Genomic DNA, 56,036 nt, shown 5'->3' with positions numbered 1-56,036 from the left:
ACCATCGCCCACCATGCCCTGCGCAAGGGGCACCGCGGTGCGCTGAAGATCTGGCTGGCGATCACCGTGTTGCTGGGGTTGGCGTTTCTCGGGTTCCAGGCCGAGGAATACATCCACGCCTATAAAGAGCTGGGCCTGACGCTGGGTTCGGGGGTGTATGGCGCGACGTTCTTCATGCTGACCGGCTTTCACGGTGCCCACGTGACCATCGGCACGATCATTTTGTTCGTGATGCTGATGCGCATCCTCAAGGGGCATTTCAATGCCGAGCACCAGTTCGGTTTCGAGGCGGCCAGTTGGTATTGGCACTTTGTCGACGTGGTGTGGATCGGTCTGTTTTTCTTCGTCTACGTGCTGTAGCGACTTACCAGGGGGCGTGGGAAACCAGCTGGCCGCTGAAGAACCCCCAGGTGATCAGCGCCAGGGTGATCACGGCCAGTACTACACGCACGGTCAAGGCGGTGACGAGGCGATTGGAGTGGCCCTCGTCCTTGACCAGGAAGAACAAGCCACTGAACAGGCTCACAACGGTAGCGATCAGCATCAGGGCGATAGCGGCTTTGAGCATGGTCAGGCTCCAGGGCTCTTATTTTGAGGGGCGGGCAATGAGATTCAGTATAGCCAGCACAGCATCGACCTTCGCGGTAACGCCATGAAACGCTTTCGCCCCGGGATTGCTCCGACCCTGGTGGTGCTGGTGCTGCTACCGCTGATGGTGTTCCTGGGCTTTTGGCAGTTGTCCCGTGGTCAGGAAAAACAGGCACTGCTCCAGAGTTATGCCGAACGCCGGGCGGCGCAGCCCATCAGCGTTGCGCAACTGGAGACGGTGGCGGATCCGGCCTTTCGCCGCGTGCAGTTGCGCGGGCAGTTCGACGCCGCGCACAGCGTGCTGCTGGATAACCGCATGCGCGACGGCAAGGCCGGCGTCGAGTTGCTGCAACCCTTTCATGACCAGACCAGCGGCCAGTGGCTGTTGCTCAATCGCGGCTGGCTGCCTTGGCCGGACCGGCGCACGCCGCCAGCTTTCACCACCCCCGACCAGCCTTTGAATATCAACGCCTGGGTGTATGTCGCCCCCGGCGAGACGTTCCAGCTACACGCCGACCCAGCCGCCGCCAAATGGCCACGCCTGCTGACGGCGCTGCACCCGCAGGCGCTGTGGGCCGAGTTGGAGCGCAGCGGCTTTGCCTTTGAGCTACGGGCCGAAGCGGGCCCGGCGACCTATGAAACCCAGTGGCCAGTAGTGGCCATGGGCCCGGAAAAACACCTGGGGTATGCCGTGCAGTGGTTCGCCATGGCGCTGGCGCTACTGGGCCTTTACCTCTACCTCGGCTGGCACAACGCAAGGGAGAAGCACCATGGGAGCGGCCATGAATCCACTCAACATGTCTGACACGCCAGCGGCGCCCAACCGCAGCAAGGGGCGCTGGCAACTGATCCTGATCCTGCTGATGGTGATCGGCCCGATGGTGCTGGCGACCCTGATGTACAAGTGGCAGTTCTGGGTGCCGGACAACCGCAGCGATCATGGCGAAATGATCGGCAATGGCCAGACCCGCAGCGATATCGGCGTGCAGGCCGACGAGGACCGCTGGCAATTGCTGGTCACCGCGCCCGCGGCCTGCGCCGCCGATTGCCAGCAACTGGTCTACCTCGCGCGCCAGTTGCAGATCGGCCTGGGGCGCGATGCGTCGCGTGCCAGCCATGCCCTGGCCAGTGCGCAGCCGGTCGGCGCCGAGTATGAGGCCAAGTTGAAGGCCGAGTATCCGCAGTTGCAGCGTTTGCCCCTGGACCTGCCGACCTTCAAGCAAAACGCTGCCGCGCCGGGCGATGCGCAACTGTGGATCGTCGACCCCCACGGCAACCTGGTGCTGCGCTACGACGCGCGGGTCAAGGGCAAGGATCTGCTCAACGACCTGCGCCACCTGCTGAAACTGTCGAATATCGGATAAGGGCATCGTCATGGCCAAACCTGGATTTCGCCTCGCGCTGTTTGCCACCCTGCTGGCGCTGATTGTGGTGCTTTTGGGCGCCTACACGCGCCTGACCCATGCCGGTCTCGGTTGCCCCGACTGGCCGGGTTGCTATGGCTTTATCAGCGTGCCGAAAAGCGAGGCCCAGTTGGCCCATGCCGAGTTGCACTTCCCGGACACGCCGGTGGAGGCCGACAAGGGCTGGAACGAGATGATCCATCGCTATGCAGCAGGCACCCTGGGGCTGCTGATCGCGCTGTTGGCCACCCGCGCCTGGACTCATCGCCGGCATCCGGGGCAGCCCTTGAAGCTACCGTTGTTCCTGCTGGCGGTGGTGCTCGCCCAGGCGGCCTTTGGCATGTGGACGGTGACGCTCAAGCTGTGGCCGCAGGTGGTCACCGGGCATTTACTGGGTGGCTTCGCGACCTTGAGCCTGTTGTTTCTGCTGACCCTGCGTTTGTCCGGGGTGTTGCCGGCGCTGATCGTGCCCCGGCGCCTGCAGTATTGGGCCACGGCCGGCCTGGTGCTGGTGATCGGGCAGATCGCCCTCGGTGGCTGGGTCAGTTCCAACTATGCGGCGGTGGCCTGTATCGATTTGCCGACCTGTCATGGTGAGTGGTGGCCGGCAGCGGACTTTGCCAATGGCTTTCACCTGACCCAGCATATCGGCCCCAACTACCTGGGCGGGCAACTGGACAGTGATGCACGCACGGCGATTCACCTGACCCATCGCCTGGGCGCGCTGGTGGTGACTGTGGCGCTGCTGGGCCTGGCCTGGCAGCTCAAGGCGGTGGGCATGACCCGCCTGGCGGGCCTGCTGCTGGTTGCCCTGGCCGTGCAGATCGGCCTGGGCCTGAGCAATGTGTACTTTCATTTGCCGCTGCCGGTGGCGGTCGCCCATAACGCTGGCGGCGCAGCGTTGTTGCTGACCCTGGTGCTGGTCAATTACCACGCCCGTACCAGCCTGGTGCGGGTCCGCCACCAAGTGCCGTTCGGTTGGCGCTTCAGCCCGCGCAAACAGGTTGCGGGCCTGATCACCCTTAAAGGAGAGATGCCATGGCGACCTTGATTGGCGAGCGTCCCGGCCAGGCTATCTGGCGTGACTACCTGGAGCTGACCAAGCCCAAGGTGGTGGTGCTGATGCTGATTACGTCGCTGGTGGGCATGTTTCTCGCCACCCGCGCCGGGGTGCCGTGGCCGGTGCTGATCTTCGGCAACCTGGGGATTGCCCTGTGTGCCGGTGGCGCCGCAGCGGTCAACCATGTGGTGGACCGGCGCATCGACGCGCTGATGGCGCGCACCCACAAGCGGCCGTTGGCTGAAGGCCGGGTTTCCCCGGCTGCCGCGCTGACGTTTGCCCTGGCGCTGGCGGTGGCCGGGCTGGCGTTGCTGCTGGCGTTTACCAACCCGTTGGCGGCCTGGCTGACCCTGGCCTCGCTGCTGGGCTATGCGGTGATCTACACCGGTTTTCTCAAGCGGGCGACGCCGCAGAACATCGTGATCGGCGGCCTGGCCGGCGCGGCGCCGCCGTTGCTCGGCTGGGTGGCGGTCACCGGCCATGTGAGCGCCGAGCCGTTGCTGCTGGTGCTGATCATCTTCGCCTGGACCCCGCCGCACTTCTGGGCCCTGGCCATCCATCGCAAGGAGGAGTACGCCAAGGCCGATATCCCGATGCTGCCGGTGACCCACGGCGAGCACTACACCAAGGTGCATATCCTGCTGTACACCTTCGCGCTGCTGGCGGTGAGCCTGATGCCCTATGTGATCCACATGAGCGGGCTGTTGTACCTCGGTTGTGCGCTGGTTCTGGGTGCGCGCTTTCTGCAATGGGCCTGGGTGCTGTACCGTGGCAGTCGGCCGCACGCGGCGATCAATACCTTCAAGTACTCTATCTGGTACCTGTTTTTGCTATTTATCGCCCTGCTCGTAGACCACTACTTATTGTTGAACCTATGACTCGAACTCAAAAAACTGTCTTTATCCTGGTGGCCGTCGTGGCGTTGATCATGGGCCTGACCGTCAACAAAGTGCTGTCTGGCAAGGGCCAGGGCGACCCTACGGCATTGATCGACGCGGGCATTATCCTGCTGCCGCAAAGCCGCCAGCTGCCGCCCGTGACCATGACCAACCAGGACGGCCAGCCGGTGCTGGTCAATGAGTTGAAGGGCAAGTGGAGCGTGCTGTTCTTTGGCTACACCTTCTGCCCGGACATCTGCCCGACCACCCTGGCCCAACTGCGGCAGATCAAGAGCGAGCTGCCCAAGGACGTGGTGGATAAGCTGCAGGTGATCCTGGTCAGCGTTGACCCGCATCGCGATACCCCGACCCAGCTCAAACAGTACTTGAGCTACTTCGATCCGCAATTTGCAGGGTTGACCGGGGCGAATGTGGAGGATGTGCAGAAGGTCTCGAATGCGGTGAGCATTCCGTTCATTCCGGCCGACACCAGCAAGCCGAACTACACCGTCGACCACAGCGGCAACCTGGCATTGATCGGCCCGGATGGCAGCCAGCGCGGGTTTATCCGTGCGCCGTTGAATAACCAGAAGCTGGTGGCGCAGTTGCCCGGGTTGTTGCAGCGCAACTGAGCTGACAACACAGATCAAGTGTGGGAGCTGGCTTGCCTGCGATAGCGTCAGGTCAGCCAGCCTCTTGGTTGCTGACCCACCGCGATCGCAGGCAAGCCAGCTCCCACATTTTGCTTTGCTCGGCTTCAGAGATCGTCTTTCAGATCAAACGCCGGCAGGATCGCGCCTTTGTACTTCTCGTTGATGAATTTCTTCACTTCCGGAGTGTGCAGGGCTTTGACCAGTTTTTGCACCGCGTCCGAATCCTTGTTGTCCTCGCGGGTCACCAGGATATTGACGTAAGGCGAGTCGTTGCCTTCGATCGCCAGGGCATCCTTGGACGGGTCCAGCTTGGCTTCCAGGGCGTAGTTGGTGTTGATCAGGGCCAGGTCGACCTGGGTCAGCACGCGCGGCAGGGTGGCGGCTTCCAGTTCGCGGAATTTCAGGCCTTTTTCGTTGCCGGTGATGTCCTTGATGGTCGACAGGATATCGGTCGGGTTCTTCAAGGTGATCAGGCCCTTGCTGGCCAGCAGCAACAGCGCGCGGCCGCCGTTGGTGGCGTCGTTGGGGATCACCACGTTGGCGCCGTTCGGCAGCTCGGCCAGGCTCTTGTACTTGCTGGAGTACGCGCCCAGCGGCTCCAGGTGCACGCCGGCGACGCTCACCAGGTGGGTGCCCTTGGCCTTGTTGAACTCATCCAGGTACGGCTGGTGCTGGAAGAAGTTGGCGTCCAGGCGTTTTTCGGCCACTTGTACGTTCGGCTGCACGTAGTCGGTGAACACCTTGACCTTCAGGTCCACGCCTTGCGCGGCCAGGGCCGGCTTCACGAACTCAAGGATCTCAGCGTGCGGCACCGGGGTCGCGGCGACCGTCAGGGTCTCGGCGGCGTGGGCGGAAAATGCGGCAACCGCGGCGAAAGCAACCAGTAGTTTTTTCATCCAACAAGCTCCTTGTTCGGGCATGCCGGCGGGGGCCGGCAATGGCCGTTATTTTCGAGAATAGTGGGTCACCAGCTTATCGCCGATGGTTTGCAGAATCTGCACGAGCACAATCAACATCACCACGGTCACGACCATGACGTCATCCTGGAAACGCTGGTAGCCATACCGGATCGCCAGGTCGCCCAGGCCACCGGCACCCACCACACCCGCCATGGCGGTGTAGCCCACCAGGGCAATGGCGGTCACGGTGATTGCAGCAATGATGCCCGGCTTTGCCTCGGGCAGCAGCGCCTTGGTGATGATCTGCCGGGTGGTCGCGCCCATGGCCTGGGTCGCCTCGATGATGCCGCGATCGACCTCGCGCAGGGCGGTTTCCACCAGCCGCGCGAAGAACGTCGAAGCGCCTACCACCAGCGGTGGAATCGCGCCGGCCACGCCCAGCGAAGTGCCCGTGAGGAACACGGTCGTCGGGATCATCACGATCAGCAGAATGATAAACGGCAGCGAACGTATGGCGTTGACCACGAAGGCCAGGGCGGCATAGGTGGTTTTCTGCTCCAGCAACTGCCGTGGGCTGAAGAGAAACAGCAGGATGCCCAGCGGCAGGCCCACCAGCACGGTGAAAAACAGCGAGGTGCCGAGCATCAGCAGGGTGTCGTTGGTGGCCACCCAGATATCAGCCCAGTCGACGTTGTCGAAGTAATGCAGTAGCACGTCCATTAACGCAGGACCTCCATGTGCACATCGGCGGCGGTAAAGCGCGCGAACGCCGCTTCCATGTCACCGCCGGTGATGGCCAGGGTCAGTTGCCCGTAAGGGGTATCTTTGATGTGGTCGATGCGACCGGCAAGGATGCTGTAGTCCACACCTGTTTCGCGGGCGACGGTACCCAGCAGTGGCGCGTAGGTCGCTTCGCCCTGGAACGTCAGGCGCACGATGCGGCCCGGCACATGGGCGAACACATCGCGCTGCTCACCTTCATCGACCTGCTCGGCTTCTTGCACAAAGCGCTTGGTGGTCGGGTGCGTGGGGTGCAGAAACACCTGGGCCACCGGGCCTTGCTCGACAATCACCCCGGCATCCATCACCGCGACCTGGTCGCAGACACGGCGGATCACGTCCATTTCATGGGTGATCAGCACGATGGTCAGCTTCAGCTCGCGGTTGATCTCGGCCAGCAATTGCAGGACCGAGGCGGTGGTCTGTGGGTCGAGGGCGCTGGTGGCTTCGTCGCACAGCAGGATTTTCGGCTTGGTGGCCAGGGCACGGGCAATGCCGACGCGCTGCTTCTGGCCGCCGGACAGTTGCGCCGGGTACTTCCTGGCGTGGTCGGCGAGGCCGACCCGGTCCAGCAGTTCGGCCACGCGCGCATCGATCTCGCGGCGCGACAGTTCGCCCGCCAGGGTCAGCGGCAGCGCGACGTTGTCGGCAACGGTCTTGGAGGCCAGCAGGTTGAAGTGCTGGAAGATCATCCCGACCTGCTGCCGGAAACGGCGCAGGCCGTTGGCATCCAGGGCGGTGACTTCTTCGCCATCCACCTGGATCTGGCCGCCCGAAGGCTCTTCGAGGCGATTGATCAGGCGCAGCAGAGTACTTTTTCCCGCGCCGGAATGGCCGATCAGGCCAAACACCTGGCCGTTCTCGACGCGCAGGCTGGTGGGATGCAGTGCGGGGATATCCTTGCCGGCGACCCGGTAGGTTTTATGGACGTTATGAAACTCGATCACGTAGCGAACCTTGTGGGGCGCATTGAAAAGGGATCAGCGGTTAGCCGGGCGCGCATTTTAGCCTGTCCGTATAGTGTTTCTTAGCATTTATTTCGTATTCAACCAGCGATTTGGCAATAACGCGATCAAAGGTCATAAAAAAGGAACGGTAAAAAATCCCGTCAGTCACTACTTAAGCAACTCGATTTCCCGGGTGCCGTGCCCGGGGTTTTGCTCAAACGAGCCAGGGACCGCTCTGGCCTACGCAAACGAGGAGTTTTGTCTGATGAGTACCAAAAAACCCGCTACGCCGCCCAAGAGCGAGCTTGCAGGCACCGATACCCTGGACCGTGGCAACACCAATGCCAAGCTGCAAAGCCTGGAGAAGTCTCGTTCTGACGCCACCGGCCAGGCGCTGCGCACTAATCAGGGGGTGAAAATCTCCGATAACCAGAACACGTTGAAAGTCGGCGCGCGTGGGCCTTCGCTGCTGGAAGATTTCATCATGCGTGAAAAGATCACGCACTTTGACCACGAGCGTATCCCGGAGCGTATCGTGCACGCCCGCGGCACTGGCGCCCATGGCTACTTCCAGACCTATGAAAACCATTCGGCGCTGACCAAGGCGGGTTTTTTACGTGACCCTGGCCGTAAAACCCCGGTGTTCACGCGCTTTTCCACGGTGCAGGGCCCACGTGGTTCAGGCGATACGGTGCGTGATGTGCGCGGCTTTGCCGTGAAGTTCTTCACCGACGAAGGCAACTTCGACCTGGTGGGCAACAACATGCCGGTATTTTTCATTCAGGACGCGATCAAGTTTCCTGACTTCGTGCATGCGGTAAAACCTGAGCCGCACAACGAAATTCCTACCGGCGGCTCGGCCCACGATACTTTCTGGGATTTTGTCTCGCTGCAGCCGGAATCGGCGCACATGGTGATCTGGGCGATGTCCGACCGCGCCATTCCAAAAAGCCTACGCAGCATGCAGGGTTTTGGGGTGCACACGTTCCGCCTGGTGAATGCCGAGGGTCAATCCAACTTCGTCAAATTCCACTGGCGTCCGACGGCGGGCACCTGCTCCCTGGTGTGGGATGAGGCGCAAAAGCTGGCCGGTAAAGATACCGATTACCATCGTCGCGACCTGTGGGATGCGATCGAGATGGGCGATTACCCGGAGTGGGAATTGGGCGTACAGGTGATTCCGGAAGATAAGGAGCACGCGTTCGACTTCGATATTCTCGACCCGACCAAGCTGATCCCTGAAGAGTTGGTGCCCATCACCCCGCTGGGCAAGATGGTGCTCAATCGCAACCCGGACAACTTCTTCGCCGAAGTCGAACAGGTCGCGTTCTGCCCGGGGCATATCGTGCCGGGTATCGATTTCTCCAATGACCCGCTGCTGCAAGGTCGCCTGTTTTCCTACACCGATACGCAGATCAGCCGACTAGGTGGCCCGAACTTTCACCAGTTGCCGATCAATCAGCCGCTGACGCCACTGCATAACAACCAGCGCGATGCCATGCACCGCAGCACCATCGATAAAGGTCGTGCCGCGTACGAGCCGAACTCCATCGACGGCGGCTGGCCGAAAGAAACTGCGCCGGCAGCGCAGGACGGTGGTTTCGAGTCCTACCCGGAGCGTATCGACGCGCACAAGATCCGCGAGCGCAGTGAGTCCTTTGGCGATCACTTTTCCCAGGCGCGCCTGTTTTTCAACAGCATGAGCAAGCACGAGCAGGAACACATCATCGCGGCCTATAGCTTTGAGCTGGGCAAGGTCGAGCGTGAGTTTATCCGGGCGCGCCAGGTCAATGAGATCCTGGCCAATATCGACCTCGGGCTGGCCAAGCGTGTAGCGCAGAACCTGGGCCTGCCGGCACCGAAAAAAGGCACCGTGCCGGTGCGCAAGACCGCGCCAGAGCGCTCGCCGGCCTTGAGCCAGGCCAACTTGCTGGCGGGCAATATCAAGACGCGCAAGGTGGCGATCCTGGCCGCCAATGGTGTGGATGGTGCCGCGATTGCCGCGCTGAAAAAGGCGCTGGCCGCAGAAGGTGCCCATGCCAAGTTGCTCGGGCCGACCTCGGCGCCGGTCACCACGGCCGATGGCAAGAGCCTGGCGGTGGACGCGTCGATGGAAGGCTTGCCGTCGGTGGCATTCGATGCGGTGTTTGTGCCGGGCGGGGCGAAGTCGATCCAGGCATTGAGCGGCGATGGCGTGGCGTTGCATTACCTGCTGGAGGCCTACAAGCACTTGAAGGCGATTGCCTTGGCCGGTGAGGCGAAGCAGTTGCTGGAGGTGTTGAAGCTGGAGGTGGATGCGGGGTTGATTGTGGGCGGTGATGCCAAGGCGTTGAAGGCGTTTATTGCGGCGATTGCCCAGCATCGGGTGTGGGAGCGCGAGCCTAGGGCCAAGGCGGTTCCGGCTTAAGTTTCTGGTTGTTTGACAGGGCCTCATCGCCGGCAAGCCGGCTCCCACGTTGAAATGTATTGCACTGTGGGGGCCGGCTTGCCGGCGATGGGCGTCAGTCCGCCTTACGCGGAATCAGCACCACCTGGGCCGGTATGTGTTTGAGAATCTGCCGGTGGATCTTCAGGTCATACCCTGAGTCAATCCGCTTCACTCGTTTAGTCAACAGCGTGTTCAGCCACGGGTAATCCTCGGTGCGCGGCACCTGGATGCTCACGTCACACTGGTAATTCACCACATCGGTGGCGATGGCATCCAGTTGATGGCGCAATTGCTGGATATCCGTGAGGTTCAGCGCAACCGTGGTGCTCTCGGCGGCGGGGTCGATGACCTTGGCCGGTGGCTTGGCTTCGGCGGCTTTAAGGGCGGCTTCGGCTTTATCCAGCTCGGCTTTGCGGGCGTGGGCGATGGCGCTGTTGACCCCGCCAGTCAGTGCCGGAGCCTTGGGCATCAGGGCCCGGGCGCGGCTCAAGGCCGTAGCGGCGGCGTTGACATCACCTTTTTGCAGGACGATCTGGCTGCGCTGCAAATAGGCTTCGGCCAGTTGGCGCTGATAAGGCTCCAGCGCCGGATCGTCAGGCGATTGGGCCTGCAAGGCCGCCAGTTGGTCTTCGGCGGTAGCCAGCTCACTGCTGGCCAGGTTTTGTTCCAGCTGTGCAATGGCCGCAGCGCGCGCGTCCGGCGCCTCGGGGGCGACGGGCGGGGTGCTTTGGCAGGCGCCCAGCAGCAGGGAAAATGCGGCAAGGAGCAGATAACGGGAGGTGAACGGCTTCATTCCTGCGACTCTCTAATTGCGCAAAAAGCGAGCAAGTCTACACCCCTCGACGGGGCAGGACAAAACTCAGCAGAAACAGTGCGGCGGCCGTGACCACAATCGACGGCCCGGCCGGGGTGTCCTTGAACCAGGACAGCGTCAGGCCACCACACACGGCAAGCATCCCCAGCAAACTGGCGCCAACCGCCATCTGTTCCGGCGAACGGGCATGACGCTGGGCGGCTGCGGCGGGGATGATCAACAGCGACGTGATCAACAATACGCCGACAATCTTCATTGCGACAGCGATCACCACGGCGATCAGCAACATCAGGGTCATGCGCAGTGCGGGTACTGGCAAGCCTTCGACGGTGGCCAGTTGTTCGTGGACGGTAATTGCCAGCAGCGGGCGCCACAGGGCCACGAGCAGGATCAATACTGCCGCGCTGCCGCCGAGAATCCAGGCCAGGTCCGTGGGGCTGATCGCCAGCAGGTCGCCGAACAGGTAGGCCATCAGGTCGATACGTACTTCGTGCATAAAACTCAGCACCACCAGGCCCAGGGACAGGGTGCTCGGCGCGAGGATCCCCAGTAGCGTGTCCGAGGCCAGGGGCTGGCGCTGTTGCAGGGTCACCAGCAGCACTGCCAGCAGCAGGCAGCCGACGGTTACCGCGATGGTCGGGCTGACGTCCAGCAAAAAGCCCAGGGCCACGCCGAGCAGGGCCGCGTGGGACAAGGTGTCGCCAAAGTAGGCCATGCGCCGCCAGACCACGAAGGAGCCCAACGGGCCCGCCACCAGCGCCAAAGCCAAGCCTGCAAGCAGGGCGTAGAGCAGAAAATCAGCCATGCTTGCAGCCATCTCCGTGGACGTGGGTATGAGGGGCGATCGGATCGGCAACCACCGCGCCATGCAGGTCATGGGCATGATCGTGACGGTGGTGGTAAATCGCCAGGCTCTGCGCATTCTTGCCGAACAGTTCGACGAAGGCCGGGTCGCCGCTGACCTGTTCCGGGTGGCCGGAGCAGCAGACGTGGCGGTTGAGGCACACCACCTGGTCGGTAGTGCTCATCACCAGGTGCAGATCGTGGGACACCATCAGCACGCCGCAGCCATGCCGGTCGCGCAGGCGGGTGATCAGGCTGTAGAGCTCGGCCTGGCCGGCAACGTCGACGCCTTGCACCGGTTCATCGAGCACCAGCAATTCGGGCTCGCGCAGCAGGGCCCGGGCTAGCAGCACGCGCTGCATCTCGCCACCGGAGATACTTTGCACCGGGCTGTCGATGACCTGCTCGGCCCCCACTTCCTTGAGCGCGGCCAGGGCGCGGGTGCGGTCCACGCCGGGCACCAGGCGCAGGAAGCGCAGCACCGACAGCGGCAGGGTTGGGTCGACGTGCAGTTTCTGCGGCATATAGCCGATGCGCAGCTTGGGCTTGCGCCAGACACTGCCGCTGTCGGGCTTGAGCAGGCCTAGCACGGCGCGCACCAGGGTGGTCTTGCCGGCGCCGTTGGGGCCGATCAGGGTGACGATCTGCCCCGGCTCGACGCTCAGGTCAATGTTGTCCAACACGTTCTGGTCGGCGAACGTGACGCCGACCTGTTCCAGGCGGATCAGCGCAGTGCTCATCAAGCCCCCTGGCAGCCCGAGCAGATGCCAACCACTTCGACGGTCTGCCCTTCGACCCGGAAGCCCACATCGCCGGCGCTCTTGATAATCGCGTCGCTGATGCTTTTTTGTTCAAGCTCGATGGCGGCGTGGCACTCGCGGCAGATCAGGAACTGGCCCTGGTGCGCGTGCTCCGGGTGGTTGCAGCCGACAAAGGCGTTCAACGAGGCGATGCGGTGCACCAGGCCGTTTTCCAGCAGGAAGTCCAGCGCACGGTACACCGTGGGCGGCGCGGCGCGGCGCCCGTCCTGCTCGCTGAGCACGCCGAGAATGTCGTAGGCACCCAGCGGCTTGTGGCTCTGCCACACCAGTTCCAGCACTCGCCGGCGCAGGGCGGTCAGGCGCAGGCCTTGGCGTGCGCACAGGGCGTCGGCCTCCGACAGTGCGTTGTGCACGCAGTGAGAGTGGTCGTGGGGACGGCTGGCAAGCGGTGTTTTAGGCATGAGCGGCGACAGATATTTGTGAGAGACGTTATTATGTTACCCGTTCCTGCTGACTTGAGTGCTCATCGTGTCCCGACTTTTTGCCGTTTTTGTCGTATTTGTCACCAGTTTATTGATTGCCGGGGCTGCCCAGGCCGAGGTTCGGGTGCTCACCAGCATCAAACCCTTACAGCTGATTGCCGCCGCTGTGCAGGACGGCGTGGCGGTTCCAGAGGTGTTATTGCCACCCGGAGCCTCGCCGCATAACTATGCATTGCGCCCATCCGACGTACGGCGTGTGCAATCGGTGGATCTGCTGTATTGGATCGGTCCGGACATGGAAGGCTTCCTGCCACGGGTCCTCAAGGGTCGCAACTTGCCCACGGTGGCCGTGCAGGAACTGCCGGGCCTGAAGCTGCGGCATTTCGCCGAAGATAATCACTCCCATGGCGAAGAAGCCGACGACCATGACCACGATCATCGCCCTGGCAGCCTGGATGCCCACTTGTGGTTGTCGCCGGTGAATGCGCGGGTGATTGCGGCCAGGATGGCGGCGGACTTGAGCGCGGCTGACCCCGCCAATGCAGAGCGCTACCAGAGCAACCTGCAAGCGTTCAACGGGCGCCTGGATGCCTTGGACCTGCGTTTGAAAGCGCGCCTGGCGGGTATCGCCGGCAAGCCTTACTTCGTGTTCCACGAAGCCTTCGACTACTTTGAAGATGCCTACGGCCTCAAGCACACCGGTGTGTTCAGCGTGGCCGCCGAAGTGCAGCCCGGCGCCCAGCATGTGGCGGCGATGCGCACGCGCTTGCAGGAAGTGGGTAAGACCTGTGTGTTCAGCGAGCCACCCTTGCGCCCGCGTCTGGCCGAGACCCTGGTGGCTGGCCTGCCGGTGAAGCTGGCGGAATTGGATGCCCTGGGCGGCTACACCCCGGCCACGGGCCAGGGGTATGAGCAGTTGCTGGAGAAGTTGGGCAATGATTTGGCAGGGTGCCTGGAGTCACTGTAGGCACACCGCCAAACCAATGTGGGAGCGGGCTTGCCCGCGATGGCGGTGTATCAGGCGCTCATTAGGTGACTGACACGCCTCATCGCGGGCAAGCCCGCTCCCACAGCGTTAGAGGGCGAGCGGCAGCTGGAGGGTGACCTGCTGGCGTTGTTCCAGCAGCTGTTGAAGCTCCACCGGATCGTGAATCAGCACGTCCTGCCCCGCAAACGTCTCTGCTGCAATCAGGCGGGACAGCCAGAACCGCACACACGCCACGCGCAGCATCGTCGGCCACAGCTCGGCTTCCCTGGTGCTGAACGGCCGCAGTGCCGCATAGGCGCCCAGCAGTGCGCGGGCGCGGTGGCCGTCGATCACCCCGGCGGCGTCCGAGCACCAGTCATTGAGGGCAATCGCCACGTCGTACAGCATTGGCCCGGAGCATGCGTTATAGAAGTCGATCAACCCGGTCAGGTGGGTGCCTTCGAACATCGCGTTGTCGCGAAACAGGTCGGCGTGGATATTGGCCCGTGGCAGCGTGAGGATCTGACCTTTGAGCTGCTGGATTTCATCCAGCGCCATTTGCAACAGTTGCTGTTGGTGGGCGTCGAGGTGCGAGATCAGCTGCGTGCCCTCGTCGAGCATCCAATCCAGCCCGCGATCGGTCTTGCGTTCCAGCACCTTGTCGCCCTGGGTGGCCAGGTGCAGGTGAGCGAGTAATTCACCCACTTGCACGCAATGCTGGGCATTGGCCTCCTTGATGTGCTTGCCCGCCAGGCGCGGTTGCAGCAGCGCCGGCTTGCCTGCCAATTCGCGCAGGGCCACGCCGTCGGTGGTGCGCAGGGCGTAAGGCACGGGCAGGTCGGCGTCGTGGAGTACGTCCAGCAGTTCGATGAAGAACGGCATTTCGTCCACGGGGCCGCGTTCAACCAGGGTCAGGACAAATTCGCCCTGTTCCAGGCTGATAAAGAAGTTGGTGTTTTCGCTACCAGCGGCAATCCCCTGGAAATCGAGCAGGCGGCCGAGCCCATAAGGGGCGAGAAAGGTTTCCAGCTCGGGCCGAGCCAGGGGGGTGAACACAGACATGGTTAAAACTGCCAGTACGGGCGCCGCAGGCCGCGGCGCCGATTAAAGTTAAGAAATCATTTCCATTCGAAGATCTTCCATGACGGGATCAGCATATCCGGCTGGTCCGAGCGGATGAAGTTCGCATCGGTTCCGTCCGCGCGCACCAAAAAGTACGGGGGTGCGCCCTTGGGCGTTACCTTGATGGCATACAGGAAACCGTTTTGGCGGTATTCCTGGATGGTCTTGTCGCCTTCCGTGCGAATGGTGACTTGCGGGTCTCCCGAGGGAGCGTCGTCTGCCGCCATGGCAGCCATCGGAGCGAGTGCAATCAAGCCGGTCAACAGCAGGCGATTGAATGTACGCATGATAACCTTGTCCCTTTGTTGTCATTGGTCCGGCTATTCTAGCGCCAGACCCGCCGAAAAGGTTGATCCTGCTCATGAGCCAAGCCCCCCTCGTCCTGGTGGACGGTTCTTCATATCTGTACCGCGCCTTCCACGCGCTGCCGCCGTTGACCACGTCCAAAGGCCTGCCGACCGGTGCGGTCAAGGGCGTGTTGAACATGCTCAAAAGCCTGCGCAAGCAGTACCCGGACAGCCCGTTCGCGGTCGTGTTCGACGCCAAGGGCGGGACATTTCGCGATGACATGTACGCCGAATACAAGGCCAACCGTCCGAGCATGCCCGATGACATGCGCGTGCAGATCGAGCCGCTGCACCAGAGCGTGATCGCCCTGGGCTTCCCACTGCTGTGCGTCGAAGGCGTCGAAGCGGATGACGTGATCGGCACCCTGGCCCGCAGCAGTGCTGCCGCCAACCGCCCGGTGGTGATCTCCACGGGTGACAAGGACATGGCACAGCTGGTCGATGGGCACATTACCTTGGTCAACACCATGACCGGTAGCGCCATGGATATCGACGGCGTAAAGGAGAAATTTGGGGTCGCTCCCGAGCAGATCATCGACTATCTGGCATTGATGGGCGATTCCTCCGACAACATCCCAGGCGTTCCAGGTATCGGTCCTAAGACCGCTTCGGGGCTATTGGTCGGTGTGAACGGCGGCCTGAAAGAGCTGTACGAGCAACTGGATATTGTCCCGACCTTGCCGATCCGTGGGGCCAAGACCCTGCCGGCCAAGCTGGAAGAGTATAAAGAGATGGCATTCCTGTCCTACCAGTTGGCGACCATCAAGGTCGACGTGCCCCTGGATGTTGGCCTGGAAGACTTGCACCTGATCGAGCCGGATCGCGAGAAGCTGCTGGAGCTGTACACCCTGCTGGAGTTCAAGAGCTGGATCGACGAGATTCAGCGCGATGCCAAGCGCGTCGAGCTCAAGGCCGCCGCGGACGTTGCACCGGCTCAGGTTGCAGTTGAGGCCCAGGCGCCTGTGGCCCCGGTCCAGGCGCAGTACGAGACCATCCTCGACCAGGCCCGTTTTGACGTCTGGCTGAAAAAACTCAATGACGCCAAGTTGTTTGCCTTCGATACCGAAACCACCGGTGTCGACGCCCAGCAGGCGCAACTGGTGGGGGTTTCGTTTGCCGTGCAGGCCAACGAAGCGGCCTACATCCCGCTGACCCATTCCTACATCGGCGTGCCCGAGCAATTGGATCGCGATACGGTGTTGTTGGCCCTCAAGCCGCTGCTGGAGGACCCGAACAAGCTCAAGGTCGGCCAGCACGCCAAGTTCGACATGAATATCCTGGCCAATTGCGCCATCGGCGGCGACCCGGCGCACGGCATCACCGTGCGCGGCATCGCCTTCGACACCATGCTCGAATCCTACGTGCTGAACTCCACCGCGACCCGTCACGACATGGACAGCCTGGCGAAGAAGTACCTGGAACATGACACCGTCAGCTTCCAGGACATCGCCGGCAAAGGCGCCAAGCAACTGACCTTCGACCAGATTGCCCTGGAGCAGGCCGGCCCCTACGCCGCCGAAGACGCCGATGTGACCCTGCGCCTGCACCTGGCGCTGTATGAGCAGCTCTGCGCCCTGCCGAGCCTGGCCAGCGTGCTGACGGATATCGAGATGCCATTGGTGCCGGTGCTGGCACGGATCGAGCGCCAGGGTGCCCTGGTGGATGCAGCGTTGCTTGGCGTGCAGAGCATCGAGCTGGGCAACAAGATGGTGGAGCTGGAGCGCCAGGCGTACGAGATCGCCGGTGAGGAGTTCAACCTGGGTTCGCCCAAGCAGTTGGGGGCTATCCTCTACGAAAAGCTCGGGCTGCCGGTATTGAAGAAGACTGGCAAGGGCCAGGCCTCTACCGCCGAGGAAGTACTGGCCAAACTGGCCGAAGATGACTATCCATTGCCCAAGGTGCTGATGCAGTACCGCAGCATGAGCAAGCTCAAAAGCACCTACACCGATCGTTTGCCCGAGCAGATCAACCTCCGTACCGGGCGTATCCATACCTCTTATCACCAGGCGGTGGCGGCCACCGGGCGCCTGTCGTCCAGTGATCCGAACCTGCAGAACATCCCGGTGCGCACGGCCGAAGGCCGGCGGATCCGCCAGGCGTTCGTCGCACCCAAGGGCTACAAGCTGCTGGCGGCGGACTACTCGCAAATCGAGCTGCGGATCATGGCGCACCTGTCCAAGGACGAAGGCTTGCTCAACGCCTTTCGCGACAACCTGGATGTGCACACGGCCACGGCGGCCGAGGTGTTCAAGGTCGAACTGGACGAGGTCACGTCCGATCAGCGCCGCAGCGCCAAGGCGATCAACTTCGGCCTGATCTACGGCATGGGCGCGCAGAAGCTGGGCAAGGACATTGGCGTCGATACCAAGACGGCCAAGGCCTATATAGATGTGTACTTCGCCCGCTACCCAGGGGTGCGCGAGTACATGGAGCGCACCCGCGCCCAGGCTTCCGACCAGGGCTATGTGGAAACCCTGTTCGGGCGCCGCCTGTACTTGCCGGATATTCACTCCAACAAGCCGCAGGAGCGCGCAGGCGCAGAACGCACCGCGATCAACGCGCCGATGCAGGGGACTGCCGCCGATATCATCAAGAAGGCCATGGTCAAGGTCGACAACTGGCTGACGGAGTCGGGGCTCGACGCCAAGGTCATCCTGCAGGTGCACGATGAATTGGTGGTCGAGGTCCGTGAGGACCTGGTGGCTGAAGTCAGCGAGAAGATTCGCGAGCACATGAGCAGTGCCGCGCAACTGGATGTGCCGCTGCTGGTGGAGGTCGGCGTGGGCGATAACTGGGACCAGGCGCACTGATTATCCGGCAGTGCTGCGGCATGAGGTCGCAGCGTTGCCTATAGATCGGAAATATCCGAGGGTTATTTCCAATAGTTTTTCCGGGGCGCCGGAACTTAACCCATGAAAAGTCACTCAGAGTTACTGAATGGGTGGTGAAGCCCTTCAATGCTCCTATGTTGTGTTAAGTGTTGGCAGATATCTGGACCCCGCCCTAGCGGTCCGGAACTTGGACCCCGAACTTCCCCTCCCCATACGAAGTCCGGGGTTTTTTTTGCCCGCAGAAAAGTTATTCGGCCAGTTCTGCGCCCTTGTCCGCCAGTTCCATCCAGCCTGCCAGCACGGTATAGGCATCTTCCAGGCCCATGCGCTTGGGTGCCGAGAACAGCTGGATGGTGATGGCATCACCCCAACCTTTACGGATTTGTGCCTGCACTTTGAGCAAGGTGCCCTTGGCGGCGCCGTAGGTCAGCTTGTCGGCCTTGGTCAGCAGGATGTGCATTGGCATGCCGCTGGCGACTGCCCAATCGAGCATCAGCAGGTCGAAATCGGTCATTGGATGACGGATATCCATCATCAGGATCAGCCCTTTCAAACTCTCGCGGCCACCCAGATACGCTTCCAGGTGACGCTGCCAGTGCAGCTTCAATGGGATAGGTACTTTTGCGTAACCGTAGCCCGGCAGGTCGACCAGACGCCGATCATCGTCTAGCTTGAAGAAGTTGAGCAGTTGCGTGCGGCCTGGGGTTTTCGAGGTGCGAGCCAGGCTGGCATGGGTCAGGGTGTTGAGCGCGCTGGACTTGCCGGCGTTGGAGCGCCCGGCGAAGGCCACTTCAAAGCCTTCGTCGTCGGGGCATTGGTCGACTTTGGCGGCGCTGAGCATGAACGTGGACTGTTGGCACAGACCGAGGATGGGGTTCTTGAGTTGCATGGGATTTCCGATGTGGGCGGTGCCGGGAATGGGTGCGGCAAGTAGTGTCGTTCCCGTTTCAGTAGCGCCAGTATATAATGCCGCAGATTTTGTGTGTGCTTTGTCCCAGCGAAGGATGAAGTTCACGGGAGCGATAGACCTTTATTGCGCATTAGAACGCAAAACGCTTCCAAACCCTGAAAAGGTCGACGTATGACCAAGTGGCTGCTAGCTGTCGGTGTCCTGATACCACTTTACAGTGCGCAGGCTACACAGGATCCGGAAGCTGTGTACAACCGCGTTTGCGCGGCTTGCCATGCCGGGCAGTTGCCAACGGCCCCCAAGCGGGGTGACCAGGCAGCCTGGGCGCCGAGACTGGCGCAAGGCATGGATACGCTGGTGCAGCACGTGACCCAGGGTTTCAAGGCGATGCCGCCGCGTGGTTTGTGCATGGAATGCCGTGCCGAGGATTACCAGGCCATCATCCTTTTGATGAGCGAGTAGACCCGGTTCATAACTCTATAACCTTTAGCCGTAATTGGATTAGCTGATGAACAAATTGATCGTGAGTCTGCTGTTGACCTTGGGCATCACTGGTGTTGCCCATGCTGCAGGTGACGCTACTGCTGGCCAGACAAAGGCCGCTGTATGTGGCGCCTGCCATGGACCGGACGGCAACAGCCCGGCACCCAACTTTCCAAAACTGGCGGGCCAGGGCGAGAAATACCTGACCAAGCAGATGCACGACATCAAGGACGGCAAGCGAACGGTCCTGGAAATGACCGGCATGCTGACCAATCTTAACGATCAGGACCTGGCGGATATCGCGGCGTATTTCGCCAGCCAGGCAGGCAGCGTGGGGGCGGCGGATCCAAAACTGGTCGAGCGTGGTGAAAAGCTGTTCCGTGGCGGCGACCTCGACAAAGGCCTGCCGGCCTGTACCGGCTGCCACTCCCCGGATGGCTCGGGTAACGCCGCAGCAGGTTTCCCGCACCTGGGCGGCCAGCACGCCCAGTACATCGCCAAGCAACTGACCGATTTCCGCAAGGAAGAAGCCGGTCGCGCCAACGATGGCGACGCCATGACCATGCGCACCATCGCGCGCAAATTGAGCGATGAAGACATTGCAGCGGTTGCCAGCTATATCCAGGGCCTGCACAAGTAAGGCGCGCAAGGCCGGGCGTACACCAGTGGTAACGTTAACGCTCGATTAATCCGTCGATGCAAGCATAAAAAGGGTGGCGCGGGCCGCCCTTTTTTGTGGCCGCTACCGTTACACTAACGAACTCATGCCCGTGCAGGCCTGTCATAAAAAAGGTCGCGCGAGGCGACTTTATTTGTCCAGGAGTAAAGCATGCGTAAATTGATCCTCAGCGCCGCTCTCGTCACTGCCAGCCTGTTCGGCATGACCGCCCAAGCCGCCGATGTGCCACTTGAAGCGGGTAAGACCTATGTTGAACTGGCCAATCCTGTACCGGTTTCCGTGCCGGGCAAGATCGAAGTCGTAGAGCTGTTCTGGTATGGCTGCCCGCATTGCTACTCTTTTGAACCGACCATCAACCCTTGGGCCGAAAAGCTGCCTTCGGACGTGAACTTCAAGCGCATCCCGGCCATGTTCGGCGGCCCTTGGGATGCCCACGGCCAGATGTTCCTGACCCTGGAAGCCATGGGTGTGGAGCATAAGGTCCACAATGCCGTGTTCGAAGCTATCCAGAAGGATCGCAAGCCGCTGACCAAGCCTGATCAAATGGCTGACTTCCTCGCCACCCAAGGCGTGGACAAGGACAAGTTCCTCGCAACCTTCAACTCCTTCGCCATCCAGGGCCAGATCAAGCAGGCCAAGGAGCTGGCACAGAAATACGGCGTGCAAGGCGTTCCAACCCTGATCGTCAACGGCAAGTACCGCTTTGACCTCGGCTCCACCGGCGGCCCTGAAGCGACCCTGAACGTTGCCGACCAGCTGATCGCCAAAGAGCGCGCAGCCAAGTAAGGGGCCCGCCATGCGCCGCTGGGGTACAGAACGAGTGGTTGGCCTGCATGATCCGCAGGTCAACGAGCATCATCTCGCGTCCACCGGCCTGCCGGCGGACAGCCGGCTGCGCTTGCTGAGCTTCAATATCCAGGTCGGCATCAGTACCGAGAAGTACCGGCACTACCTGACCCGTGGCTGGCAGCATCTGTTGCCCCACAATGGCCGGGCCGGCAATCTGCAGAAGATTGGCGACCTGCTGGGAGACTTCGACCTGGTGGCCCTGCAGGAGGCCGATGGTGGCAGCCTGCGTTCGGGCTACGTCAACCAGGTCGAACACCTGGCCCAGCTCGGTGCGTTTCCCTACTGGTATCAACAACTCAATCGCAACCTCGGCAAACTCGGCCAGCACAGCAATGGTGTACTCAGCCGCCTTAAGCCCTGGGCGATCGAAGACCATCCACTGCCAGGTCCGAAAGGGCGCGGGGCGATTCTCGTGCGGTTTGGCGAGGGGCCCGAGGCGCTGGTGGTCGTCATGATGCACCTGGCGCTGGGCGCGCGTACCCGCACCATGCAGTTGGCCTACATCCGTGAGCTGATTGGCGATTACAAACACCAGGTGCTGATGGGGGACATGAACACCCACGCCAGTGACCTGTTGGAGAATTCCCCGTTGCGCGACCTCGGGCTGCTGGCGCCCCAGGTCGAAGCCACTTTCCCCAGCTGGCGCCCGCAACGCTGTCTTGATCACATCCTGTTAAGCCCGACCCTGACGCTGGAAAGCGTGCAGGTGCTGGCGCAACCCATTTCCGATCACCTGCCGGTCGCGGTAGAGATTCGTCTGCCGGGTTCGCTCACGGTTGATGCATTACCCGCGTTGAGCCCCGGCCCTCGCGGACCCCTTGCATGAGCGATGAAGCCCAGCGCTGGAAAGAAAAATACCTGTTAAGCATCGAGCAACAAGAAAAGCTCGAACGCCGTTGGGCCGCGCGCCTCGACTTGCTGCGCCGTGGCCTGGTGCGCAGCACCCTGGCCGCCGAGGGCACGGACCGGGCCGTCGACCAGTGCATGAAAGAGATGCGCGATGTGGTGCGCAGCGATGACATGGACGCCGCCCTCGCCGCCCTGCTGCCGCGCCTGGAAAAGGCCGTGCTGGATTCCGAGCAACGCCGTGAAACGCGGGTTGATCAGATCAGCACCGCTATGACCTCCCTGGTCACGCAATTGCAGGCGCTGCCCTTGCCCCGGGAAGTCAGTCGCCCGCTCAAGAGTTTTGCCAAGCAGTTGGACAGCCGCGTCGGCCAGGCGCGGGAAATCCCTCTGCTGCTCAGTGAATTGAGCGGCCTTCAAGGGCAGGCCCTGAGCAACCTCGAGTCGGATGACGAACCGGCTCGCCCGGGTTTGTTGCAACGTCTGTTCGGGGGCAAGGAGGCGGGTACCGAGGTTGCGCCGGTTGAGCCCGCTGCCACGGCCTCCCGGCAAAGCCCTGCTGCTCAGGCAAGCCCGGCCGCCCCGGCGGTTGAGGATGCGCCCGAGCTGGCCCAGGCCCTGCGGGCTTTTGCGCCACAAGCCCAGGCCCCGCAGCCGCAGGTCACTGAGAGCGCACCTGCGCCGGTGCCTGTTGCGCCCCGGGTCGAAGTGGATGAGCTTGTGGCACCGCAGCCGCAGCCGCAGCCGCAGCCGCAGCCGCAGCCGCAGGTTGCCCGTATAACGCCGGTCGAAATGCCTGCTGCCGTGGTCCAGGCCCCGGAATCGGTCCAGTCTGCCGACGTGAGCGTTGTGCCGCAGCGTGAAAGTACGGTCGCAGCGCCGCAGCTCCTGCCAGAGGCGCCGCAGCCGACGGCAATCGGCAGCCTGTCATTGCCGCCGGTGCTGGATGACGAATCGGCTGAAATCGATCCCGAGGCGTTGTACGCCCTGCCCGACTCGCCCGAGCCTTCCTACAGCTCAGTCGCCAAGCACATCGAAGACACCCTGCTCGGCCTGCTGGGCGACCTCGACCTGCCCGAGCATCACCGGCCCCAGGCCGAAGCCATGCGCGAGCGCCTGGCCCACGGGCTCAATTGGTACGAGTTGCTGCCGATCCTTGATGACCTGGCGGTATTGATGCTGGCCATCACTGATAGCGGCCAGCATGAGTTCGAAGCCTACCTCAAGCGCCTCAACGAGCGACTGGAAGCCTTCCAGGCTAACTTGCAGGCGGCCAGCGACGGGCATGCCGACAGCCGCAGCGCTGCGCGCGAGATGGATACGCAGATCCGTGAACAGATGGACGGCTTGCAAAGCAGCGTCCAGGAAGCGGCCGACCTCGATGACCTCAAGCAAGTGCTGGAAAGCCATCTTGAGGGGCTGTTGGGGGCCATGGACGAGCATCAAAAGCAGCGCGACCAGCGTGAACATGAAGTCGCCGCACGGTTGCAGGGGCTGGCGGAGCGGGTAGCAAGCATGGAGCAGGAGGCCCAGGGCTATCGTGAGCACCTTGAGGTCCAGCGCCAGAAAGCCCTGATCGATCCGCTCACCGGCTTGCCCAACCGTGCCGCCTGGAGCGAGCGCCTGGAGTCCGAGGTCAACATCTGGCATCAGCAGGGCAACAGCCTGTCGCTGGCGATGCTGGACCTCGATCACTTCAAGCGCATCAATGACAGCTACGGCCACCTGGCGGGCGACAAGGTGCTGAAGATCATCGCCAATGTGTTGGGCAAACGCCTGCGGCCGACGGACTTTATCGCGCGGTTTGGCGGTGAGGAGTTCGTCTTGCTGATGCCGGATTCGGCGCTGGGCGATGCGCTGCAACTCGGTGAGCGCCTGCGGGCAGCCATCGAGGCGTGCCCGTTTCACTTCAAGGGCGAGCGCGTGACCATCACCATGTCCATCGGCATGGCGCAGTTCCAGCCCGGCGAGCGCAGCGACCTCACACTCAAGCGCGCAGACGAAGCCTTGTATCGGGCCAAGGCGGCGGGGCGCAATCAGGTACAGGCGGGCTGAAAAGTTGTTCCATTTTGTATAGCGGGCCGCTGACCGGCAAACGGTACGTTACACTGTTGCATTATCGTCTTTAGCGTACCGTCTGTTGCCATGAAATTTCTCGTTGCTGCTCTTCTATCCCTCACACTCGCCGGCTGTGCGAGTGGCCCGCGCCTGGATACCAGCCACCCGTCGGTGAACTTCGATAATCGTATCCAGTTCGTCGTCCTGCACTACACCGCTACCAACCTGCAGGGCTCGCTGGCGCTATTGACCAAAGGCCAAGTCAGCAGCCACTACCTGATTGGCGATGATGCCCGTGCAACCATCTATAAGCTGGTGGACGAAGACAAGCGCTCCTGGCACGCCGGGGAAAGTGAGTGGATGGGCCGTACCTGGCTCAATTCCAGCTCCATTGGTATCGAGATCGTCAATCCTGGCTACCGCGACACACCCACCGGGCGCGTCTGGTATCCGTACTCCGAAGCGCAGGTCCAGTCCCTGGTGACCTTGCTCAAGGACATCAGCCAGCGCAATCGGATCAACCCTAAGTTCATTATCGGCCACAGTGATATCGCTCCCGGGCGCAAACTCGATCCGGGCCCATTGTTCCCGTGGAAGCGCCTGGCGGATCAAGGCCTGGGGATCTGGCCCGAGGCCCAGGCGGTTGAGCGGTATCAGGCCGAGTACGCCGGGCAGTTGCCGAGCATTACCTGGTTCCAGGAAGAGTTAGCCCGCGTGGGCTATTCCACGCCGCAGACCGGCGAGCTGGATGTGGCGACGCGGCGGGTGCTGGCTGCGTTCCAGATGCGCTTTAGGCCGGCGTTGTTCGACGGTACGCCCGATGCGCAAAGCGCCGCGATCCTGCGGGTATTGAACCACCGCTAAGGTCTTTAAGCGCTGCGCGCAATTGATGTGCGAGCCGTCGAGCTCCCACCTTTGATCGTTGCTGCCCTTGAGTAGCGTGCTGACTGATAGTTACAGCGGCAACGCCATATAGAATTGCGTGCCCTGCCCCGGCCGGGAATAGACCCCCATGCGGCCACCGTGCAATTGCACGATCTCCTTGCACAGCGCCAGCCCCAGGCCGGCGCCGCCTTTCTTGCGGCCTACCTGGACAAATGGCTCGAAAATCCTGCCCTGCTGGCCGTAGGCGATGCCTTCGCCATTGTCCTCGACGCTGATGATCAGCCGTTCGCCATGGCGCCGCGCCTGCAGGCGAATCTGCCCGCCCTCGCTGGTGTGGCGCAGGGCATTGCCGAGCAGATTGTCCAGGACCCGCTCCAATTGCGCCTGGTCGGCATGCAACCTGGGCAGTTGCGCCTGCGCCTCTACCAGCAGGTCGATGTGTTGCGCATTCGCCAGCTCGGCAAAACGTGCGCGGGCATGTTCAAGCAGATCGTTGATGTCGCACGGCGCCAGAGTGAGTTTTTGCAGGCCGTTCTGGTAGCGGGAAAAGTTGAGCAGGTCGTTGATCAGTTGCATCAAGCGCTGCATTTCTTCGTTGACCGTGTTCAGCAGGTCGGCTTCGCGGGATTCAGGAGGGAATTTCGCCCGCTCCTGGAACAGGCCGAATGCCATGTGCATGCCGGTGACCGGCGTACGCAGTTCATGGGAGGCACGCAGCACGAATTCGCTACGCACGCGCTCGAAGGCGCGCTGCTCGGTAACGTCATGCAACACCATCACGGCGCCGAGAATATGCCCCTGGTGGTGGCTGACCGGCGTCATGCTGTAGGTCAGCAGGCGCGATTCGCCTTCGACTTCCACTTCCAGGTCGTCGGGTGCGCGCTCCAGGTTGCCGCCGCGCAGCACCAGGTGCAGTTGCTCATCCAGTTCGGGGCGTTGCAGCGCGTCGCCCAGGCCCTGCCCCAGGCGGCTCTCGTCCCAGCCCAGTTGGCGCTGGGCTACCGGGTTGAGGTGTTCCAGGTGCCCTTGGCGGTCGATCATCAGCAAGCCGTCGTCGATGCTGTCGAGCACCGCCTGCAAGCGTTGCTGGCCGGCGAGCAATTCGTCGACATTGGTGGCCTGATGCTGGCGCAGCGCTTCGGCCATGATGCCAAAGCGCCGGGTCAGTTGGTTCATTTCCGCCGCCGAAGAAATCGGCAGGGTGACATCAAAGTTGCCTTGGCCGATTTTGTCGGCTGCCTTGGCCAGGGCTTCGATCGGCCCGCCAAAGCGTCGGGCGATGCCGTGGGCGGTGATGAAGCCGATGATCAGCACCGCCAGGCCCACCAGCCCGAGCAGGCCGGCGATCCACAGGGCGCGTTCGCGAGACTGGCTTTCGGTGGCATTGATGTTTTCCAGCGCTCTTTTGTGTTCGCTGATTAGCCCATTGCGCAAGACGTTGAAGCTGGTGGTGAGTTGTTCGTTATTGCGCAGGGACGGCGGCCTATTTTCATTTTCTTCGAACGCTTCGAGGAATGTCAGGTAATCGGCCTTGGCCTGAGAGAAACCTCCCACTCTGGCGACACTCATTTCGTGGGCGATGCCCTCGTCCAGCAGCTTGAAATACTGTTGCTTGGACGTGTTCAGCGCGACCGGGTCCGGAGTGTCGTTGAGCATCAAAATCAGCTGGTCACCCAGGGTCTGGCGCAGCTTGAGCCCCAGGTCCAGGGTAATGAAGTTGCTGCGGATCAGGGCTTCCTGGGTCTTGGCCATTTGCATGACGCTCACCAGCCCCAGTAGCAACCCGAGCAGCGCCACGGTGATCAGCGCAGAAATGCTCAGGAACAGCCGCGTGCGCAGTTTCATCGCCAGCTTCATAAGGTGCAGCTCACAGGTTGTATTGCTTGCGTTTGCGATACAGGGTCGACGCATCGATGCCCAGGGTCTTGGCCGCCTGGTCCAGGGTGTCGCTGGTGGCCAGGACGGCGCCGATATGGGCCTTTTCCAGTTCATCCAGGCTCAACGCCGCGCCGATACGCGGCGAGTTGTTGGTCGGTTGCTCGGCCATCCCCAGATGGCTGATTTCGACTTTCTCCTGGGCGCAGATGATGCTCGCGCGTTCCACGACGTTGCGTAGCTCACGGATATTGCCCGGCCAACGGTAGTTGAGCAGCGCTTCCCGGGCGTCATCGCTGAAGCCGCGAGCCGGTCGTGCGTACTCTTTGACGAAGCGCGCGAGGAAGCGGTCGGCGAGGGCCAGGATATCTTCGCTGCGTTCGCGCAGGGGCGGCAGGTGCAAGGTGATGACGTTCAGGCGATACAACAAGTCCTCGCGAAAGCGTCCGTCGCGCACCATGTCTTCCAGGTTCAGGTTGGTCGCCGCCAGGATGCGCACATCGGCGCGCCGGGTGACAGGGTCACCGACCCGTTCATATTCCTTGTCCTGGATAAAACGCAGCAACTTGGGTTGCAGTGTCAGGGGAAAATCGCCGATCTCGTCAAGAAACAGCGTGCCACCATCCGCTTGGTTGACTCGGCCCAAGGTGCTTTCGCTGGCGCCGGTAAAGGCCCCGCGGCTGTGGCCGAACAGTTCGCTTTCCATCAGTTCGGCGGTCAGGGACGGGCAGTTGATGGTGACGCAGGATTTTTTCGCCCTTTTGCTCCAGCCGTGAATCGCCCGGGCCAACTCACCTTTACCTGTGCCGGATTCGCCGAGGATCAGGATATTGGCATCGGTGCCGGCCACTTGGCGGGCGGTCTCCAGCACCACCATCATCGCCGGGCTATGGGAGTCGAGGCCATCCTTGGGTTGGCGCACCTCGCCTTCCAGCGCTTCCAGGCGCGCCGACAGCTGGCGCACTTCCAGTTGCTTGGCGGTGGCCAGGCGCAGTTGGTCCGGGCTGCATGGCTTGACCAGGTAATCGGCCGCGCCTGCCTGGATCGCATCCACTGCCGTATCGACGGCCGAATGAGCGGTGACGATCACCACACGCATCCACGGTGCCTGGATGCGCATCTGCGCCAGCACGTCCAGGCCATTGTCTTCGCCCAGGCGCAGGTCCAGGAAACACAGGTCGAACACCTGGCGTTGCAACAGGGCATCGGCCTGGGCCGCGCTGTTGGCGGTGGCTACGGTATAGCCTTCATCTTCCAGGCAGTAGCGGAAGGTGCGCAGGATTGCTGACTCGTCGTCCACTAAAAGAATGCGGCCTTGAAGTTCCTTGGCGGATTCCATCTGTCCCGCGCTCCTTAAAATAAGAATGATTGATCTTGGTTAGTCCCGGAATAATCGGGCAAGTTGCATGGTTTATTCTGATTGATTCAAAGCCCTATCGCGCAGCTATCTGAGACCATTCCTACTTATATGCCTGGGCAGCGGGTTTTTAACCCTTGTTGACCCTTCGGCAGTCCTACAGCCCTCTCTGATCCCTTGATCCGACCATTGGCCATCGTGCATTTCGCACGGTGAGGATAGGCGCATCGTGCAGGATGCTGCTGACAAGAAACGCACCTATCTTTTAAGTTGCTGATTTTATTGGTTTTTATTTGGGTTAAAAACTGGCATGCACTCTGCAATACCTCTCCTACAAGCGTGATCAACGAACAAAACAACATGCGGGAGAGATTCAGGATGACTCGCCAAAGCCTCAAGCCATTGCGTGTATCGCCACTGCGCCTTCAACAGGGGCTGTTTGCCAGCCTCGCCTTGATGGTGACCTTGATCGGTGGCCAGCAATTGCAACATTGGCAGCAGAGCCAGCAGTCCGCCCCGCAGTTCGAGCGCGCACCGATGACACAGACCCATTTCCGTTCCGTTGGCAGCACCAGCGCTGACGTGACAGCCCCACGCATGATGGCGGTTGAACAGGACATTGCCCTGTACGACGAACCCGTCCAGGAACGCTGGGTGTTCTAGGCACGAACCTGCCGCCCCGTTGGGTGCGACAGGATGGCTACACAGCAGTCACTTCTATAGACGCAAAAGGAGAATCACCATGTTGAGTTGGGCAATCACATTCCTGATCATTGCCATTGTGGCTGCAGTCCTGGGCTTCGGTGGTATCGCGGGCACCGCTACGGGTATCGCCAAGATTCTCTTTGTCGTCTTCCTGGTGATGTTCATCGCTTCCTTCTTCTTTGGCCGTCGCGGTCGAGGTTGAACATGGCCAACTTGTCTTTCAAAACCCTGGCTGCCGCCCTGCTGTTGGGCGGCAGTGGCTTGGCCATGGCCGCCAATGACGGCCAGGCGCGGGCCAATGAACTGCTCAATGCCGACCCGCAGTATCGGGAAACCTGGCAGGGCGTGGTCAAGAAGGAAGAGCGCCTGCCGGAATGGGTGATCAACCTGTCGGGCACCTCTGAGCAGATGAATGCCGTGACGGAGGACGGTGATGGGTATCTGGTAGGGCCGCTGTGTGAAACGGCTGACACCTGCCTGAATAAACGCCTGATCGTTGCCTTCAGCCTTGATAAGGAAGATGCCTACGCGATGCTGGTCGAAGTCCCAGCCGGGCTTCCGGCGGACAAGTCGCCAACTAGGCATGCGGACTACCGCTTCATCGGCAAGCCTGATGAAGGCATGCAGAAGTTGCTCATGGAGCAACTGAAGAAAGATCCGAATTGGTACTAGGCCCGTCTGCGGGCCTTACCCACATGGAAACCGGCCAACTGCCTGTTTCCGTTTGCACCTGCCTGGCGGCGGTGCATGACCAGGGGGCCGGGTTGCTCTGATCAAAGTGGATCGGCGTGACCTACGGGTACAGGGAGTGCCTGCGCAAGGGCCGGGTCAGGAGAAAAGCTGCGACGCAGGTCCGCAGGCAGTTATGGCCTGACGGACTTGCGACGGGCTTGTTCACCATCCCGTGGCACTTATGCTGTACTTAGCTGCAAATTTCCTTTCTGCATCATCACAACCGTTTCACGGTGTTGCTACGTGACCATCTATCGAGAAAGTTTGTCTACGGCCAGACCTGTTTCTTGACGGTATGCGTAGGAAATTTCAAGAGTTTTTCCCTCCCCGCAAAAAAACCGAAAATCCCTGGGCAAGCCTGAAATGACCGGTTCACGGCAGGTATGCCTGACAAAATGTCGCATTCGAACTGACCAAACAGACAGATTTATTTGCAAAAACCCATGCCGATTCGGCATAGGGTAGGCGTTTACGGCATTAGACTCTGCCCCCGCGCATCGGAATAGTTGCGCCTTTTTTCGCTTGCCAGTAAGCCATATCGGCCATCTGCGGTGACCTTCTACGGAGGTTGATGCTCACACTTTTTCGCTCCCGGGCGTTCCAGCTGGCGCATCTGCCTGAGTCCACTTGAAACAAGGGTAATGACATGAAGAAGGCAAAACTAAGCCTCGCCTGGCAGATCCTCATCGGTCTGGTGCTAGGGATTGCAATCGGTGCTGTACTCAACCACTTCAGTGCCGAAAAAGCCTGGTGGATCAGCAACGTGTTGCAACCGGCGGGCGATATCTTTATCCGCCTGATCAAGATGATCGTGATCCCGATCGTGATTTCGTCGCTGATTGTCGGAATCGCCGGTGTGGGGGATGCGAAAAAACTCGGTCGGATCGGCGTGAAGACCATCGTTTACTTCGAAGTGGTCACTACCATCGCGATTGTGGTCGGTCTGCTGTTGGCCAACCTGTTCCACCCCGGTGCCGGGATCGACATGAGTACCCTGGGTACCGTGGATATCTCCAAGTACCAGGCGACCGCCGCCGAGGTGCAGCATGAACATGCGTTCATCGAGACCATCCTCAACCTGATCCCATCGAACATCTTTGCCGCCGTGGCCCGTGGCGAGATGCTGCCGATCATCTTCTTCTCCGTGTTGTTCGGCCTGGGCTTGTCGAGCCTCAAGCCAGACCTGCGCGAACCCCTGGTCACCATGTTCCAGGGCGTGTCCGAGAGCATGTTCAAAGTCACCCACATGATCATGAAATACGCCCCTATCGGTGTATTCGCCCTGATCGCCGTGACCGTGGCCAACTTCGGCTTCGCCTCGCTGTTGCCATTGGCCAAGCTGGTAATCCTGGTCTACGTTGCCATCCTGTTCTTCGCCTTTGTGATTCTTGGCCTGATCGCCCGCCTGTTTGGCTTCTCGGTGATCAAGTTGATGCGCATCTTCAAGGATGAGCTGGTACTGGCCTACTCCACCGCCAGCTCCGAGACCGTGCTGCCGCGCGTGATCGAGAAGATGGAAGCCTACGGTGCGCCGAAAGCCATTTGCAGCTTCGTGGTGCCGACCGGTTACTCGTTCAACCTCGACGGTTCGACCCTGTACCAGAGCATCGCGGCGATCTTCATTGCCCAGCTGTATGGCATCGACCTGTCGGTTGGCCAGCAACTGATGCTGGTACTCACCCTGATGGTCACCTCCAAAGGTATCGCCGGCGTGCCGGGCGTGTCCTTCGTGGTGCTGCTGGCCACCCTGGGCAGCGTGGGTATCCCATTGGAAGGCCTGGCGTTCATCGCCGGTGTCGACCGCATCATGGACATGGCGCGTACCGCCCTGAACGTGATCGGCAACGCCCTGGCCGTGTTGGTCATCGCGCGTTGGGAAGGCATGTACGACGATGCCAAGGGCGAGCGCTACTGGAACTCCCTGCCACACTGGCGGACCAAGACCGCGCTGCCGGCTGGCGAGACCAGCCAGGGCTGATCCCTGCTTGATACGCACAAACCCCGGTAAATCCGGGGTTTGTCGTTTCTGTCAGCCCCGCTATCATTCGCCACATATTTAAAGGGGTGTGACTGATGCTCAATGGCCTGTGGCTTGGCTTCTTTGTCGTGGCGATGGTATCGGCGCTGGTGCAATGGCTGGTGGGCGGTAACGCCGGGATCTTTGCGGCGATGGTGGAGAGTATTTTCGCCATGGCCAAGCTGTCTGTGGAAGTGATGGTGCTGCTGTTCGGCACCTTGACCCTGTGGCTGGGCTTTTTGCGCATCGCCGAGAAGGCCGGGATCGTCGAGTGGCTGGCCAAGGCCCTGGGCCCGCTATTCTTGCGGCTGATGCCGGAAGTACCGGCCGGTCACCCGGCCATCGGCTTGATCACCCTCAACTTTGCCGCCAACGGCCTGGGCCTGGATAACGCGGCGACGCCGATCGGCCTCAAGGCCATGAAGGCGCTGCAAGAACTCAATCCGATCCCCAACACCGCGACCAACGCGCAGATCCTGTTCCTGGTGCTCAACGCGTCTTCCCTGACCTTGCTGCCGGTGACGATCTTCATGTACCGCGCCCAGCAAGGCGCGCCCGACCCGACCCTGGTGTTCCTGCCGATCCTGCTAGCCACCAGCGCCTCGACCCTGGTGGGCCTGCTGTCGGTGGCGCTGATGCAGCGCCTGCGCCTTTGGGACCCGGTAGTGCTGGCGTACCTGATCCCCGGTGCGCTGGTGCTGGGCGGCTTCATGGCCTTGCTGGCGACGATGTCGGCCACGGCCCTGGCGGGCTTGTCTTCGATCCTCGGCAACCTCACGTTGTTTGGCCTGATCATGCTGTTTTTGCTGATCGGTGCGCTGCGCAAGGTCAAGGTCTATGAAGCGTTTGTCGAAGGCGCCAAAGAGGGCTTTGACGTCGCGAAGAACCTGCTGCCGTACCTGGTGGCGATGCTGTGTGCGGTTGGCGTACTGCGCGCTTCCGGGGCGCTGGAGTTTGGCCTCGAAGGGATTCGCCATCTGGTGGCCTGGACGGGCCTGGACACGCGTTTTGTCGATGCCTTGCCCACGGCGATGGTCAAGCCCTTCTCCGGCAGCGCGGCGCGGGCGATGCTGATCGAGACCATGCAGACCCAGGGTGTGGACAGCTTCCCGGCGCTGGTGGCGGCGACGATCCAGGGCAGTACCGAGACCACCTTCTACGTGCTGGCGGTGTACTTTGGCTCGGTGGGTATCCAGCGGGCGCGGCATGCGGTGGGGTGTGCGTTGCTGGCGGAATTGGCCGGTGTGGTGGCGGCGATTGCTGTCTGCTACTGGTTCTTTGGCTAAGCTTTAGATCGCTATCGCAGGCAAGCCAGCTCCCACATTTTGATGTGTGAACACCGTCAAATGTGGGAGCTGGCTTGCCTGCGATGAGGCCCTCAGCGTTTAGGTGCTGAGTTGCCCTGCGCCACCACCCAATCCACCACCTGCTTGTTCAACTGATCCCCCGCCAACCCAAACCCGGCCACTACCGCCGGCACCTGGGTATCACTCACCGGCTGGCGCACTTCAAAGCGCTTGGCCGCTACGATCCGCTGGTCACTGCCGCGCACCAATCGCGCATCCAGCCGGATCACCACCTCCACCGCCGCGCCCCGGTACTCGCTCTGGAAGGCCTGCAACTGCCCGCCCAGCTCGAAATCCGCCTGCAGGTTGGTGTCATCAGTGCTCAGGAACGCCACCCGGCCATCACGCTGGAAACCGTCCAGCAGACGGTTGCGCAGCAGCACCGGCGCCGGATCGCTCCAGCGCGACTGGGCGTAGCTGCTGATCAAGTCGCCCTGGGGCACCACGGCAATGCGCGGGCTGTCGAGGAATTCACTGGCCTGCGGCTTGGCCAGGCGCAATGACCAGGTGCCCGCGCTGCCATGGGCAGGTGCTGGCGCCTGGGCCGCCGGCAGCCGGTAGACATTGGACGGATCGGCCTTGGGCAGGATCGAGCAGGCGCTGACCAGGGCCAGGGCTACCGGGAGGATCATTTGGTAAGCACGCTTCATGGCGTGAACTCCTTGTTCTTGTCACTGCCCAGCAGATACCCGCTGGGGTTGGCTTCCAGGCGACGGGTGATGGCGCGCAGGGAGCCGAGGGTATCGCGCAGCTCGCGCACGGCGGGCGCCAGTTCGTTGAGGCCCTGCATGCCGCTGTTCAGGGAGTCCTTGTTGCTGTCCAACAAACTGTTGATGGTGGCGGTGCTTTGCTCCAGGGAGCGCATGGCCCCTTCGGCGCTGCCGAACATCTGTTTGCCCTGGTCGTTGAGCAGCCCGTTGGCGTTGCGCATCAGCGCGGTGGTCTGCTCCAGGGCGCCGCCGGCCTGTTTGCTGACCTGGGCCAATTGCTGCATCACCACCTTGATATCGCCCCGTTGCTCGGCGATGGCCCCGGTGGTCTGCTCCAGGTGCGCCAGGGTGCCGCTCAGGCGGTCGACGTTAGCCGGCGAGAACATGCGGTTGGCGTTGTGCAGCAACAGGTTGATGCTGGTCATCAGGTCGTTGCTGTTGTTCAGCAGCCGGGCAATGGGCGATGGCGAGGCGATGATCTGCGGCAGCTCGCCGTTCTTGCCCTTGAGCTCGGCGCTTTGTGGGGTGCCGCCGCTGAGCTGGATGATCGAGGTGCCGGTGATGCCGGTCAGCGCCAGCTTGGCCTGGGTGTCTTCCTTGATCGGTGTCTGCCCGGCCAGGCGGATGCGCGCCAGTACGCGGCGCGGGTCCTTGGGATCCAGGCGCAGGCTGGTGACATCACCGACCTTGATCCCGCTGTACTGCACCGCGCTGCCCTGGGACAGGCCGCTGACCGCTTCGTTGAAGATCACTTCGTAATCCTGGAACGCGCTGTCGACGCTGGACTTGGCCAGCCACAGGCCGAAGAGCATGGCGCCGACCACGACTATCACGCTGAACAGACCGATCATCACATGATGGGCTCGGGTTTCCATGTCATACCTCGTTGAGCTGTTGAGCGGCATCCAATGCCGCGCGGCCCCGGGGGCCATGAAAGTATTCGTGAATCCAGGCGTCGTTCGTTTGCGAAACAACATCTATGGCTCCGGCCACCAATACCTTTTTCTGCGCCAGCACCGCCACGCGGTCGGTGATGGTGTAGAGCGTGTCCAGGTCATGGGTGATCAGCAGCACACTCAGGCCCAAGGCATCGCGCAGGGTCAGGATCAGTTGGTCGAATGCCGCTGCACCGATGGGGTCGAGGCCGGCGGTGGGTTCATCGAGAAACAGAATGTCCGGGTCCAGGGCCAGGGCGCGGGCCAGGGCCGCACGCTTGATCATCCCGCCGGAGAGCGACGACGGGTATTTGTCGGCCGCCGACAACGGCAGCCCGGCCAGGGCCAGCTTCACCGCCGCCAGGTGCTCGGCATCGGCGCGGCTGAGGCCGGCGTGTTCGATCAATGGCAGGGCGACGTTCTCCGTGACCGTCAGCGAGGAAAACAGCGCGCCCTTCTGGAACAGCACGCCGAAACGTCGTTCCACCAGGGAGCGCTCCTGCTCCGACAGGCTCGGCAGGTTCTGCCCGAACACCCGCACCTGCCCTTCGCTGGGCTGACGCAGGCCGATGATGCTGCGCAGCAGCACCGACTTGCCGCTGCCCGAGCCGCCGACCACGGCGAGGATCTCGCCTTTGTACAGGTCCAGGTCGAGGTTTTCATGCACGCTCTGCGGGCCAAAGCGGTTGCACAGGCCACGGACTTCGATCACCGCCTCGCTGGGCGCTCGCTGTAAACGGCTCACCAGCCCATCTCCATAAAGAACAGTGCGGCGACTGCGTCGAGCACGATCACCACGAAAATCGACTGCACCACCGCAGAGGTGGTGTGGGCGCCGACCGACTCGGCGCTGCCGCTGACCTTGAAGCCTTCCAGGCAGCCAATGGCGGCGATCAGGAAGGCAAAGAACGGCGCTTTGACCAGGCCCACCAGCAAATGCTGGACGCCAATGTCCGATTGCAGCAGCGAGAGGAACATCGCCGGCGAGATATCCAGGGCCACGGCGCACACTACGCCGCCGCCGATAATCCCCGAAATCATGGCGAGAAAGGTCAGCATCGGCAGCGCTACCAGCAGCGCGAGGACGCGCGGCAGTACCAGCAACTCCATGGGGTCGAGGCCCATGGTGCGGATGGCGTCGATTTCTTCGTTGGCCTTCATCGAGCCGATCTGTGCGGTGAAGGCGCTGGCGGTGCGGCCGGCCATCAGGATCGCGGTGAGTAGGACACCGAACTCCCGCAGGAAGGAAAACGCCACGAGGTCCACGGTAAAAATACTCGCGCCGAAACTTTCCAGCACCGTGGCGCCGAGAAACGCGACCACGGCGCCCACCAAAAAGGTCAGCAAGGCGACGATGGGTGCGGCATCGAGCCCGGTCTGTTCGATATGCGCCACCATCGGCGTCAGGCGCCAGCGCTTGGGCCGGAACACGCCGCGGGCAAAGGTTGCGAGGATCAGGCCGATAAAGCCCAGCAGGGTCATGGCGTCTTGCCAGACCGTATCCACCGCGCGGCCGATGCGGGCCAACAGCTGGATGCCGGCGCTTTCCTGCGGCTCCTTGACCGGCACACAGAAGTCATTCAGGGAGCGGTAGACGGTCTTGAGCAGTGCGCGGTCGGCGGCGGGCAGACGGCAGTCGGTTTGTTCGGCGGAGTGTTCGATGCGCTCCGGGCCCAGCAGCTCTACCAGCAGCGAGGCGCCGGCGGTGTCGAGCGCACCCAGGCCGTTGAGGTCGACGCGGGTGCTGGCGTCGTACTGGCCGTCGAGGCTTGTCGACAACTTCTTCAGGGCGCTGTAATGGGCCAGCGTCCAGTCCCCGGTGACCCGCAGTTGGGGCGGCTGGGTGGATGCGTCCAGGTGGGCATTGCCTGCCGTTGTGCTACTGGTCATAAGCTCCGAGCTTGTTTGGCTATTCCACAATTGCTATGTAATAGCACGATCCGTCCTACTTTGGCGTGTCCGTTTGCGCTGTGTCAGTGACTTTAAAGCGCAACACGCCGATCACCTGGCCGTCTTCGGTCAGCACCCGTACTTGCCAGCGGCCCACGGCATTCGCCGGGAAGTTCTGCTTGTGGGTCCAGGCCCGGTAGCCTTCCTTGCGCCCGCCGTGGATATCCAGGGCGATGCGGTCGACTTGTTTGCCGTTGAACTGCCATACATGGTAGATGCGCTCGTCCAGCCCGCGCGGTGCGTTGATCGCGGTGTAGGCGTACAGGCCGCTGCTGCGCAGTTGGCTGGCGCTGACTTCCTTGAGGTCATCGCCGGGGGTGCGGTCCTGCAATTGGGTACTGATCGCCACTTCGGTCATCCACAGCGTGGCCGGCGGTACCCAGCTGCGTAGGAACCAGCCTGCGCAACCAATCGCCGCCGTCACGCCCAGCAGCATCAGCCAACCCTTGACGCTGCGCAGCGGCAGGCTCACGGCCAAGCTGGGGATCGACAGGGCCATCGCCACCCCCAGCGCCAGTTTGTAACTCTCGGCGGTGGTCAGGTGCAGGATGATCGGCAGCGCGGTGAGCAAGGCGGCAAACAGGGTCAGGGTGTGCAGCGCCAGAAACAGCGAGCGCTTGGGCGCCAGCCATTTGTAGTACAGCGGGTCGGTGATCGAGACGAGCGCGGCGGCGCCCAGCAAGCCGGTGAAAATCGCCTGGCTGCTGTTCCAGGTGGTGGTGACGAAAAAGAACGGCAGGACAAAGAACAGGCTTTCCTGGTGGATCATCTGTGTGGCGTAGCGCAGCAGCGGTTCGGGAATTTCCCGCTTGAAGACCTTGCTGAACAGCTGGGTGAAGCTGTTTTCGAGCATCAGCCACAGCCAGCTCACCAGCATGATGATCGCGATCCAGCTGGCCATGCCTTGCTGGCGGTCCACCAGGATAAAGCTGCCCACCCCCGAGATAAAACCGCCGAGTGCGATCACACCTGGGTAGCGCTTCATCAGTTCGAGGATGCGCTGTATGAAATGGGTCAGGTATGGCATTCGGCGGTTCGCAGTCTTTGTAGGAAAAAATCCCAGACAGAATAACGTCTTAGCCCGTTGATAGGCGTGTCATTACACAATTGCTTTGCGATAACGGCGCAGCCCGATCAGCCCAATGGCGATCAGCCCCAGCATGCCTGCGGCGCCCCAGCCCAGGGCGTCGTAACTGAGCAGCGGCTTTTCAATGCGCCAGTAGCCTTGTTGGTTGAACAGCTGGCGCATGGCCTGGTTGGTTTGCGCCAGGCTCACGGCCTTGATGCGCTTGGCCGGGTCGCTGAAGCGCCCGTCGGCGTAGTCGGCCAAGGCGCTCCAATAGTAGTCGGCCAGCGCGCTATTGCCTTGCACGGCCCAGGCCTGGCGGTCGATGGCGGCTTGTTGCAGGCGGCGAAAGGTGGCCGGGTCGAGGCCATCCTCAAGCAGCCTGGCCTTGAGGTTCTCTAGGACGTGTTCGGCCTCGGGCAGGTTGTCGCGGTCGAGGTCGGCATTCAGGCTCATGAAACCCACGCCGCCCAGCACTTCGCGCTCGCTCCACGGGCCGTAGGACAGGCCATGCTGCAGGCGCAACTGGCGATACAACGCCCAATCCAGGTAATCCTTGAGCAGGTCGTAGGTGGCATCGTGCTGGTCGTCCAGCATCGGCTCGGGGAACAGCCAGTGCAGCTTGGCGCCATCGCCGACCCAGCCCCGGATCAGGTCACGATGGATCGCTGCGGCGCCAAGGGTTTGCGGCAAGGCCCGGTGTTCGGTGGGGTCCACCGGTTCGAGCTGGCCATAGGTGCGTTCCAGGTAGGCCGGTAGCAGTTTGTCGAGGTCGCCGACGATGATCAGGGTCATGTTGTTGGGGGCGTACCAGTCCTGGCGTACCTTTTCCAACTGGGCGCGGGTCAGGTGCTCGACCTCGGCGCGCTCGGCGCATTTGAGGCCCAGCTCCACCGCCAGTTGATTGCTGGCGTTGTGCCCCAAGTCCTGGCGATCCAGCAGGCGTTGCAGGTGCGAATAGTGGCCACCGTCTTCGCGCTCGACCACTTGCTTGGCGGCGTTGATCGCCGCGTCGCTCAGTTCGGTACGGGTCAGGATCGCCTTCAGCAGGTCCAGCACCTTGCGCTGGTTACGTGCCGGGGCCTCGATGACGAAGGTGGTGTCGGCATTGCTGGTGTAGGCGTTCCACTCCCCGCCCAGGGCCTGCATCTGTTCTTCCAGCACACCTTCGCCGCCGCCATCGATGCCGCTGAACAGCAGGTGTTCGAGCAGGTGCGGCAGTTCCTTGTCGGCGCAGCTGAAGTCGTCCAGGCCTACGCCGACCACCAGGCGGATCGCCACGTGCCCGCGCTCGGTGCCCGGCTTGAGCAACAATTGCAGGCCGTTGGGCAGCATATAGCCTTCGACCTGCAAGCGATCAAAGGCGTGGGCCGAGCCTATGAGCAGGCAGGCGAATAACAGGCGACGCATAACGGGGTTCCTGGCGGGTGATGACAGTGGGAGCAGCCAGTGTGTCAGGCACGTATTCGTCTGCTGACACACCGCTATCGCGGGCAAGCCCGCTCCCACATTGGTTGGGCGGTGTTTTTAACTGACTCCCCGGGCGTGCGGTTCGTTCAGGGCGAATGGGTGATGTCGGCAATATTGTCCGTGGCCAGCGCGCCGGTCTCGGAGGTTTCCAACACTACATAAGCACTGCTGCAAAACAACGAGTTCAGGCGTTTCATGTCGGCAATCAGCTCCAGGTGCAGGGAACTGGTCTCGATGCTTTGCACGATCTTGCGTTGCAGGCGGCTGACATGGGCGTGGGCCAGGCGCCGTTCCTGGGCGCGGAAGCGGCGCTTCTCGCGCAGCAATTGGCGGGCGCTTTCCGGGTCGGCGCTGAGGAACACCGACAGGCCCAGGCGCAGGTTGGCGATCAACTGGCTGTGCAGGCCGGCCAGTTCTTCCAGCCCGACTTCGGAAAACGAGCGGCGCTGGGAGGTTTTCTGCTGCTGGACCTTGCGCAGCATGCGCTCGATCAAGTCGCCGGCCAGCTTCAGGTTGATCGATAGCTCGATGATCTCGGCCCAGCGCCGGCTGTCGTGCTCACTCAGGTCTTCCCGGGGCATTTGCGCCAGGTACAGTTTGATCGCGCTGTAGAGCGCTTCGACATCATCGCTGAGGCTGCGCATTTCCTGGGTGATCGCGGTCTGTTTGCCGCGCAGCACTTCCAGCATGGCGGTCAGCATGTTGTCGATCAGGTCGCCCAGGCGCAGGGTCTCCCGCGCCGCGTTGGCCAGGGCCAGGCTTGGGGTGGTCAGCGCCGTGGGGTCAAGATGGCGGGGTTTGGCCAGGCCATTGGCCTCCGGGCGCTCCGGCAGCAGCCACGCACACAGGCGCGCCATGGGGCCGATGGTGGGCAGCAGGATCAGGCAGCGGGTGACGTTGTAGAGCAGGTGAAAGGTGATGACCATGCCCTGGGCGCTGTAGTCCAGGGTGTCCATCCACAGCACCAGCGGGTCAAGGACGGGAATGATCAGCAGCAGGCCAATCAGCTTGTACAGCAGGCTGCCCAGGGCCACCTGGCGCCCGGCGGCGTTTTGCATGCTGGTGCTGAGGAAGGCCAGCACGCCGCTGCCGATATTGGCGCCGATCACCAGGCCAATGGCCACATGCAGGCCAATCACCCCGGCGCCGGCCAGGGTTGCGGTCAGCAGCACGGCGGCCAGGCTGGAGTAGGAAATCATCGCAAACAACGCGCCCACCAGGGCATCGAGCAGGATGTCGCCGGTCAGCGAGGCGAACAGCACCTTGACGCCCTGGGCATGGGTAATCGGCCCGGCGGCTTCGACGATCAGTTGCAGGGCGAGAATGATCAGGCCCAGGCCGATACCCACCCGGCCCATTTGCCCGGCGCGCGTCTGTTTGCGCGACAGGAAGAAGATCACCCCGAGAAAGATCAACAGCGGCGACAGCCATGACAGATCCAGGGTCAGCACCCGCGCCATCAGCGCCGTACCGACATCGGCGCCGAGCATGGTTGCCAGGGCGGGCGTGAGGCCCATCAGGCCCTGGCCGACAAACGAGGTCACCAGCATCGCCGTGGCGTTGCTGCTCTGCACCATGGCGGTCACCAGGATCCCGGCAATGAACGCCAGCCAGCGCCTGGCCATGTTCTGCCCGATGACCTGGCGCAGGTTGGAGCCGTAGACCCGCAGGATGCCGGTACGGACGATATGCGTGCCCCAGATCAACAGGGTCACTGCAGAAAGAAGATTGAGCAGGGTCAGCATGCTCGGCCCCCTGTATTGAGTCGTGCTCCAATGGAGCAAAAAGTGCCGCGTGCCGTTTTGTAGTGTGTACTTAAGCTGTAGTTGGCGAACGGCCTGTGCGCCAGCATCGCATAGCTAAAGACGGCTTTGAAACAAAACTGTCATGAAATCAGCTTTTTGCGGGCGAAAAAAAGGGGCCCGCAAGGGCCCCCGTTTTGGTCATCTCGGGTTATTGACCCGGAATGTCCTTGCGCAGTTTCACTGGATCCTGCTGCTTTTTCTTCTTCGCGATGGCGGTACGCATCTTGATGTTGATGGCCTCGACCGCGAGGGAGAACGCCATGGCGAAGTACACGTAGCCTTTTGGCACATGCACATCGAAGGATTCGGCGATCAACACGGTACCCACGATCAACAGGAACGACAGCGCGAGCATTTTCAGCGACGGGTGCTTGTCGATGAACTCGCTGATGGTGCCGGCGGCCAGCATCATCACCAGTACGGCAACGACGATCGCGGCGACCATGACCGGTACGTGGGAAACCATGCCCACGGCGGTAATCACCGAGTCCAGGGAGAACACGATATCGATGATCGCGATCTGGATGATGGTGTAGATGAACTTGCCACCCTTGCCTTTCGGCTCTTCGTGGGTTTCGTCTTCACCTTCCAGGGCGTGGTACATCTCCTGGGAGCTTTTCCATAGCAGGAACAGGCCACCGAAGAACAGGATCAGGTCACGACCGGAAATACCCTGGCCCAATACCACGAACAGGTCGGCGGTCAGTTGCATCACCCAGGTGATCGACAGCAGCAGCAGGATCCGCGTGACCATGGCCAGGGCCAGGCCGAAGATCCGGGTGCGCGCCTGCATATGCTTGGGCATGCGGCTGACCAGGATCGAAATCATGATGATGTTATCGATGCCCAGGACGATCTCGAGTGCCGTCAAGGTGAAGAAGGCAATCCAGATCTCCGGATTGGTCAGCCATTCCATATGTGTTCCTTTGTGCGAGTGTTAGACCGCGCCGGGGTAAGGCCGGCGCAGTGGGTTGTTACGATTATAGAGTGCTGAACAGCGGGAATGTGCCCAACAACAATGCGGCGATCATTATGCACAGGCATACCAATACTGCCCACTTCAGGGTGAAGCGCTGGTGGTCGCCAAATTCGATACCGGCCAGGGCTACCAGCAGGTAAGTCGAAGGTACCAGCGGGCTGAGCAAGTGTACCGGTTGGCCAACAATCGAGGCGCGGCCCATTTCTGCGGCGGTGATGCCGTAATGGCTGGCGGCTTCGGCCAATACTGGCAGCACGCCGTAGTAGAACGCATCGTTAGACATGAAGAACGTGAACGGCATGCTCACCAGCGCGGTGATCACCGCCAGGTACGGGCCCAGGGCTTCCGGGATGACCGCCAGCAGGCTCTTGGACATGGCATCGACCATGCCGGTGCCCGACAGGATCCCGGTGAAGATACCGGCGGCGAAAATCAGGCCAACCACTGCCAGCACGCTGCCCGAGTGGGCGGCAACGCGGTCTTTCTGCTGTTGCAGGCACGGGTAGTTGACGATCATCGCGATACTGAAGGCCACCATGAACAGCACTGGCAGCGGGAGCAGGCCTGCAATCAGGGTGCACATCAGGACCAGGGTCAGGGCGCCGTTGAACCAGATCAGTTTCGGGCGACGGGCATCCGGGAACTGCGAGACGCTGATTTCGCTATGGTCGATTTCATCGCCTTGCAGGTGCAATACGCCCAGGCGAGCGCGTTCACGCAGGCCGTACATATAGGCAATCACCAGGATGGCCACTACGCCGGCGGCCATGGCCGGGATCATCGGTACGAAGATGTCCGAGGGATCCACGTGCAGCGCACTGGCGGCGCGGGCGGTCGGGCCGCCCCAGGGCGTCATGTTCATCACGCCGCCGGCGAGGATGATCAGGCCGGCCATGATCCGTGGGCTCATGCCAATGCGATTGTACAAAGGCAGCATGGCGGCCACGCAGATCATATAGGTAGTGGCGCCGTCACCGTCCAGGGACACCACCAGCGCCAGCACGGCCGTACCGACCGAGACTTTCAGCGGGTCGCCCTTGACCAGCTTGAGGATTTTGCGCACGGCCGGGTCGAACAGGCCGGAGTCGATCATCAAGGCAAAGTAGAGGATGGCAAACATCAGCATCACGCCGGTGGGCGCCAGCTTGGTGATGCCTTCGAGCATCATCGGGCCGATCTTCGGCGCAAAGCCACCGAACAGCGCGAACAGGATCGGCACGATGATCAGGGCGATCAGCGCCGACAGGCGCTTGGTCATGATCAGGAACATGAACGTGATGACCATGGCAAAGCCAAGGAAAGTCAGCATAGGAATACTCCAGGCGTAGCGCGGCTAGGGAATGGCGAACCGGGTGGGGTCAGCGCAGAACGAAAAGCGCGAGGCGTACGGGGGGAGTGGGGAAAAACAGGCGGGTACGAGCGGACATCAGAATCACCATTGTTGTTGTTAATTGGGCCCCTGGGCATAAAAACGCTCAGGTTGGCCAACCGGTCTATTGCCGGTAGTGAGGGCGATCCTAATCGCGAAAGCTTTCAGCCAGCTTTCGCTGGGTAAACAGGTGATGAACAGATGTTTCGTAGGATTGGTCTGGTTTTGATGTCTGTAAGGGCGCTATCGCGGGCAAACCCTAATACCCGTCAGTTAAGCGCAGATCCCTGTGGGAGCGGGCTTGCTCGCGAAAGCAGTGGGTCAGTCAACCTCAATGTTTGCTGGGCCGACGTCTTCGCGGCGATGCGGCGATCCGACAAGCCCGCGATGCTTCTGATCTTAAGGCAGTTGCAGGCCGCCGGCCGCCTTGTGCAAGGCCCGCAGATGTTCACCCACCTGCTTGAGATTGGCCTCGCAGGCGGCAATTTCCGCAGCCCGCGAAGGCTCCAGCAGCGCCCTCACCTCTTTATCCAGGTCGCCGGTCAGCGATTGCAGCTGCTTCTGGCGCGATGCGCTTTCCGACTCCAGGCGCTGCCATTCCTTGGGCTGGGGCAATCCATAACCGCTGCTGCCGAGCAGCTCCGCCGGGCGGCTGAGGAAGCCGCTGTTGGCGAGGATCTGCTGCAACGTCGCATCGGCCTTGGCCATGCCGCCGTTCTTCAGCTCGCGGGCACCGAGGTAGCGTTGCTTGACCTCGTCCTGGGCGAGCATCAGTTGTTTGCGAAAGCTCGCCTGTTCCAGCAGCAGCAAAGCGGCGCTGGTGCGCAGGTCAGCCTGGTCGAACCAGGTCCTGCGTTGCTCGGCGCTCAAGGCCAGCCAGTCTTCGACCTGGGTCTGGGGGATCGGCAGGTGTTTTTTCAGCACCTCGAACATCGCCTGGTAGCGCTCGCGGAAGGAGTCGAAGTGATAACCCAGGCGCAAGGCTTCGCGGCGGTCATCCAGCACACTGGTGTCGGCCAGCCCGCGGGCCTTGAGCACTTCGAGCAAACCGTTGGGGGTGATGTTGTCCAGGGTGGTCAGTTGCGGGTTGGCGCTGCCGCTGCGCAGCAGTTTCAGGCCTTCGACCGCGCAGTTGTTGGAGAGGAAGTAGTAATTGCCGTCGTAGCTCCAGTGCATTTCGGCGGCGTGTTCGACGGTGTCGTTGATCTCTTGGCGCGTGAGGATCAAGGGCACGGACGCCAGGCCACGCAGTTCGGTCTTGGTGTACTCGTCGATGACCTGGGCCAGGGGCAGGACAAATAGGCGTGAAGGGTACTTGCCCACCAGCCCGTCCCAGCTCGATAGCTGCACGTCGCCCACGAATGCGCGGTAGGACAACACCAGGTGCTGGTCCAGGTCCAGGCGGCAATCCGGGCCACGGGGGCGGCCCGGCGCGCAGATCACCAGGCGCAGCATGCTGTGGCCCCAGCGGCTCACCAGGTTCTGGTTGGCTTCGGCCAGCAGATAGTCGATGGCGTACACGCGCTCGGGATCGACCTGGCCCAGGGGCGTCTTGGCAAAGTCGTTGCCGGCGTTGAGGAAGGCGAAGGTGTTGGCGCACGCGTCCTTGGCGGGCGGGGCCCAGCCGAAGTGTTGCTGGTAGTAACGGTACAGCGCGGGCCGGCGGCAGGCGTAGCTCGGGTCGAGGAGGAAGTACTCCATGTTGACCGCGACGAACTCCTTGGGGTTGGTGATTTCGTACAGGTCCGGACTGCGCGCCACTTGCCGGTTGTGTTGCTCGCGCTCGCCACGGCGGCCGACGTATTGCGGCCAGCCGGCCAGGTCGAGCAAGCGCGGGTCGTCGCTGAGGGTGAAGCGCCGGTCATTCTGGCCACGGCATTGATCGGGCAGGCCGATCAGGCCGGTGATGTTGTTCTGGCGGCTGCAGCGTTGGATCAACGAGCGCTGGTCCTTGGGCCACAGGCGCGCGCGGTCGTAGATGTGGGTCAGTTCATGCAAGACGGTGGCGAGCAGCTCCCGGCGCACGGTGCCGTGGGGTCGCTGGGTCTGCTGGGTGGCGGCGGTACCGTCGGTGAGGCTGGCCAATAGCCTGCGGTTGAGGTCCAGTTCGGACACCAGCGACGCCTGGCCATAGGCGTTGGCGGGCATGTCGTCGGTCCAGCCGACGTCGATGCGCCGGTCCAGTTGCTCGATGAAGCGCGGCGGCAGCGCCTGCATCGCTTCATCAAGCAATGCCTGGCTGGCCTGCTGCTGGGCTGGGCTCAAGCCGTCGGTCTTGAGGCGTAGTTGCAGGCTGGCCTGGGCGGCGTTGCCGGCCAGCAGCACCGTCGCAGCCAATAGCCAGGCGGTGAGACGCCTCACAATGCGAGGATGGCTTCGGCGAGGACCTGGTCGCTGGCGTCGCGGGCTTCGGGCACGCGAGTTCGCAGGGTGTCGAAGGCGGCTTCCAGTTGCGCGCCACGGATATCGCCATTGCTGGCGACAAAGCTGGCGGCGTCATCGTGGGCTGCACGCACGACTTTGGAGTCACGGATGGAGGTGGTGGTGTCCGAGGTGAAATCAATGGTGCGGCCAAAGGCACGAACAATGATGTTACTGGTGGCCACGAGAGTTTGTGCCTGGGCGATATCTGCCAGCAAGAACAGGCCGAGAGCAGCTGCGATCAACGGGCGACGCATGGAATGACTCCAAAGGGTAAAGATGATTATTGGACGAGAATTGCCTGGGCCAGTTCAAGGTCACTGGACTTAAGTTTTGGCTGGGTGCGACGCAGGTAATCCAGTGCACTTTCCAGCCGGGCGCCCCGCCATTGGCCGTCAGTGGCAATAAACGCAGCAGCGTCATCCTGGGCTGCCAGTATCAATTTACGATCGAACGGCGCCGAGGTCACTTTGCTGGTGGCATAGGCGCTGGCGACGAGGCTTTGTGTGGACAGATCAAAGGCCTGGACCGGCCCGGCCCCGCACACGGCAAGCACCGTGGGAACAATCAACAAGCGGTATGAAAAAGCCATGGGACTCGACAACTGAAAACGAGCGCCAAGGCTAGCGTAATGCCCGGGCGAGAGCCAGCGCGGGTACTTCTATGCAGGAGCCGGCAAGTCGGCTCCTGCAAAACAGGCCTGGCTCAGATGGCCAGGATTGCCTGGGCCAGTTGCACATCAGTAGCGGCATTGAGTTGTGGCGCCTGTTGGCGGATTTGCGCCAGGGCGCTTTCCAGCTTCACGCCACGGATCGCGCCTTCGCTGGCTACGAAGCTGGCAGCATCGTCACGGGCAGCGCGCACGACTTTGTTGTCGCGCAGCGAGGAGGTGGCATCGGAGCTGGCGTCGGAAGTGGCTTTGAGAGCGCCCACAATCGAGTCGGTGGTCACGATCAGGCTGGTGGCGCTGGCATTGGCGGCGACGGCAAGCAGGGCTGCAGCGCTCAGCAAACGAAGACGGGACATGGGGTGACTCCTGTGTATGAGACGAACTAATGACGCGATAGTAGCTGGCGCCTATCTGTTCGGGTAGTGCGCAGTTGGAAGTGGTGGCTCACGGAGGTTATTTGACCGGTACAAATCAGCCAATGCGTAATTGTACTGGTTAATTGTTATGTTTTTTAAACTGTACCTGTCCAGGCATCGAGGATGGCTTCCACGCTATTTTTTCGTCCTCCCAGAAACAACAAAACCCGCCGCCGGTTACCCGGGGCGGGCTTTGCTACAACAATTCGGGGTGCTGGCGGTGGACCCGATAGGTCAGGGCCAGCGGGCGCTAAATCAGCGCCAGAACGGCTTGCTCAGCTCTTCGTAGCGTTGAGCTTCGCTGATCCCGGCATCGGCCAGCAGACGCGAATCCAGACGAGCCAGTTGATGGCGGCTGGAGATGCGGCGCTGCCACAACATCAGGTTGGCGATAACGCGCAGAGGCAGGGAAGCCTGGGTGTTGACAGCTTTATCTTCGAAGAACAGTTCGGAACTGAGTGTACGTTCCATGATGACATCCTTCCGCTTGTGGCGGGATTAGGTAGTGGTTTAACTGATGCCAATGATCCTCCTCCGGCGCAAGACTCTCTAGATACAGTTCACCTGTATTGTGAGGGGCCAGTTAACTGTTTATAGCGGCTGTACTGTACGGAAATGGGGCAACTGTACCTGTCAGCACTTATTTGGTGCGTTTTAGGCGTTTTGGAAAGGATTTGTAGGGTTTTGCGGTAGGAAATGACCGGTACAGCAGTACAGTTTTTTTCAAAAGTACCGCGCTCAGTTCCGGGTGAATGCAACTGTGCTTGCACCCACCCGGATCTGTATTGATCAGTCTTTGAGCATGTGCCCGGTTTCTTCCAGGTTGATGTGCCAGCTCAAGGCTTCGCGCAGGATGTGCGGGGTGTGCCCGCCGATGGCACAGGCGGCGGTGTAGTAGTTGTTGAGGGCGTCACGGTAGTCCGGGTGCACGCAGTTATCGATGATCACCCGTGCCCGCTCCCGTGGCGCCAGGCCGCGCAGGTCGGCCAGGCCGATCTCGGTCACGAGGATGTCGACGTCATGCTCGGTATGGTCGACATGGCTGACCATCGGCACCACGCTGGAAATCGCCCCGCCCTTGGCAATGGACTTGGTGACAAAGATCGCCAGGTGCGCGTTGCGGGCGAAATCTCCCGAGCCGCCAATGCCGTTCATCATCCGCGTACCACACACGTGGGTGGAGTTGACGTTGCCGTAGATATCGAACTCCAGCGCGGTGTTGATGCCGATGATGCCCAGGCGGCGCACCACTTCCGGGTGGTTGGAGATTTCCTGCGGGCGCAGCACCAGCTTGTCTTTGTAGCGCTCCAGGTTGCCGAACACGTCGGCATTGCGCCGCTCTGACAAGGTGATCGAACTGCCGGAGGCAAAGCTCAGCTTGCCGGCGTCGATGAGGTCGAAGGTCGAGTCCTGGAGGACTTCGGAGTACATGGTCAGGTCTTCGAACGGCGACTCGATCAACCCGCACATCACCGCGTTGGCGATATTGCCGATGCCGGCCTGCAACGGGCCGAGCTTGTTGGTCATGCGTCCGGCATCCACTTCCTGCTTGAGGAAGTTGATCAGGTGATTGGCGATCCCCTGGGTGTCGCTGTCGGGCGGGGTCACTGTGGAGGCGGAGTCGGCCTGGTTGGTGATGACGATGGCGACGATCTTCTCGGGCGGGATCGGGATCGCGGTGCTGCCGATGCGATCATCCACCTTGACCAGTGGGATCGGGGTGCGGGTCGGGCGGTAGGTCGGGATATAGATGTCGTGCAGGCCTTCCAGATTCGGGTTGTGCGCCAGGTTGATCTCGATGATCACCTGCTTGGCAAAAATCGCGAAGCTGGCCGAGTTGCCCACGGAGGTGGTGGGCACGATGTGGCCTTGCTCGGTGATGGCCACGGCTTCAATCACTGCGATGTCCGGCAGCTTGAGCTGGTTGTTGCGCAGCTGTTCGACGGTTTCCGATAGATGCTGGTCGATAAACATCACTTCGCCGGCATTGATCGCCTTGCGCAGGGTGCTATCGACCTGAAATGGCATGCGGCGCGACAGCACGCCGGCTTCGGTCAGTTGCTTGTCCAGGTCGTTGCCCAGGCTGGCGCCGGTCATCAGGGTGATTTTCAGGGGCGAGGTCTTGGCACGTTCGGCCAGGGCGTGGGGCACGGCCTTGGCTTCACCGGCGCGGGTAAAGCCGCTCATGCCGACGGTCATGCCGTCCTCGATCAGGGCGGCAGCATCGGCGGCGCTCATGACCTTGTTCAACAGCGAAGGCAAGCGGATACGATCACGGTACATGGATTGTTATCTCGGGCAACGGAGGCAAGGTGGGCAGTCTAGTGATTTCAAAGGCGTTCGTCCCGCTACCATGGTCGAATGCCAGGTGGCGATTTAGAGCCTTTGGTCGGGTTTTTCCCGTTAATAAAAAACCCCAGCCTACGGGAGGCCGGGGTTTTGGGTATTGCGCTGGAGCAGTGTTTATTCGACGGCCTTGACCATGTCTTCGATGACCTTCTTCGCGTCGCCGAAGACCATCATGGTCTTGTCCAGGTAGAACAATTCGTTATCCAGGCCGGCGTAACCGCTGGCCATCGAGCGCTTGTTGACGATGATCGTCTTGGCCTTGAAGGCTTCGAGAATCGGCATGCCGGCGATCGGCGATTTCGGATCGTTCTTGGCGGCCGGGTTGACCACGTCGTTGGCGCCCAGCACCAGCACCACGTCGGCCTGGCCGAACTCGGAGTTGATGTCTTCCATCTCGAACACCTGGTCGTAAGGCACCTCGGCCTCGGCCAGCAGCACGTTCATGTGGCCAGGCATGCGGCCGGCGACCGGGTGGATCGCGTATTTCACGGTGACGCCGCGATGGGTCAGCTTCTCGGTCAGCTCTTTAAGGGCGTGTTGCGCCCGCGCGACCGCCAGGCCATAGCCTGGGACGATGATCACGGTGTCGGCGTTGGTCAGCAGGAAAGTGGCGTCGTCGGCCGAACCGGACTTCACCGGGCGCGCTTCTTTCGAACCGGCCGGCCCTGCCGCATCCGGCGTATTGCCGAAACCGCCGAGCAGCACGTTGAAGAAGGAGCGGTTCATCGCCTTGCACATGATGTACGAGAGGATCGCACCGCTCGACCCCACCAGGGAGCCGGCAATGATCAGCATCGAGTTGTTCAGCGAGAAGCCGATGCCCGCCGCTGCCCAGCCGGAGTAGCTGTTGAGCATCGAGACAACCACCGGCATGTCGGCGCCGCCAATCGGGATGATGATCAGCACGCCCAGCACGAAGGCCAGGGCCAGCATCAGGGCGAAGGCACTGAGGTTGCCGGTGAACATAAACACCAGGCCCAGGCCCAGGGTGGCCAGGCCCAGCACCAGGTTCAACTTGTGCTGGCCGCCAAACTGTACCGGTGCGCCCTGGAACAGGCGGAACTTGTACTTGCCCGACAGCTTGCCGAAGGCAATGACCGAACCGGAGAAGGTAATGGCACCAATGGCTGCGCCGAGGAACAGCTCCAGGCGGTTGCCCGCAGGAATCGCGTCACCCAGTTGCTTGACGATCCCCAGGGATTGCGGCTCGACCACCGCCGCGATGGCGATAAACACCGCCGCCAGGCCGATCATGCTGTGCATGAAGGCTACCAGTTCGGGCATCTTGGTCATTTCTACGCGCTTGGCCATGATCGAACCGGCGGTGCCGCCGATCAGCAGGCCGACAATCACGTAGCCGATACCGGCAGTGGCCAGCTCCGCACCGAGCTTATAGATGAGGCCCACGGTGGTGAGTACCGCCAGCGCCATGCCGAGCATGCCGAACAGGTTGCCGCGTCGGGACGTGGTGGGGTGCGACAGGCCCTTGAGGGCCTGGATGAAGCAGATCGACGCGATCAGGTAGAGCGTCGTCACGAGGTTCATGCTCATTACTTCTGCACCTCTTCTTTAGCCTTGGGCGCTTTCTTCTTGAACATCTCAAGCATCCTACGGGTAACCAGGAAACCGCCGAACACGTTGACGGCAGCCAGGGCCACGGCCAGGGTGCCCATGGTCTTGCCCAGCGGGGTAACGGTGAGTGCGGCGGCGAGCATGGCGCCAACGATCACAATCGCCGAGATTGCGTTGGTCACGGCCATCAGCGGCGTGTGCAGCGCGGGGGTGACGTTCCAGACCACGTGGTAACCGACATAAATCGCCAGCACGAAGATGATCAGGTTGTAGATACCGGGGGAGATAAGCTCTTCCATCGTCTGAATCCCTGCTTAGGCGTTTTTGCGGATGACTTGGCCGTCGCGGCACATCAGGCACGCGGCGACGATGTCGTCTTCGAGGTTGATTTCAAACTGCCCTTCCTTGGTGAAGACCAGCTTCAGGAAGTCCAGCAGGTTGCGCGCATACAGGGCCGAAGCATCGGCAGCGACCGCGCCGGCAAGGTTGGTCGGGCCACAGATGGTCACGCCGTTTTCCACCACCACCTGGTCGGCGACGGTCAGTGGGCAGTTGCCACCCTGGGCGGCGGCCAGGTCGATCACCACGGAGCCTGGCTTCATCTGGGCGACGGTTTCGGCGCTCAGCAGCGTCGGGGCCTTGCGACCCGGAATCAGGGCGGTGGTGATGACGATATCGGCTTGCTTGGCGCGCTCATGCACGGCCAGGGCCTGGCGCTGCATCCAGCTGGTGGGCATTGGGCGGGCGTAGCCGCCGACACCGACGGCGCATTCGCGCTCTTCATCGGTCTCGTAGGGCACGTCGACGAACTTGGCACCGAGGGACTCGATCTGCTCCTTCACGGCCGGGCGTACGTCGGACGCTTCGATGACGGCACCCAGGCGTTTCGCCGTAGCGATGGCTTGCAGGCCGGCAACACCGGCGCCGAGGATCAGCACGCGAGCGGCTTTCACCGTACCGGCGGCGGTCATCAGCATTGGCATGAAGCGCGGGTAGTGATGGGCCGCCAGCAACACTGCCTTGTAGCCGGCAATGTTGGCCTGGGACGACAGCACATCCAGGCTCTGCGCACGGGAGGTACGCGGCGCGGCCTCCAGGGCGAAGGCAGTGATGCCATGTTCGGCCAGTTGGGTGATGGTTTCGTTGCTGAACGGATTGAGCATGCCCACCAACACGGTGCCGCTTTTAATCAGCGTCAGTTCGCTGTCGCTGGGGGCGACCACCTTGAGAATCAGCTCGGCGCCAAACGCATCGCTGGCACTGCCAATGGTTGCGCCTGCCGTTTCATAGGCACTGTCGACGACGCTGGCTTTGATACCTGCACCGCTTTGTACAGTGACCTTATGGCCCTGGCCGATCAGCTTCTTGATGGTTTCCGGGGTTGCAGCAACCCGCGTTTCACCGGTCTGGGTTTCGAGAGGAACACCAATGTGCACGTCAAATCTCCTGCATGATCTTTTTGCTTTTGATTTTTGTAAAAAGGCCAGTGCACCGCGAGTGGCGCAACTGGGGCGGCCGATCAGCACGACCCCGCTGAAATGACAGCAGGGCGCGGCATTTTGCAGGCGAACTTTACGGCCTTCAAGGGATTATGACGGGTGACGAAAAATTAACTACAAGTCACCCTGTGACTGATTGTCGCAATGTGCCGGAATAACCTCTTGGAATACAGGTGTTTAAAGGGTTATCGCGGGAAAAGTCGATTTACCCAATTGTCGACATGAATAACCGATCATTGTCCCCGAATACCCGCTGTAGGGCTTGCAGATATTGGCTTGCAGAGGGTTTTACGGTCGAACGGTACAGTCTGTCAAAAAGCGACATATACGTATATCTGTAGGTCTCGAAATTACCTGACTACAAGGTCAATAACTTGCCTGAGCCTCTAGAATTGATGGCTGTAGCGCTGTGCCTGATCAATCAGCCAGTCTCGAAAGGCGTGCAGTGATGCAGATTCGACCTTTCTTTCGGGAATCATCAGGTAATAGGCTTTGCTGCTGGTCAGCGCCTGCGGGTTGGCAATCACCAGTTGTTTCTCGCTCAGTTCCCGCTGAATAAGGAACGGTGGGATCAAGGCAATCCCCATGTCATGCATGGCCGCCTGGGACAGCATGGAGAATAGCTCGTAGCGCGGGCCTGTCATGTCCCGGGGGATATTCAGTTGTTGGGCGTTGAACCATTGGCGCCAGGCGTAGGGTCGCGTGGTTTGCTGCAGCAGTGGCAGTTCGGCGATTTCCTCTGCGCGAAAGTGCGTGCGGTTTTGCAGCAAGCGCGGGCTGCAGACGGGGACTGGATTTTCGCCCATCAGCCGATGAGATTCGGTGCCCGACCAGTCGGCATCGCCGAAATACACAGCGGCATCGAACTCGGTATCGGCAAACAGGAACGGGCGGGTACGGTTGGTCAGGTTCACTGTGACTTCGGGGTGTTGCTGCTGGAAATCCTTCAGGCGCGGGATCAGCCACTGCGTGCCGAACGTGGGCACTACCGCCAGCTCAATCACATTGGCGCCCTGCTGGCCCATCACTGACAGGGTGTCACGCTCCACGGCATCCAATTGCGTCGCCACTCGCCGGCTATAGGAAAGCCCGGCTTCGGTGAGCTTTACCCCGCGTCGCGAGCGCCGAAACAGCTCGACACTCAAAAACTCCTCAAGGCTGGCGATCTGTCGGCAGATCGCGCCCTGGGTGATGGAAAGTTCTTGCGCGGCCTTGGTGAAGCTTTCGTGGCGGGCTGCTGCTTCAAAGCTGACCAGGGCCGTGGTGCTGGGGATCTTTCTGCGCATGTACCGTACTCTCACTAATAAAAGGCTGTTGCGCCTTTCTCAATCGTTACGGAGTGAGAAATTAGCACAAGGCTATGCAAAAACCTCGTTTGCCCTCCTCGCCTACCCGGCCTAGGCTGCATGCACGACTTTTGATTTACTTCGCGAGGACTCACTCATGGGCGGTAAGGCAAGCTTCAACTGGATCGATCCACTGCTGCTGGATCAACAGCTCACTGAAGAAGAGCGCATGGTGCGCGACAGTGCCGAGCAATTTGCCCAGGACAAGCTGGCGCCGCGTGTGCTTGAAGCCTTCCGTCATGAAAAGACCGACCCTGCGATTTTCCGTGAAATGGGCGAGACCGGCCTGCTCGGCGCCATGATTCCTGAGCAGTACGGTGGCAGTGGCTTGAACTATGTCAGCTACGGCTTGATTGCCCGGGAAGTGGAGCGTGTCGATTCCGGCTATCGCTCGATGATGAGCGTGCAGTCTTCACTGGTGATGGTGCCGATCAATGAGTTCGGCACTGAAGCGCAAAAGCAGAAGTACCTGCCCAAGCTGGCCTCGGGTGAGTGGATTGGTTGCTTTGGCCTGACCGAGCCCAACCATGGTTCGGACCCGGGCGCGATGATTACCCGCGCACGCAAGGTGGATGGCGGCTACAGCCTTACCGGCAGCAAGATGTGGATCACCAACAGCCCGATTGCCGATGTGTTTGTGGTCTGGGGCAAGGACGACGCCGGCGACATCCGTGGTTTTGTCCTGGAGAAGGGCTGGAAAGGCCTGAGTGCGCCGGCGATTCACGGCAAGGTCGGCCTGCGTGCGTCTATCACCGGTGAAATCGTCATGGACAACGTCTTCGTTCCTGAAGAAAACATCTTTCCCGATGTGCGTGGCTTGAAAGGCCCTTTCACCTGCTTGAACTCGGCCCGCTACGGCATTTCATGGGGGGCCTTGGGGGCTGCGGAGTTCTGCTGGCACACGGCGCGCCAGTACACCCTGGATCGCCAACAGTTCGGGCGCCCACTGGCTGCCACGCAGTTGATCCAGAAAAAACTCGCTGATATGCAGACCGAGATCACCCTCGCCTTGCAAGGCTGTCTGCGCCTGGGGCGGATGAAGGATGAGGGAACGGCCGCGGTGGAGATCACTTCGATCATGAAGCGCAACTCCTGCGGCAAGTCCCTGGATATCGCCCGCATGGCTCGCGACATGCTCGGTGGCAATGGCATCTCCGATGAGTTCGGGATTGCCCGGCACCTGGTCAACCTGGAAGTGGTGAATACCTACGAAGGCACGCATGACGTCCATGCGCTCATCCTCGGGCGCGCCCAGACCGGTATCCAGGCGTTCTATTAATAGGAGTGTGACCATGGGCGCGCTATCGCATCTGCGGGTGCTGGATTTGTCACGGGTGCTGGCGGGGCCTTGGGCCGGGCAGATTCTTGCTGATCTCGGCGCTGAGGTGATCAAGGTCGAACGACCTGGCAGTGGTGACGATACCCGCGCCTGGGGCCCGCCCTTCCTCAAGGATGCCTATGGTGAAAACACCAGTGAGGCGTCCTACTACTTATCGGCCAATCGTAATAAGGAGTCGGTGACTATCGACTTCACGCGGCCGGAGGGGCAGAAGCTGGTCCGGGACCTGGCGGCGAAGTCGGATATCTTGATCGAGAACTTCAAGGTGGGCGGCTTGGCGGCGTATGGCCTGGACTATGAGTCGCTCAAGGAGCTCAATCCGCAGCTGATCTATTGCTCTATCACGGGGTTTGGCCAGACTGGGCCGTATGCGGCGCGCGCTGGCTATGACTTCATGATTCAGGGCCTGGGCGGTCTGATGAGCCTGACGGGGCGTCCCGAGGGTGATGAGGGCGAAGGCCCGGTCAAGGTAGGTGTGGCCCTGACCGATATTTTGACCGGACTTTACTCAGCCGTGGCGATTCTGGCGGCCATGGCGCACCGCGACCATGATGGCGGCGGCCAGCATATTGATATGGCGTTGCTGGATGTCCAGGTTGCCTGCCTGGCCAACCAGGCGATGAATTACCTGACGACGGGGGTAGCGCCCAAGCGGCTGGGTAATGCGCATCCGAATATCGTGCCGTATCAGGACTTTCCCACGGCAGATGGCGATTTCATCCTGACCGTGGGTAATGACGGCCAGTTCCGCAAGTTTGCCCAGGTCGCCGGGCAGCCGCAGTGGGCTGATGATCCACGGTTTGCTACTAATAAGCTGCGGGTGGCCAATCGGGCGGTGCTCATTCCATTGATTCGCCAGGCAACGGTGTTCAAGACCACGGCCGAGTGGGTGGCCCAGCTGGAGCAGGTAGGTGTGCCGTGTGGGCCGATCAATGACCTGGCGCAGGTGTTTGCCGATCCGCAGGTGCAGGCGCGTGGGTTGGCTATAGAGTTGCCGCACCCGTTGGCGGGCAAGGTGCCGCAGGTGGGGAGCCCTATTAGGCTGTCCAAGACGCCCGTGGAGTATCGCAGTGCGCCGCCGCTCCTGGGCGAGCATACGGCTCAAGTACTCAGCCAGGTGTTGGGGTTGGGAGCGGCTCATGTGGCGGCTTTAAAGGAGGCGGGAGTTATATGAGGTGTGTCTTCTATATAGAAGGGGTTCTACATGGCAGGAGTTGGTTGTTTTTTAATCGATCGTAACTAATTGATAGAAAAGCAAAATCAAGGGTTGACGGCAGATTCTAGAAGTCTATAATTCGCCCCACTTCCGGCGCAGTCGAAACGGAAAACTCCTTGGTAAACAAAGAGTTATGTGGTTTTCGGCAGCGGGTTGCTTCAGTTCATCGGAGCCAAAAAGAAGTTGAAAAAGAGGTGTTGACAGCAGCGTGTAACGCTGTAGAATTCGCCTCCCGCTGACGAGAGATCGAAAGCGCAAGTGGTTGAAGTTGTTGAGGAAAATCTCGAAGCTTCTGAAAATAATCACTTGACAGCAAATGAGGCTGCTGTAGAATGCGCGCCTCGGTTGAGACGAAAGATCTTAACCAACCGCTCTTTAA

54 protein-coding genes (1 of these 54 running past the window's edge) are annotated in these 56,036 nt (G+C 61.4%); 22 read left to right on the top strand and 32 right to left on the bottom strand.

The genetic code is table 11. The features are described 5' to 3' along the window. Positions 1–360: the 3' end of a cytochrome c oxidase subunit 3 gene (locus HBO19_RS10200; RefSeq protein WP_169954106.1), read on the top strand. Its footprint begins 528 nt before the window's first position; 360 of the gene's 888 nt are visible here — the last part of the coding sequence; the start codon falls outside the window, past its left edge; the stop codon is at positions 358–360. Between the two features lie 4 nt (positions 361–364). Here the strand turns inward: HBO19_RS10200 and HBO19_RS10195 are convergent, their stop codons facing one another. Beyond that, positions 365–568, bottom strand: coding sequence for a twin transmembrane helix small protein (locus HBO19_RS10195; RefSeq protein WP_017528731.1), 204 nt, complete (start codon positions 566–568; stop codon positions 365–367). An 84-nt stretch (positions 569–652) separates the two neighbouring features. Between HBO19_RS10195 and HBO19_RS10190 the strand changes: the two genes are divergently transcribed. Genes HBO19_RS10190 through HBO19_RS10170 form a run of 5 tightly spaced genes read left to right on the top strand, consistent with a single transcriptional unit; the run spans position 653 to position 4,561 of the window. Further along, a complete protein-coding gene (locus HBO19_RS10190; RefSeq protein ID WP_170057446.1) occupies positions 653–1,393 on the top strand; it encodes an SURF1 family protein in 741 nt (246 codons plus the stop codon). Beyond that, positions 1,359–1,952, top strand: a complete 594-nt coding sequence (locus HBO19_RS10185) for a hypothetical protein (RefSeq protein ID WP_169954108.1) — start codon at positions 1,359–1,361, stop codon at positions 1,950–1,952. Before HBO19_RS10190 ends, HBO19_RS10185 begins: the two co-directional genes overlap by 35 nt. A 10-nt stretch (positions 1,953–1,962) precedes the next feature. Then, positions 1,963–3,042, top strand: coding sequence for a COX15/CtaA family protein (locus HBO19_RS10180; protein WP_169954109.1), 1,080 nt, complete (start codon positions 1,963–1,965; stop codon positions 3,040–3,042). Next, positions 3,030–3,929 (top strand): heme o synthase, encoded by a 900-nt coding sequence (gene cyoE, locus HBO19_RS10175; protein WP_169954110.1) that lies wholly within the window; start codon positions 3,030–3,032, stop codon positions 3,927–3,929. The genes HBO19_RS10180 and cyoE overlap by 13 nt, the downstream gene beginning before the upstream one ends. Then, on the top strand, positions 3,926–4,561 hold the full coding sequence (locus HBO19_RS10170) for an SCO family protein (protein WP_169954111.1): 636 nt from the start codon (positions 3,926–3,928) through the stop codon (positions 4,559–4,561). Before cyoE ends, HBO19_RS10170 begins: the two co-directional genes overlap by 4 nt. A gap of 125 nt (positions 4,562–4,686) precedes the next feature. Here the strand turns inward: HBO19_RS10170 and HBO19_RS10165 are convergent, their stop codons facing one another. Genes HBO19_RS10165 through HBO19_RS10155 form a run of 3 tightly spaced genes read right to left on the bottom strand, consistent with a single transcriptional unit; the run spans position 4,687 to position 7,208 of the window. Beyond that, complete coding sequence (locus HBO19_RS10165; RefSeq protein ID WP_169954112.1) at positions 4,687–5,478, bottom strand: MetQ/NlpA family ABC transporter substrate-binding protein; 792 nt, start codon at positions 5,476–5,478, stop codon at positions 4,687–4,689. A gap of 48 nt (positions 5,479–5,526) precedes the next feature. After that, complete coding sequence (locus HBO19_RS10160) at positions 5,527–6,201, bottom strand: methionine ABC transporter permease (protein WP_169954113.1); 675 nt, start codon at positions 6,199–6,201, stop codon at positions 5,527–5,529. After that, positions 6,201–7,208 (bottom strand): methionine ABC transporter ATP-binding protein, encoded by a 1,008-nt coding sequence (locus HBO19_RS10155; RefSeq protein ID WP_170041980.1) that lies wholly within the window; start codon positions 7,206–7,208, stop codon positions 6,201–6,203. The genes HBO19_RS10160 and HBO19_RS10155 overlap by 1 nt, the downstream gene beginning before the upstream one ends. A gap of 235 nt (positions 7,209–7,443) precedes the next feature. On the opposite strand from HBO19_RS10155, the gene katE reads away from it, so the two are divergent. Beyond that, positions 7,444–9,615, top strand: coding sequence for a catalase HPII (gene katE, locus HBO19_RS10150; RefSeq protein WP_262376969.1), 2,172 nt, complete (start codon positions 7,444–7,446; stop codon positions 9,613–9,615). Between the two features lie 94 nt (positions 9,616–9,709). Here katE and HBO19_RS10145 read toward each other — a convergent pair whose 3' ends face one another. From HBO19_RS10145 to HBO19_RS10130, 4 genes are read right to left on the bottom strand one after another with little or no spacing between them, the layout of a single operon-like run. Further along, the gene (locus tag HBO19_RS10145; protein ID WP_170041979.1) at positions 9,710–10,429 is read right to left on the bottom strand and encodes a PA5502 family lipoprotein; all 720 of its coding nucleotides are present in this window, start codon (positions 10,427–10,429) and stop codon (positions 9,710–9,712) included. A 37-nt stretch (positions 10,430–10,466) separates the two neighbouring features. Further along, complete coding sequence (znuB, locus tag HBO19_RS10140; RefSeq protein WP_170057445.1) at positions 10,467–11,255, bottom strand: zinc ABC transporter permease subunit ZnuB; 789 nt, start codon at positions 11,253–11,255, stop codon at positions 10,467–10,469. Further along, the gene (gene znuC, locus HBO19_RS10135) at positions 11,248–12,033 is read right to left on the bottom strand and encodes a zinc ABC transporter ATP-binding protein ZnuC (protein WP_169954116.1); all 786 of its coding nucleotides are present in this window, start codon (positions 12,031–12,033) and stop codon (positions 11,248–11,250) included. Before znuC ends, znuB begins: the two co-directional genes overlap by 8 nt. Beyond that, positions 12,033–12,527, bottom strand: a complete 495-nt coding sequence (locus HBO19_RS10130; RefSeq protein ID WP_169851371.1) for a Fur family transcriptional regulator — start codon at positions 12,525–12,527, stop codon at positions 12,033–12,035. The genes znuC and HBO19_RS10130 overlap by 1 nt, the downstream gene beginning before the upstream one ends. 46 nt (positions 12,528–12,573) lie before the next feature. Here HBO19_RS10130 and HBO19_RS10125 point away from each other — a divergent pair, with 46 nt between their 5' ends. Then, on the top strand, positions 12,574–13,503 hold the full coding sequence (locus tag HBO19_RS10125; RefSeq protein ID WP_169954117.1) for a zinc ABC transporter substrate-binding protein: 930 nt from the start codon (positions 12,574–12,576) through the stop codon (positions 13,501–13,503). Positions 13,504–13,611: 108 nt separating this feature from the next. Here HBO19_RS10125 and HBO19_RS10120 read toward each other — a convergent pair whose 3' ends face one another. Together HBO19_RS10120 and HBO19_RS10115 are read right to left on the bottom strand one after the other, a co-directional pair. Beyond that, the gene (locus HBO19_RS10120; RefSeq protein WP_169954118.1) at positions 13,612–14,565 is read right to left on the bottom strand and encodes a homoserine kinase; all 954 of its coding nucleotides are present in this window, start codon (positions 14,563–14,565) and stop codon (positions 13,612–13,614) included. Positions 14,566–14,621: 56 nt separating this feature from the next. Then, on the bottom strand, positions 14,622–14,912 hold the full coding sequence (locus HBO19_RS10115) for a DUF2782 domain-containing protein (RefSeq protein ID WP_104911281.1): 291 nt from the start codon (positions 14,910–14,912) through the stop codon (positions 14,622–14,624). A gap of 74 nt (positions 14,913–14,986) precedes the next feature. Between HBO19_RS10115 and polA the strand changes: the two genes are divergently transcribed. Beyond that, complete coding sequence (gene polA / locus HBO19_RS10110) at positions 14,987–17,782, top strand: DNA polymerase I (RefSeq protein ID WP_170041977.1); 2,796 nt, start codon at positions 14,987–14,989, stop codon at positions 17,780–17,782. Between the two features lie 268 nt (positions 17,783–18,050). Here polA and yihA read toward each other — a convergent pair whose 3' ends face one another. Further along, positions 18,051–18,692 (bottom strand): ribosome biogenesis GTP-binding protein YihA/YsxC, encoded by a 642-nt coding sequence (gene yihA, locus HBO19_RS10105; RefSeq protein WP_076963373.1) that lies wholly within the window; start codon positions 18,690–18,692, stop codon positions 18,051–18,053. A gap of 192 nt (positions 18,693–18,884) precedes the next feature. On the opposite strand from yihA, the gene HBO19_RS10100 reads away from it, so the two are divergent. From HBO19_RS10100 to HBO19_RS10075, 6 genes are all read left to right on the top strand, one after another. Continuing rightward, entirely contained in the window at positions 18,885–19,175 is a 291-nt protein-coding gene (locus HBO19_RS10100; RefSeq protein WP_169954120.1) for a c-type cytochrome, read from the top strand. Positions 19,176–19,221: 46 nt separating this feature from the next. Beyond that, positions 19,222–19,836, top strand: coding sequence for a cytochrome c4 (locus tag HBO19_RS10095; RefSeq protein WP_169954121.1), 615 nt, complete (start codon positions 19,222–19,224; stop codon positions 19,834–19,836). Between the two features lie 189 nt (positions 19,837–20,025). Beyond that, positions 20,026–20,661 carry a thiol:disulfide interchange protein DsbA gene (gene dsbA / locus HBO19_RS10090; protein WP_170041976.1) on the top strand — a complete coding sequence of 212 codons (636 nt, stop codon included), beginning with the start codon at positions 20,026–20,028 and terminating at the stop codon, positions 20,659–20,661. 10 nt (positions 20,662–20,671) lie between these two features. After that, complete coding sequence (locus tag HBO19_RS10085) at positions 20,672–21,550, top strand: endonuclease/exonuclease/phosphatase family protein (protein ID WP_169954123.1); 879 nt, start codon at positions 20,672–20,674, stop codon at positions 21,548–21,550. Beyond that, positions 21,547–23,625, top strand: a complete 2,079-nt coding sequence (locus tag HBO19_RS10080) for a diguanylate cyclase (protein ID WP_170057444.1) — start codon at positions 21,547–21,549, stop codon at positions 23,623–23,625. The genes HBO19_RS10085 and HBO19_RS10080 overlap by 4 nt, the downstream gene beginning before the upstream one ends. A gap of 90 nt (positions 23,626–23,715) precedes the next feature. Then, positions 23,716–24,492, top strand: a complete 777-nt coding sequence (locus tag HBO19_RS10075) for an N-acetylmuramoyl-L-alanine amidase (protein ID WP_170057443.1) — start codon at positions 23,716–23,718, stop codon at positions 24,490–24,492. Positions 24,493–24,582: 90 nt separating this feature from the next. Here the strand turns inward: HBO19_RS10075 and HBO19_RS10070 are convergent, their stop codons facing one another. After that, positions 24,583–26,370, bottom strand: coding sequence for a KinB sensor domain-containing domain (locus HBO19_RS10070; protein WP_169954126.1), 1,788 nt, complete (start codon positions 26,368–26,370; stop codon positions 24,583–24,585). Positions 26,371–26,380: 10 nt separating this feature from the next. After that, positions 26,381–27,727, bottom strand: coding sequence for a sigma-54-dependent response regulator transcription factor AlgB (gene algB / locus HBO19_RS10065; RefSeq protein ID WP_169954127.1), 1,347 nt, complete (start codon positions 27,725–27,727; stop codon positions 26,381–26,383). 396 nt (positions 27,728–28,123) lie between these two features. On the opposite strand from algB, the gene HBO19_RS10060 reads away from it, so the two are divergent. The 5 genes from HBO19_RS10060 (at position 28,124) to HBO19_RS10040 (ending at position 32,485) form a co-directional block, all read left to right on the top strand. After that, positions 28,124–28,408: a hypothetical protein gene (locus tag HBO19_RS10060; RefSeq protein WP_169954128.1), complete on the top strand. Its 285-nt coding sequence runs from the start codon at positions 28,124–28,126 to the stop codon at positions 28,406–28,408. 79 nt (positions 28,409–28,487) lie between these two features. Further along, entirely contained in the window at positions 28,488–28,652 is a 165-nt protein-coding gene (locus tag HBO19_RS10055; protein ID WP_003170804.1) for a DUF1328 domain-containing protein, read from the top strand. A 2-nt stretch (positions 28,653–28,654) separates the two neighbouring features. Beyond that, positions 28,655–29,122 carry an inhibitor of vertebrate lysozyme family protein gene (locus tag HBO19_RS10050; RefSeq protein ID WP_169954129.1) on the top strand — a complete coding sequence of 156 codons (468 nt, stop codon included), beginning with the start codon at positions 28,655–28,657 and terminating at the stop codon, positions 29,120–29,122. Positions 29,123–29,828: 706 nt separating this feature from the next. After that, positions 29,829–31,160, top strand: a complete 1,332-nt coding sequence (gene gltP / locus HBO19_RS10045; protein ID WP_057444842.1) for a glutamate/aspartate:proton symporter GltP — start codon at positions 29,829–29,831, stop codon at positions 31,158–31,160. Between the two features lie 95 nt (positions 31,161–31,255). Then, positions 31,256–32,485: a spore maturation protein gene (locus HBO19_RS10040; RefSeq protein ID WP_170057442.1), complete on the top strand. Its 1,230-nt coding sequence runs from the start codon at positions 31,256–31,258 to the stop codon at positions 32,483–32,485. A gap of 92 nt (positions 32,486–32,577) precedes the next feature. Here the strand turns inward: HBO19_RS10040 and HBO19_RS10035 are convergent, their stop codons facing one another. From HBO19_RS10035 to HBO19_RS09945, 19 genes are all read right to left on the bottom strand, one after another. Next, positions 32,578–33,195, bottom strand: coding sequence for an ABC-type transport auxiliary lipoprotein family protein (locus HBO19_RS10035; RefSeq protein ID WP_170057441.1), 618 nt, complete (start codon positions 33,193–33,195; stop codon positions 32,578–32,580). After that, positions 33,192–34,130, bottom strand: coding sequence for an MlaD family protein (locus HBO19_RS10030; protein WP_170041969.1), 939 nt, complete (start codon positions 34,128–34,130; stop codon positions 33,192–33,194). Before HBO19_RS10030 ends, HBO19_RS10035 begins: the two co-directional genes overlap by 4 nt. 1 nt (position 34,131) lies before the next feature. Next, on the bottom strand, positions 34,132–34,935 hold the full coding sequence (locus HBO19_RS10025; RefSeq protein ID WP_169954133.1) for an ATP-binding cassette domain-containing protein: 804 nt from the start codon (positions 34,933–34,935) through the stop codon (positions 34,132–34,134). Next, positions 34,932–36,080 (bottom strand): ABC transporter permease, encoded by a 1,149-nt coding sequence (locus HBO19_RS10020; RefSeq protein ID WP_169954134.1) that lies wholly within the window; start codon positions 36,078–36,080, stop codon positions 34,932–34,934. The genes HBO19_RS10025 and HBO19_RS10020 overlap by 4 nt, the downstream gene beginning before the upstream one ends. A gap of 55 nt (positions 36,081–36,135) precedes the next feature. Beyond that, entirely contained in the window at positions 36,136–37,167 is a 1,032-nt protein-coding gene (locus HBO19_RS10015) for a DUF5924 family protein (RefSeq protein ID WP_170057440.1), read from the bottom strand. Positions 37,168–37,239: 72 nt separating this feature from the next. Beyond that, positions 37,240–38,616, bottom strand: coding sequence for a pitrilysin family protein (locus HBO19_RS10010; RefSeq protein ID WP_170057439.1), 1,377 nt, complete (start codon positions 38,614–38,616; stop codon positions 37,240–37,242). Positions 38,617–38,762: 146 nt separating this feature from the next. Beyond that, positions 38,763–40,421 (bottom strand): Na/Pi cotransporter family protein, encoded by a 1,659-nt coding sequence (locus HBO19_RS10005; RefSeq protein WP_169954137.1) that lies wholly within the window; start codon positions 40,419–40,421, stop codon positions 38,763–38,765. A gap of 208 nt (positions 40,422–40,629) precedes the next feature. Beyond that, on the bottom strand, positions 40,630–41,397 hold the full coding sequence (locus HBO19_RS10000; RefSeq protein WP_169954138.1) for a TerC family protein: 768 nt from the start codon (positions 41,395–41,397) through the stop codon (positions 40,630–40,632). A 64-nt stretch (positions 41,398–41,461) separates the two neighbouring features. Continuing rightward, positions 41,462–42,769, bottom strand: a complete 1,308-nt coding sequence (locus HBO19_RS09995; protein WP_169954139.1) for a CitMHS family transporter — start codon at positions 42,767–42,769, stop codon at positions 41,462–41,464. Positions 42,770–43,228: 459 nt separating this feature from the next. Beyond that, complete coding sequence (locus tag HBO19_RS09990) at positions 43,229–45,190, bottom strand: DUF4105 domain-containing protein (protein WP_169954140.1); 1,962 nt, start codon at positions 45,188–45,190, stop codon at positions 43,229–43,231. Beyond that, complete coding sequence (locus tag HBO19_RS09985; protein WP_029290409.1) at positions 45,187–45,507, bottom strand: DUF2388 domain-containing protein; 321 nt, start codon at positions 45,505–45,507, stop codon at positions 45,187–45,189. Before HBO19_RS09985 ends, HBO19_RS09990 begins: the two co-directional genes overlap by 4 nt. A gap of 26 nt (positions 45,508–45,533) precedes the next feature. Then, complete coding sequence (locus tag HBO19_RS09980) at positions 45,534–45,842, bottom strand: DUF2388 domain-containing protein (protein ID WP_170057438.1); 309 nt, start codon at positions 45,840–45,842, stop codon at positions 45,534–45,536. Positions 45,843–45,955: 113 nt separating this feature from the next. Further along, a complete protein-coding gene (locus HBO19_RS09975; protein WP_057442142.1) occupies positions 45,956–46,276 on the bottom strand; it encodes a DUF2388 domain-containing protein in 321 nt (106 codons plus the stop codon). 315 nt (positions 46,277–46,591) lie between these two features. Further along, positions 46,592–46,807 carry a DUF1127 domain-containing protein gene (locus HBO19_RS09970; RefSeq protein ID WP_007911656.1) on the bottom strand — a complete coding sequence of 72 codons (216 nt, stop codon included), beginning with the start codon at positions 46,805–46,807 and terminating at the stop codon, positions 46,592–46,594. Between the two features lie 318 nt (positions 46,808–47,125). Further along, positions 47,126–48,619, bottom strand: coding sequence for an acetyl-CoA hydrolase/transferase family protein (locus HBO19_RS09965; protein ID WP_169954143.1), 1,494 nt, complete (start codon positions 48,617–48,619; stop codon positions 47,126–47,128). A gap of 180 nt (positions 48,620–48,799) precedes the next feature. Then, a complete protein-coding gene (locus HBO19_RS09960) occupies positions 48,800–50,236 on the bottom strand; it encodes an NAD(P)(+) transhydrogenase (Re/Si-specific) subunit beta (RefSeq protein WP_038444899.1) in 1,437 nt (478 codons plus the stop codon). Next, positions 50,236–50,556 carry an NAD(P) transhydrogenase subunit alpha gene (locus tag HBO19_RS09955; RefSeq protein ID WP_003233786.1) on the bottom strand — a complete coding sequence of 107 codons (321 nt, stop codon included), beginning with the start codon at positions 50,554–50,556 and terminating at the stop codon, positions 50,236–50,238. Before HBO19_RS09955 ends, HBO19_RS09960 begins: the two co-directional genes overlap by 1 nt. Before the next feature lie 15 nt (positions 50,557–50,571). After that, entirely contained in the window at positions 50,572–51,693 is a 1,122-nt protein-coding gene (locus HBO19_RS09950) for a Re/Si-specific NAD(P)(+) transhydrogenase subunit alpha (RefSeq protein ID WP_065942441.1), read from the bottom strand. A gap of 449 nt (positions 51,694–52,142) precedes the next feature. Continuing rightward, a complete protein-coding gene (locus tag HBO19_RS09945) occupies positions 52,143–53,042 on the bottom strand; it encodes a LysR family transcriptional regulator (RefSeq protein WP_169954145.1) in 900 nt (299 codons plus the stop codon). Between the two features lie 157 nt (positions 53,043–53,199). Here HBO19_RS09945 and HBO19_RS09940 point away from each other — a divergent pair, with 157 nt between their 5' ends. Further along, positions 53,200–54,381: an acyl-CoA dehydrogenase gene (locus tag HBO19_RS09940; RefSeq protein ID WP_029290432.1), complete on the top strand. Its 1,182-nt coding sequence runs from the start codon at positions 53,200–53,202 to the stop codon at positions 54,379–54,381. Between the two features lie 13 nt (positions 54,382–54,394). Next, positions 54,395–55,615 carry a CaiB/BaiF CoA-transferase family protein gene (locus tag HBO19_RS09935; protein ID WP_170057437.1) on the top strand — a complete coding sequence of 407 codons (1,221 nt, stop codon included), beginning with the start codon at positions 54,395–54,397 and terminating at the stop codon, positions 55,613–55,615. The last annotated feature ends 421 nt before the right edge of the window (positions 55,616–56,036 follow it).

Source organism: Pseudomonas sp. WS 5021 (assembly GCF_012985535.1).
In the GTDB taxonomy this organism is placed as follows: domain Bacteria; phylum Pseudomonadota; class Gammaproteobacteria; order Pseudomonadales; family Pseudomonadaceae; genus Aquipseudomonas.
Note: the sequence above shows the minus strand (reverse complement) of the source record. Positions and strands in the feature narration are given on the sequence as shown.

What these genes read in the sequence shown, in the direction of transcription:
- HBO19_RS10195 (WP_017528731.1), bottom strand. Translation starts at nt 568, where the DNA reads ATGCTCAAAGCCGCTATCGCCCTGATGCTGATCGCTACCGTTGTGAGC.
- HBO19_RS10190 (WP_170057446.1), top strand. Translation starts at nt 653, where the DNA reads ATGAAACGCTTTCGCCCCGGGATTGCTCCGACCCTGGTGGTGCTGGTG.
- HBO19_RS10185 (WP_169954108.1), top strand. Translation starts at nt 1,359, where the DNA reads ATGGGAGCGGCCATGAATCCACTCAACATGTCTGACACGCCAGCGGCG.
- HBO19_RS10180 (WP_169954109.1), top strand. Translation starts at nt 1,963, where the DNA reads ATGGCCAAACCTGGATTTCGCCTCGCGCTGTTTGCCACCCTGCTGGCG.
- cyoE (WP_169954110.1), top strand. Translation starts at nt 3,030, where the DNA reads ATGGCGACCTTGATTGGCGAGCGTCCCGGCCAGGCTATCTGGCGTGAC.
- HBO19_RS10170 (WP_169954111.1), top strand. Translation starts at nt 3,926, where the DNA reads ATGACTCGAACTCAAAAAACTGTCTTTATCCTGGTGGCCGTCGTGGCG.
- HBO19_RS10165 (WP_169954112.1), bottom strand. Translation starts at nt 5,478, where the DNA reads ATGAAAAAACTACTGGTTGCTTTCGCCGCGGTTGCCGCATTTTCCGCC.
- HBO19_RS10160 (WP_169954113.1), bottom strand. Translation starts at nt 6,201, where the DNA reads ATGGACGTGCTACTGCATTACTTCGACAACGTCGACTGGGCTGATATC.
- HBO19_RS10145 (WP_170041979.1), bottom strand. Translation starts at nt 10,429, where the DNA reads ATGAAGCCGTTCACCTCCCGTTATCTGCTCCTTGCCGCATTTTCCCTG.
- znuB (WP_170057445.1), bottom strand. Translation starts at nt 11,255, where the DNA reads ATGGCTGATTTTCTGCTCTACGCCCTGCTTGCAGGCTTGGCTTTGGCG.
- znuC (WP_169954116.1), bottom strand. Translation starts at nt 12,033, where the DNA reads ATGAGCACTGCGCTGATCCGCCTGGAACAGGTCGGCGTCACGTTCGCC.
- HBO19_RS10120 (WP_169954118.1), bottom strand. Translation starts at nt 14,565, where the DNA reads ATGTCTGTGTTCACCCCCCTGGCTCGGCCCGAGCTGGAAACCTTTCTC.
- HBO19_RS10115 (WP_104911281.1), bottom strand. Translation starts at nt 14,912, where the DNA reads ATGCGTACATTCAATCGCCTGCTGTTGACCGGCTTGATTGCACTCGCT.
- polA (WP_170041977.1), top strand. Translation starts at nt 14,987, where the DNA reads ATGAGCCAAGCCCCCCTCGTCCTGGTGGACGGTTCTTCATATCTGTAC.
- yihA (WP_076963373.1), bottom strand. Translation starts at nt 18,692, where the DNA reads ATGCAACTCAAGAACCCCATCCTCGGTCTGTGCCAACAGTCCACGTTC.
- HBO19_RS10100 (WP_169954120.1), top strand. Translation starts at nt 18,885, where the DNA reads ATGACCAAGTGGCTGCTAGCTGTCGGTGTCCTGATACCACTTTACAGT.
- HBO19_RS10095 (WP_169954121.1), top strand. Translation starts at nt 19,222, where the DNA reads ATGAACAAATTGATCGTGAGTCTGCTGTTGACCTTGGGCATCACTGGT.
- dsbA (WP_170041976.1), top strand. Translation starts at nt 20,026, where the DNA reads ATGCGTAAATTGATCCTCAGCGCCGCTCTCGTCACTGCCAGCCTGTTC.
- HBO19_RS10085 (WP_169954123.1), top strand. Translation starts at nt 20,672, where the DNA reads ATGCGCCGCTGGGGTACAGAACGAGTGGTTGGCCTGCATGATCCGCAG.
- HBO19_RS10080 (WP_170057444.1), top strand. Translation starts at nt 21,547, where the DNA reads ATGAGCGATGAAGCCCAGCGCTGGAAAGAAAAATACCTGTTAAGCATC.
- HBO19_RS10075 (WP_170057443.1), top strand. Translation starts at nt 23,716, where the DNA reads ATGAAATTTCTCGTTGCTGCTCTTCTATCCCTCACACTCGCCGGCTGT.
- HBO19_RS10070 (WP_169954126.1), bottom strand. Translation starts at nt 26,370, where the DNA reads ATGAAGCTGGCGATGAAACTGCGCACGCGGCTGTTCCTGAGCATTTCT.
- algB (WP_169954127.1), bottom strand. Translation starts at nt 27,727, where the DNA reads ATGGAATCCGCCAAGGAACTTCAAGGCCGCATTCTTTTAGTGGACGAC.
- HBO19_RS10060 (WP_169954128.1), top strand. Translation starts at nt 28,124, where the DNA reads ATGACTCGCCAAAGCCTCAAGCCATTGCGTGTATCGCCACTGCGCCTT.
- HBO19_RS10055 (WP_003170804.1), top strand. Translation starts at nt 28,488, where the DNA reads ATGTTGAGTTGGGCAATCACATTCCTGATCATTGCCATTGTGGCTGCA.
- HBO19_RS10050 (WP_169954129.1), top strand. Translation starts at nt 28,655, where the DNA reads ATGGCCAACTTGTCTTTCAAAACCCTGGCTGCCGCCCTGCTGTTGGGC.
- gltP (WP_057444842.1), top strand. Translation starts at nt 29,829, where the DNA reads ATGAAGAAGGCAAAACTAAGCCTCGCCTGGCAGATCCTCATCGGTCTG.
- HBO19_RS10040 (WP_170057442.1), top strand. Translation starts at nt 31,256, where the DNA reads ATGCTCAATGGCCTGTGGCTTGGCTTCTTTGTCGTGGCGATGGTATCG.
- HBO19_RS10035 (WP_170057441.1), bottom strand. Translation starts at nt 33,195, where the DNA reads ATGAAGCGTGCTTACCAAATGATCCTCCCGGTAGCCCTGGCCCTGGTC.
- HBO19_RS10030 (WP_170041969.1), bottom strand. Translation starts at nt 34,130, where the DNA reads ATGGAAACCCGAGCCCATCATGTGATGATCGGTCTGTTCAGCGTGATA.
- HBO19_RS10020 (WP_169954134.1), bottom strand. Translation starts at nt 36,080, where the DNA reads ATGACCAGTAGCACAACGGCAGGCAATGCCCACCTGGACGCATCCACC.
- HBO19_RS10015 (WP_170057440.1), bottom strand. Translation starts at nt 37,167, where the DNA reads ATGCCATACCTGACCCATTTCATACAGCGCATCCTCGAACTGATGAAG.
- HBO19_RS10010 (WP_170057439.1), bottom strand. Translation starts at nt 38,616, where the DNA reads ATGCGTCGCCTGTTATTCGCCTGCCTGCTCATAGGCTCGGCCCACGCC.
- HBO19_RS10005 (WP_169954137.1), bottom strand. Translation starts at nt 40,421, where the DNA reads ATGCTGACCCTGCTCAATCTTCTTTCTGCAGTGACCCTGTTGATCTGG.
- HBO19_RS10000 (WP_169954138.1), bottom strand. Translation starts at nt 41,397, where the DNA reads ATGGAATGGCTGACCAATCCGGAGATCTGGATTGCCTTCTTCACCTTG.
- HBO19_RS09995 (WP_169954139.1), bottom strand. Translation starts at nt 42,769, where the DNA reads ATGCTGACTTTCCTTGGCTTTGCCATGGTCATCACGTTCATGTTCCTG.
- HBO19_RS09985 (WP_029290409.1), bottom strand. Translation starts at nt 45,507, where the DNA reads ATGCGTCGCCCGTTGATCGCAGCTGCTCTCGGCCTGTTCTTGCTGGCA.
- HBO19_RS09980 (WP_170057438.1), bottom strand. Translation starts at nt 45,842, where the DNA reads ATGGCTTTTTCATACCGCTTGTTGATTGTTCCCACGGTGCTTGCCGTG.
- HBO19_RS09975 (WP_057442142.1), bottom strand. Translation starts at nt 46,276, where the DNA reads ATGTCCCGTCTTCGTTTGCTGAGCGCTGCAGCCCTGCTTGCCGTCGCC.
- HBO19_RS09970 (WP_007911656.1), bottom strand. Translation starts at nt 46,807, where the DNA reads ATGGAACGTACACTCAGTTCCGAACTGTTCTTCGAAGATAAAGCTGTC.
- HBO19_RS09965 (WP_169954143.1), bottom strand. Translation starts at nt 48,619, where the DNA reads ATGTACCGTGATCGTATCCGCTTGCCTTCGCTGTTGAACAAGGTCATG.
- HBO19_RS09960 (WP_038444899.1), bottom strand. Translation starts at nt 50,236, where the DNA reads ATGAGCATGAACCTCGTGACGACGCTCTACCTGATCGCGTCGATCTGC.
- HBO19_RS09955 (WP_003233786.1), bottom strand. Translation starts at nt 50,556, where the DNA reads ATGGAAGAGCTTATCTCCCCCGGTATCTACAACCTGATCATCTTCGTG.
- HBO19_RS09945 (WP_169954145.1), bottom strand. Translation starts at nt 53,042, where the DNA reads ATGCGCAGAAAGATCCCCAGCACCACGGCCCTGGTCAGCTTTGAAGCA.
- HBO19_RS09940 (WP_029290432.1), top strand. Translation starts at nt 53,200, where the DNA reads ATGGGCGGTAAGGCAAGCTTCAACTGGATCGATCCACTGCTGCTGGAT.
- HBO19_RS09935 (WP_170057437.1), top strand. Translation starts at nt 54,395, where the DNA reads ATGGGCGCGCTATCGCATCTGCGGGTGCTGGATTTGTCACGGGTGCTG.